Origin of the sequence: Microcoleus sp. K4-B3 (assembly GCF_036704615.1) — a bacterium.
In the GTDB taxonomy this organism is placed as follows: domain Bacteria; phylum Cyanobacteriota; class Cyanobacteriia; order Cyanobacteriales; family Microcoleaceae; genus Microcoleus.
Genome location: NZ_JAUBSF010000034.1, coordinates 1 through 57671 on the forward strand (window position 1 = coordinate 1; position 57671 = coordinate 57671).

Below are 57671 nucleotides of genomic sequence, written 5' to 3' on the forward strand. Positions count from 1 at the left end.
TTTTGAGCAACAGCTTGCCTTCTGTTAAAAGGCAGCTACTTTTAGCTGTGACCATTTTTTAGTCTAAACTCCAGTTATCAAGGAGAATCCTTATTAGTCAGACAGATTGTTCTAGAGCTTTTTCAACCCACTCGTCATGGAGAAAAACAGATAGCGATTTTGACAAAACTCTCGTCAGCAGAAGCCTCAGCACCAGTTGTTACCCAACTCGATCTACAGCGACGGAGCGTCGAAAACCTATTTCAGACCGTCACGGAAAATTATGAGTGTGAAATTCAAACTTTAGGGTATCCCTCTTCAGCATTATTCTCTTTTTGTTTGGCGTTAGTTTCCTACAATATTCTCGCAACTGTTCGTGCAGTTCTGGCTAGTGTGCATGGATTTGGTAAAATCGAAGCAGGCCTTTCTGACTATTACATGGTTGATAAAATTCTTGCGTACCTATCGGGGGATGATGATTGCGATTCCTTCAGAAAATTGGAGTGTTTTTACTAATTGCGCTCGCCCACAGCTTGCAGAGGTTTTATTAGATTTGGCCGCTCTGGTAAATTTAAAAAGATTCCTTAAACAACCTCGCGCGCCCAAAAAAAAGAAAGAGCCACATCCGAAGCGATGCGCGTCACCGCCATCTATCAACTACCAGACTTCTCGACCAGGCTCAACAGCCACGCCAGACAGGGCTAGGTGCTTATGACGCACCTTACCGCCTTAGAGTAGGGTGTCAAACCACTGATACCAAATCCGCGTTAAAAACCCCTTGATAAGATTTGGCGATTGAAATCGCTACTACAGAAAGTTTCCTTCCTAGCTGAGAGGGACTAAGAAATCAAGGGGGTTTTTAAGCCGAATGCGGACATAGAGATATTAATGGACATAATATCCTGATTAGCGGCGTCCTGAGGTCAACGAATTGGAATTTCGATGATAAATTCAGTGCCTTTACCAGGTTCCGAGAGGCACTGCAATTTGCCGTTGTGTTTTTCCACGACAATTTGGTGCGAAATTGATAAACCCAAACCTGTGCCTTTGCCTACTGGTTTTGTAGTAAAGAACGGGTCAAACAAACGCACGATCTGATCTTCGGGAATGCCAGAACCGTTGTCTTTAATCCGAATGCAAATGCTCTTGTCATCAATCGTTTCAGTGTGAATCGTGATAGTAGGAAAGGTAGAATTTGCGGTGTCTTTTGCTTGGCTGCTGCTTTCTTCCAATGCGTCGATAGCATTTGCTAATACATTCATAAATACCTGATTTAACAGTCCGGGATGACAGTTTATTTGCGGCAGTTCTCCGTATTCTTTAATCACTTCAATACCCTGCCAGTTTGCCTTGGCTTTCAGCCGACTGTTCAACATTAATAAGGTACTTTCTAAACCTTCGTGAATGTCGGCAGTCTTGATTTTCGCTTCGTCCGCCCGCGAGAAATTGCGCAGAGTTTGAATAATTTCAACAATTCGCTCGCATCCAGTCTGCATCGAATAGAGCAATTTTGGCAGGTCTTCTGCTAGAAATTCTAAGTCTATATCATCGGCTTGTTGCTGAAGTTTTTCTGGGGGATTTGGGTACTCTTCTTGATAGACTTGCACGATTTCTAACAAGTCGAGAACGTAGCCTCGGACGTGGCAGAGGTTGCCTGCGACAAAGCCAACTGGGTTGTTAATTTCGTGGGCAATTCCTGCTAGCACCTGTCCGAGGGAAGACATTTTTTCGGTTTGTACTAACTGCATTTGAGTTTGCTGCAAGTCGCTTAAAGCTGTTTGCAGTTCTTGGGATTTTTGACGATCGCGATCGGCAGCGGCGGCCCGTTCTTCCTCGACTCCGATCGCCCCGGCAATAATTCCGATCAGCTTGCAGTCGGCTTCTGTGGGCGCGATCGACTCGGTGTAGACAACGCACAGCGCACCCACGTAATTGTCGCCCAGCCGCACTGCTTGTCCCAGATAGCTTCGCAGTTGGTAGCGGATGACAGCGGGATCGATTTTGCCGTAGATCGTGTTCTGCAAGTCAGGAATGGCCACAGCCCGATCGCTTCCTTTGCTGCATACGTCGGTGCAGATGTGCCCCTCGGCGCGATCGACCAGCGGGTAGTCGGGGGGCGCTTGCCAAGTCGCGATCGCGCGCAGCAGACCGCCACCGACGCGGCTGCAGATAGCGCAGCTTCCGCCCAAAAGCTCGCCGGCTAAGGATGTCAGGCGCTGGATGTTGTCACTGGCGTCGGTGGTGAATCCCAAAAAGCACTCGTTGATTTTGCTGAGGCGGTACTCTGCTTGCCTGCGCGCGGTCATGTCGCGGGAGTTGATCACAATTCCCCTCACAGCGGGGTCTGCTAGCAAGTTGATGCCCACACCTTCGAGAAAACACCAAGAACCGTCAGCGCGCCGGAACCGACCTTCTAGGGCGATCGGATCGCCTGGATTTGCGATCATTTTTTTGCCGTCGGACATCAGCGAGGGAAGGTCGTCAGGGTGGATGAAATCGACGGCAATTTGACGGGCGAGTTCCTCTGGTTCGTAGCCCAAAACTGTTTCTACAGAAGGGCTTTCGTAAACAATGCGGCCGCTGGCGTCGAGAATAGTAATGATGTCGGAACTGTTGAGAATTAGCGATCGCCATTTAGCCTCATTTTGCAACAAAGCTGACTCGGCTTGTTTGCGATCGGTAATATCCTCTACCATTTGCAAAATAAACTGCGGCGTTCCCTGACTGCTGTCGATGACAGAGGCGCTGAGGCGTCCCCACCGGATGCTGCCGTCTTGGCGGAGGTAGCGCTTCTCGATTTGGTAAGCTTCCCGCGAGCCCGCGGCCAACTGTTGGCGCAACTCGCGCGAAGCTTGTACGTCTTCCGGGTGCGTGCATTCGTCGAGGCCCACACCCCGCAGTTGAGCTTCCGATCGCCCCAGCATAGCTTGAAATGCCGGATTAGTGGCGATCGCAACACCTTCGAGGGTAGCGACTACCATGCCGATCGCAGCGCGTTCAAAAATTGCCCGAAACCGCTGTTCGCTGTCGCGCAAAGCTGCATCCGCTGCCACTTCCTGGGTGATGTCCCGCCCCGCCACTGCCAAACCTTTGCGTGAACCGTCGGGGTTGAACAGCGGCACTTTCCGCACTTCAAACAAATTGCTGCCGCCTGTGGGCAAGGGGACAATTTGGCGGCTGGAGGTGAGAGTGCCTGCTTGCCAGGTTGTTTCGTCGGTTTCCTGCCAATTTAGCAGGATTTCTCTGACTCTGGGATCGGCGGCGGCAGCGAGTTCGGCAGTAGTTTTGCCCTGGTAGTCTGCGGTTTCCCAGCCCAAAAGTTTGAGGGCGCAGTCGTTGGCAATCAGCCAGCGCCCCTCGCTGTCTGTGAGGTTGATCGCGTCGGGCACGGCGTCGATCGCGGTTTTCAGCCAGTATTCTTGATTTCGCAGGGCTGCTTCGGCTTGTTTGCGGGCGGCTATTTCGGCGACGGTTCCTTCGTAGTAAAGGAGTTCGCCGCCTGCGTCGCGGACTTCGCGCACGTTTTCCGAGATCCAGGTAGTGCTGCCGTCTTTGCGGTGGACGCAGGACTCAAACTCTTTCAGGGAACCGTTTTTGCTGATTTCGGCAATGAAGGAAGCGCGGCGGGCGCGATCGGCGTAAAGGTTTTTTGCCGAACATTTTGCGATCAGTTCTGACGGGGAATCGTAGCCGTACATTCGGGCGAGTGCCTGGTTGGCGCTGAGGTAGCGCCCGTCTGGGGCGGTTTGAAATATGCCTTCGGTGGCGTTTTCAAAGATGCTGCGGTATTTTGCCTCGGCTTGTTTGAGGGCTTCTTCTGCTTGTTTGCGATCGGTGATATCAGCTTGGACGCCGATGAAGTGGGTGACGATCCCGCTGCTGTCGCGCACCGGCGAGATGGTGAGTTCGTTCCAGAATGGGGTGCCGTCTTTGCGATAGTTTTTCAGAACTACTTTGCAGTCGTGTTGTTCTTTCAGGGCCGCGCGGATTCGATCGACGGCAGCGCGATCGGTATCCGGGCCTTGCAGGAAGCGGCAGTTCTTCCCGATTATTTCGGTGCGATCGTAGCCTGTAATCCTCTCGAAAGCCCGATTGCAGTAAACTATGGGCTTGTCCGGCCGGGTAGCGTCCGCGATCGCGATGCCGTTGCTGGTAGCTGCCAGGGCGCGATCGTACAGCCGAAATACTTCTTCTATTAGATTTGGTGTGCCGCCAGTACGAGTCGGCGATAGCGTTTCAGAAGGAATGCTTATATCTATCTGCATGAGTTTCTATAAATTGAGTTTAGTTTATTGTCTATCCCGACTGGCAGCACACCCTAGAGTTTAACAGAATTGCCTATTTTCCGAAGGCCGAAGTTAGAAGGCTATTATGCAGGATTTTGGCGGTAAATTATACCTCAAAAAATTTGGCTTCCCTCGTTTTTTTTCCTGCTTTTTTTTGCCTTCAAAGGAATCCTACTTGTTAATTTATAATAGCTTGTCCAGCGATAACTCTATCTTTGGTATGGTTTACTTGGCAGAGTTTATGCGGCTTGCAGGTTGGGGCATTTATTTTTTCGATTGAATCAAAAAAAATCTAGCATCTGGCTATAGTTAAATATTTTTTTGTTATTTTGTACTTAAAAAATTAACTTTTTATGAAAAAAGTCGAGGAAAAATTAATTTTGAACGAACACAGCAAGTTCCGAAATATCGTCGATCGCGAAAGTCGGTTCTAGGGCGAGACACTGAGCGCGATCGCCATATCCGTAAGTCGCCCAACAAACATCTATCCCAGCATTTTTAGCAAACAGCAAATCAACCGCTGTATCGCCAACCATTAAAACTTGACTGTTATCCAATTCCGGGAACAGCGGTTTAATAATCGAGTGAAACACAGCCGGGTTTGGTTTCATAATTATTTCTCCGTTGTCACCTAAAATCAAATCAAACAAACTGTAAACTTTTAATTTTTGCAGTAACAAATTAACAAAACTAACGTGTTTGTTGCTGAAAACTCCCAGGCTCAATCCAGACTGGCGCGCCAACTGCAAGACTTGCTTGGTTCCGGGAAATAAATCTACCTGCTTTTCACCTTCCGTCCGATAATAAGAGCGGTAAGTTTCAACCCATTCGGGAATTGCACTTTCCTCGATCGCCGGATGGAGGATTTTAAAACTATTTGGTAAATTGATGCCTATCGTACTTATAATAGTATCAGCAGCAGGCGGGATAATATTGAAAGTTTCAAAAGTTTTGGTAAAGCAAAATACAATAGCTTTGTGAGTAATTGCCAAAGTGCCGTCGAAGTCAAAAATAATTAACTTGTAATGACTCATATTCTTTAAAATTTTCTACATAGCAATCGGAGGTTTGCCACGAAATAATAGCATAATTAATCTCTCACTCACCAATTATAAGTAGAAATTTTCAACATTCAAGAGGTCAACATGAGTGTCACCGAAAAACCCGAAATTCTAGCCACAGATTTCCCAGACCACACTCAATTACCAGACTCCGACGGTACTTTTGTGAAAAATTTTCAAGAACATCCTCAAAGCATCCTGTTAACAACTTCAATTCGACCCATTTTAGACCAAATTCATCCCGACGGACAATACTGCATCGGTCAAGATTCCGGTATTTACTGGCGAGTGGCCGGGCCCCCGGAACCGCCAGAAAGAGGAGCCGAAGCACCTGATTGGTTTTACGTGCCCGACGTGCCGCCAACTCTTGACGGAAATCTGCGCCGTTCCTATGTAATGTGGCAGGAATTAATGCCGCCTCTGATTGTACTTGAATTTGTTTCTGGCGATGGCAGTGAAGAAAGAGATAGGACTCCTCGCCAGGGCAAATTCTGGATTTACGAGCGGATAATTCGACCTGCTTTTTACGGCATTTATGAAGTCAAAAAGGCACAAGTTGAAGTGTATCATTTGGTAGAGGATAGGTTCGAGTTAGTCCCACAAAATCAGCGCGGACATTACCCGATCGCACAAATAGGAGTGGAATTAGGCATTTGGCAAGGGGTTTATCAGGGCGTAGAACTGCCTTGGCTGCGCTGGTGGGATGCTTCCGGGAATTTGCTGCCGGCGGCCGAGGAACGGGCAGAACAAGCCGAATTAGTGGCAGAACGAGAACGACAAAGGCGCATAGAAGCTGAGTTGCGAATTCAAGCTTTGGAAGCGCGTTTGCGAGAGTTAGAAGGCGAGTAATTCGATTTTAGATTTTAGATTTTAGATTTTAGATTGGGGATGACTGATGATGATCGGGGTTGGGTTCTTCATAAGTCATTCGCAATTCTTCAATTCTTCAATCAACAATCTAAATTCGCATAAGTCGCAGATTCCGGTAGGGACACGGCATTGCCGTGTTCCTAGGAATATCATGTGCTGTAAAAACCCGATCGCCTAGCAGCCTCCTCAGAAACGATATAAACATTCATCGGTTATTATCAAAAATTTGCGTATATTAACTTAAGTATTGCATCACTTTTTGTGTAAGTCCTATGGCACTAATTGTTCAGAAATATGGCGGAACCTCGGTTGGTACAGTCGATCGCATTTTGGAGGTAGCCCGACGAGTTGTAAAAACAGCACAGCTTGGCAACTCTCTGGTTGTCGTACTTTCGGCGATGGGCAAAACCACCGACGGTTTAGTTAAACTCGCCAAGGAAATTTCCCCAAATCCCAACAAGCGGGAAATGGATATGTTGCTCTCCACTGGGGAACAAGTCTCGATCGCACTTTTGAGCATGGCATTGCAGGAAATGGGACAGCCCGCAATTTCCCTCACCGGCGCCCAAGTCGGCATTGTCACCGAAGCCGCCCACACCCGCGCCCGGATTTTGCGAATCGACCCGAATCGGCTTCAGACCCAGTTAAAAAGCGGTAAAGTCGTTGTGGTTGCAGGTTTCCAAGGCATCGCCGATGCCGGAGAATTGGAAATTACCACCTTGGGGCGCGGCGGTTCCGACACGACAGCAGTAGCCATCGCCGCAGCGCTGCGGGCCGACAGGTGCGAAATTTATACCGACGTGCCCGGAATCCTAACTACAGATCCGCGCTTGGTTGCCGACGCCCAATTGATGGACGAAATCACCTGCGACGAAATGCTGGAATTGGCGAGTTTGGGCGCAAAAGTCCTCCACCCGCGCGCGGTAGAAATTGCCAAGAATTACGGCGTGCCCCTGGTAGTGCTTTCTAGCTGGAGTGACGCCCCCGGTACGCGGGTAGTGTCGCCGCCCGCCCAATCCCGGCCTTTGGAGGGCTTAGAGCTGGCAAAAGCGGTGGATGCGGTGGAATTTGACTTGGATCAGGCGGGGGTGTCGCTGTTGCGTTTGCCCGATCGCCCCGGCGTAGCAGCGCGGTTGTTTGGTGCGATCGCGCAACAAAACCTCGATGTAGACTTAATTATCCAGTCAATTCACGAAGGAAATACTAACGATATTGCCTTTACAGTGAGGCGAAATTCCCTCAATCAAGCTGTCGCTGTTGCAGATGCGATCGTGCCCACCCTCGGCAAGAATTCTCGCCCAGAATTGGGAGAACCGGAAGTGAAAGCAGAAGAGCGGCCAATAGCTAAAGTTAGCATTGCGGGTGCGGGAATGATCGGTCGTCCGAGGGTAGCGGCGCAGATGTTTAAGACTTTAGCGGATGCGGGAATTAACATTCAAATGATTTCCACTTCCGAGGTTAAAGTTAGTTGTGCGATCGATGCCGAAGATTGCGATCGGGCAGTTGCCGAACTCTGCAAAACATTTGATGTTGCAAACTCCCCTATTGGGCGGCGTTCATCATCCCAAAAACCGCCCGCAGTCCGCGCCGTTGCGTTGGATCTCAATCAAGCGCGTCTCGCAATTCGCCAATTGCCCGATCGACCCGGAGTAGCAGCAAAACTGTTCGGACTTTTAGCCGAGGAAAATATCAGCGTAGACACGATCATTCAGTCGCAGCGCTGCCACAATATCGACGGCATATTAACTCGCGACATTGCATTTACCGTCGCGCAAATTGACGCCGAAGCTGCTAAAATAGTCCTCGAAAAAGCCGCCCCAGAATTCGGATGGGGCGAAGTAGCAGTCGATACACAAATAGCCAAAGTTAGCGTTGTCGGTTCCGGGATGGTAGCGCATCCGGGAGTAGCGGCAAGGATGTTTGAAGCGCTTTCCCGCCAGCAAATCAACATTCAAATGATTGCAACTTCCGAGATTAAAATTAGCTGCGTTGTGGATGAGGAACAAGGCGTAACTGCTTTGAAGGCAATTCACGCAGCCTTTGAACTTGCCGGCACTGAAAGAATCCAAGTTCCCGCCTAATACTTGTTTGCAGTTGGGAATTAAGATTGCGTCCGATCGGTTCTTTTATGGCGGTTTTCGGTAGGGACACGGCAGTGCCGTGTCCTTGCAAATATCGGGGACACAGCAGTGCTGTATCCCTACAAATATATTCGGATTTGGACACGGCAGTGCTGTGTCCTTGCAAATATCGATCGACCGTCAATAATGGGAGTTTTGAGTGCAAATTTCCTAACATGAGGCTGTGTTAAAATGAAACTGGCGATCGGCTAAAATGGATTGAATCTTATGACTGTAGCAAAGCAACAGATTACTGATAGCAGTAGCAATAGCGGTTTATCAAATTTCCGCATCACTGTTGAACGTCTGAGCGAGCTTTTAGATTTAGAAGAAGAGGATGAGTACGGAATTTTAAGACCGACTGAATATGCTTTCAGGACAGCAATGAAATTGGTTGTTGATGCATACGATAGCATGGGAAACAGTTTTCCCAAAGCCTCAAAGATAAGTCCAAATAAGAAAGGTAGTATTTGGGTTGCTTGGGAAAATACAAATTCCGATCGCGCAGTACGCTTGATCTGCCCGATTAATGCCGATCAAAAATCTTACATTTATCATGTGAGTGGGGAATATGGCTCAAAAGATATTACTTCAGCGGCAATATTAGTCGATCGGCTAAAGTGGTTTAATGAAGCATGAACGATAAATGTTTTCGGAGTGCATCTGATGGCACTTCCTTCATTTCATCATACAATAAATTTTGACTTAATATTTCTTGCGCGATCGCCTCCACCACCGGTACACAAACCGAATTCCCAATTTGCTTGTAACTTTCCCCCGCACTCGGATAACTCTTAAAATCTTCAGGAAAACCCATAAGACGGTAACATTCCTTCAGCGTCAACTTTCTCACCATATCTTGCTCGGGAATGTAGATAAAAAACCTGCCCGATGTTTCTTGCGAAGGAATAGTCGGATGCACTCCATCTACCGAATAAATGCGATTAGGCTGTCTGTGAACTCTCGATAAATGTTCTGTATTTGGCCTCACGCCCCTTTTCCAAGTACCTTTATTTCTGTAACCTACAAACAAAAGTCCCGAATCTTGCTTTCTCGGATAATCAATTAAAGTATACTCTGATTTGTCCAATATTTCAAAATCCCCTGTCTCGTCTAGAAAGTCCCTGAGTTGCGGAGGAAACTTGCTTTTAAGTCGAGAAAAATTAAATTCTTTACCTTTAGTTGCAATGATAAATATTCTTTCACGATGTTGAGCAATTCCAAAGTCTTTAGCATTCAGCATTTTGTAATTCACGCTGTACCCCAACTCTCTAAGGCTAGCAATAATTACTTTTAATGTATTTCCCTTGTCGTGATGGATTAAGTGCTTGACATTTTCGAGAACAATTACTTGAGGTTGCTTTATTTTGATGATTTTACAAATCTCGAAAAATAGTGTACCTCTAGTATCTTCAAAACCCAGCTTTTTGCCACAGATGCTAAAAGGTTGGCACGGAAACCCTGCGACTAAAATATCAAAGTCTGCTAAATCGGTGGGATTAATTTTACTGATATCTCCAAAAGGAACCTCACCGAAATTTTCTGTGTAAACTTCTCGGCATTTGCTGTTGATTTCGCAGGAAAAAACGCATTCAAATCCCTGTTTTTCAAAACCTTGTCTGAAACCTCCAATTCCAGAAAATAAATCTATAAATTTCATCTATAATTTGATCCAAAATGTTACTCAACCCAATGATAACAGATTGTGTTTCTCTCTATACTTTGACTCTGCGTTCTCTGCGTTCTCTGCGGTTAATTATACTAATTTAAACAAGTATTGCTACAATCCTCAATCTTATACCGATCGTTAAAAGTCGCAGAACCCCGCGCCGGACACGGCATTGCCGTGTCCCTACAGATATCGGGTAAAAGCGAAATCGCGCATTTACTCCCACCAACCTGCCAAACTTGTCCCGCAGCCGACTAAACTAGAAATAGCAAAAAAAATATAGCTATTGTTTACTTCTTTTCACCAACCATGAGTCAAACCTTGGAAAACCTCACCGCCATCGATGACAACCTATCCAAACGCCACCTCGATCTCGATCCGGGCGGCTACTTCATCATCTATCTCGATCGCGAAACCAGCTTAATTTGTGCCAAACATTTCACCAACATCATCGACGATCGAGGCCTCGCCGTCGATCCCGAAACTGGTAAACCCATCCCCGCCCGCGGCAAAGTAGAACGCACTGAGGCCACACTTTTTACCGCTAGAACCGCCAAAGAACTTTGCGTCAAAATCCTAGAAGAAACCCGCCCCAGCCCGGTGACAATGTTAGATCACGCGGCTTATCTGGGACGGGAATTTGTACGGGCAGAAATTGCATTGTTGAGCGATCGAGAATACGTTCAAGATTAGTGCAGCCCTGCCAGAGTTTCTTGACAAAACGGCAACCGATCGAATTTATCAGCACCCGATCACGAAAAACCTTGATACCAGAAATAAGTCACCATCGGAATCACTGTCGCCAATACCAACAGCACAACCACAATAACTGTGGCATTGCCTTGGTCTGTTTCTTCAGCTTTTTTAAACGTGCCTTCAACTTGAATGTTGTCAACAACTTCAGGAGGACCCGGATCGGGTTCGCCCGACAAAACAGTTGCAATGCGCGTACTTGCAGCCGCAAATGCCTCGTTGTATTTATTGCCTTCCCGCAGCGGCACTTGCACGGTTTCCCCGGCCACACTCTGGGCAATTTCATCGGTTAGCAGGGACTTAACCCCTTCGCCGGTGCGAATTGCCGCGCTGTTGGTAACAGTGTCGAGAACGAGTAAAATTTGATTAGTCTGGTCTTCTTTTGCGGGAAACCACTGTTCAAACAGTTGGTCGGTGAAAGTGGCAGCCGTTTCACCGTAGTCTAAGCGGTGGAAGGTGACAAATCGGACTTGTTTCCCTGTTTTGTTTTCCAGGTTGTCGAGTACGCTGCTGATATTGCTTTCGCTGCTGCGGCTGAGCACGTCGCCTTTGTCGAACACCCAAGTACGATCGCCCGCCGACAACACCGGCATTTCGTACACGCCAGTCGCCAATGCCGGCAATACCGCCATCTGCGATGCGATTAGGGCGATCGCGATCGCCGCGGCCAAAGGTTGGAGATATTTTCTCCAGTTAAATAATTGCTTCAGGAGTCTAGTCATGAGGTTAACCGTAAAACTGACTTTTTTCCAAAAATACTATAGAAATCCCCGTAAAATTCATTTTATGCAGGGCAATATTTACAATTAGCTCGCCAGTGGAACTCCCCGCCCGATTATTTTAGGATTCTAACTATGGAACCAGCAGACACTTATAAAGGTTGGATTATTCAATCCCAGAAAGTCTTCTACGTCGAGGTTTGGGATAGCCGCGGCAACCGCCACGTCGCCGTCCAAAATGCCAAGACTGAGGAGGAAGCTTTGGAATTGGCCAAAAAGTGGATTGAGAAATATGAGTCCAAACCCGGAAGAATGGCGATCGACGTACCTCATCCTTTCGGAGAGATGATCGATATGCCATTTTAACTCAGTTGACTGTTGACTGTTGACTGTTAACATTACAGCTTGTAGGGTGCGTCAGATAGAGAAAACCTCTTCTAATCGAGAAATTATTGGAACTGACGCACCCAAAGACTATGCCAGTTGCGTCCAGGACTACATTTGTCATGAGATACAATTACGAAATTCCTCGCAATTTCCGCGTGTTTTCTACCAAACTCCGAGCAAATTCGTCGAACCTTTCAGACAGTTTTTCATCCAACAATTTACCATCAGGACTAAAAGCTTTCCAAGCTTGTCCGATCGCAATTTGTTCCGGAATTACCCAAGCGTGCACCCATCTCAAAATCACGCGCAAATCATTGAGTGCGTTGCTGTTAACTTGCCCTCCCAAAACGCTAATCGCACCCGCAACCTTCCCGTCCAAATGCTCAAAACTCATCAAATCCAGGGCATTCTTGAGAGCACCGCTGACGCTACCGTGATACTCCGGCGTTGCCAAAATCAAGCCGTCGGCTTCCTTAACCGCATTCTGCAGCTTTTCCACATCCGGGTAATCGAGATAATCATTCTCGCCGTCGCAGAAGGGCAGCTTGAGCGATCGCAAATCCAATATTTCAACTTCCGCGCCCAGGGCCTGCGCCCTTTCTGCTGCTACCTTCAACGCTAACTGGCTGTAGGAGCCAGCCCGCAAACTTCCGCCAATGCCGACAATTTTTACCATAAAACTCAAAAACAATCACTGCTCGACTAAAGCGTACTCATTCCGACTATGAATAAGATAGCAAGTTCGATCGGCAACTGTCAATCGATTTTAGATTTTAGATTTTAGATTTTAGATTTACGGACTGAGCCCAGAAACCGGGTTTTTTGAGCAAAATCCTTGGTTATAGCCCGCAGATTAGGTAAAAAACCCGGTTTCTTGAGGAGCCGTGGATTCAAAACCCCCCCTCTTGAGGGGCCTCTTAAGATGCCAGCGAGAGATAAACCCATTCAACACCCGCCCTCTTGTTAAAATAAATAAAGGTAGCAAACCAAAAGCGGTCAATCTTGGCAGTCTTCAACCTTGGGCAAAGCAATATGAAAAATTCTTGGAAACACGCATGGCTGGGGCATCTAGCTGTAAACAAAGACAAATCGAGCCAGAATCCTAAAAAATCAATTCCAGGACGGAATCTGTGGCGCATCCTGGGCAGTTTGGTGATTTCTCAAGGAATATTGCTCTCGGCCCCGGTTTTTGCCGAGAGTACCCCAACCACCATGAGTTACAGCCAACTGATTGACAACATAGAAAAAGGGCAAGTCAGTAAAATCGAAGTAGACGAAACTCAAAGAACTGCCAAAGTTAGGCTAAAAAATCAAAAAAGCGATCAGGCCCAATCAGTTACCCTATTCGACTACAACAACCGAGAACTGTACTCGCAAATCCGCGCCAAAAAGATTGACTTTGAAGTTAAACAAACAGCCGACAACGCGGCCGCAGTCAGTTTAGTAGTAAACTTGCTAGTGATTTTTGCAGTGTTGGCAGTGTTGATGGCAATCCTGCGCCGATCGACCCAATCTCAAGGAAATGCCATGAACTTCGGCAAATCCAGAGCCCGTTTCCAAATGGAAGCCAAAACCGGCGTGATGTTCGACGACGTAGCAGGCATTGAAGAAGCTAAAGAAGAACTTCAAGAAGTCGTAACCTTCCTCAAAAAACCCGAACGCTTCAACGCCATCGGCGCCAAAATTCCCAGAGGAGTTCTATTAATCGGGCCTCCGGGAACCGGCAAAACAATGCTGGCAAAAGCCATCGCAGGCGAAGCAGCCGTCCCCTTCTTCAGTATCTCCGGTTCCGAATTTGTCGAAATGTTTGTCGGAGTCGGCGCCTCGCGCGTCCGCGACTTGTTCCGCAAAGCTAAAGAAAATTCCCCCTGCATCGTCTTCATCGACGAAATAGACGCCGTAGGAAGGCAGCGCGGCGCTGGTATCGGCGGCGGCAACGACGAACGCGAACAAACTCTCAACCAGTTGCTGACAGAAATGGACGGCTTTGAGGGTAACAGCGGCGTGATTGTGATTGCAGCTACCAACCGCCCCGACGTTCTCGATACCGCCCTGCTGCGGCCCGGCAGGTTCGATCGGCAAGTAACGGTAGATTTGCCCAGTTACAAAGGGCGTTTGGGGATTTTGCAAGTTCACGCGCGCAACAAAAAACTCGACCCAGAAGTTGCCCTAGACACGATCGCCCGCCGCACTCCCGGCTTTTCCGGCGCTGACTTGGCAAACTTGCTCAACGAAGCAGCTATTCTCACAGCGCGGCGGCGTAAAGACACGATTACTAACTTAGAAGTTCACGACGCGATCGACCGGATCACGATCGGGCTTACGCTTAACCCGCTGCTGGACAGCAAGAAAAAGTGGATGACAGCATACCACGAAGTCGGACACGCCCTAGTCGCGACCATGCTCACAAATGCCGACCCGGTGGAAAAAGTAACGATTATTCCCCGTTCCGGCGGCATCGAAGGCTTTACTAGCTTCGTGCTCGACGACGAAATGCTCGACAGCGAAGGTTTGAGGAGTCGGGCTTTGCTGTTAAACCGAATTAAAGTAGCTTTGGGGGGACGGGCGGCGGAGGCAGAAATTTATGGCGATGCTGAAATAGACACCGGTGCCAGCAGCGATCTCAGAAAAGTTAGCAGTCTTGCGAGGGAGATGGTAACGCTTTATGGAATGTCGGATTTGGGGCCTGTGGCTTTGGAAAGTCCTAACAATGAGGTGTTTTTGGGTCAGAACTGGAATTCACGATCCGAGTATTCCGAAGAAATGGCAATCAAGATCGATCGGCAAGTCCGGGAAATTGCCTTTGACTGCTACGAAGAAGCTCGCCGGATTATCCGCGAAAACCGCGCTTTGGTAGACAAACTTGTCGAAGCGCTGTTGGATGAAGAAACGATCGATGGCGACGAATTCCGCCAAATTGTCGATCGGTACACCGAGTTAACCAAAAAAGAGTTGGCCCCAACGTAAAGAGTCATTAGTCAGTTGTCATTAGTCATTAGTTATTAAAGTTTGTAGTGAGGACTTTATTCCTCATTCTCGAAAAAATCAGGACTTTAGTCATTACTACAAACCCAAAAAATGACTAATGACTAATGACTACTAACTAATGACTAATGACTAATTAAGATTGTTGCGCGTACATTTCCCGGAGTACCAAAGCCGGGTCTACCCAGCGACCGCCGTACTTCAATCCCCAGTGCAGGTGAGGGCCGGTCGTGCGGCCGGTCATCCCAACTCTGGCAATTCTCGCACCGGCCGGCACAGTTTGACCCTGCCAAGTTACCAGGCCGCCTTCGCGATCGATATAATAACGCCCACCGTTAGCTGTTTCCACCCGACCTCTGAGGTGACAGTAGATGTGTTCCCAATTTCCCGATCGCACCACCATACCAGTGCCGCACCGGCCATCTTCCCAAACTTCCACAATTTGCCCGCCCCACCAGTTGCGGATATAGCTGCCTTCGGGGGCGGCTAAGTCCAAACCGTAATGAAAATCGCCGCCGCGGGGGCCGAAGGCGGAACTGTAGGCTTCAAAATTTTCGACGGGAAAAGAAGCTTCTTGCCACAAATTACCCGTAGCTACTTTGCTTGGTAAAGTTTGCTGAGCCCGGACTAACTCCTGCCGCCATCCCATACCAACTAAACCCATGCCGATCGAAACTGCCACTAGCAGCATCGATTTGGGACGAATTAAGCGTCTTGCCACCTGCGGGCTTGTAGAGTCTTGCACGTTTTTTTTCATTCCTCAAAGTTGAATGGATTTGCAAGTGTGCCTTGTCTGTTGTGCCAATTCGCCGCCAAACAGGCGGGTTTGCCCTACCCACTAGCGAATCAGTTGACCAACGTGTATCTTACTGCATACAGAGCCGGTGTCAAGGCTTCGGGTTAAATGCTATGGGGAACAGAAAATTATTTTCCTGCGGAATTCCTGATGCGGTTGAATTCGATCGAGCTTTTGCTTGACACTATAGTTAGTTCGGGGATTTTGGATGCCTTCTGAAATCTCAAATTCATCACCAACATCAAGCAATGCTTACTGAAATTTTTCCCTTTAGTTTTGCCATAGACGCAACTGCGATCGCCGGTGCGTCTTTGTGGTCTTTGGCCCTCTATTGGGGCCTGTCGCCCCTCACAGAATGGGTAATCCTGCAACTCAACCGCTGGATGAATTTTGCTGAGAGATCCCTCTACACCTCGGAAGCCGAGTTTGAAAGAACCCGCCAAGCCAGAGAAGCCCAAAATGCTTTTTACGCTTCGCTGTTAAGCATTCTGCCCTTTTTGATTGTTGGCGGATTGTGCAATTGGGGCGTCGAATTGTCGCTGGGCACTGGTTGGGCGGTATCTATGGGTACGATCGCCTGTATTGGCGGCGGCGTTTACGAACTCGGCCGCCGAGACGGTCAATCTTAGGCGATTTTAGATTTTAGATTTTGGATTTTGGATTGATCAAGATATTCGGAGATTTACCAGTCTTTAGAATTGATCGTAATCTCAAATCCAAAACTCAAAATCTAAAAGAAATATGACATTTCCAGTTTATTTGTCGAGCGCGCCTCAAACAAAATTAGCAATGTATTTTAACCGTAATTTGACTCAGGATGTTTGCCTAAAAGCCGCAGTTGCCGTTCAGTAGCGGTAGCGAGAATTTCGGGATTGAACTGCCACGGCCAAGGCGAAAATTTCTGCGCGATGTCGCGGTGGGAATAATGCACTTGCAGCATATAACGAGTGCGATCTGTTGTCGTATTTCTGCCGCCGGAGTGCCAAATTTCACTGCGGAAAAATAACACATCTCCTGCTTTGCACAACACTGGTTCTGGGGAGTGTCCGTTCCAAGTTTCTTCCCCACGCTCTGGTTTTCGACCAGATTTGTGACTGCCAGGAATAATGTAGGTAGGACAGAGGTCTTCAGCGATGTCGCTGAGATAAAAATGGGCTGTACAAATCCATACTGGCAGTTGAAAAGTGCGATCCTCTCCGAGGGCTGCGCTAACGGCAAACACGCTTTCGGGCACGGGTACAAACACCCGATCGACGTGGACGCGCCAACCGTCATAACCGGGCCCGCTTTTCCACGCAGTCATGCCGATAATGTGGCAATCGCTGCCCATTAATGCTTCGGCTAACTCAATTATACCCGGTCGATCTGCATAGGAAAGCCACAGCCGATCGCGATTAAAAACGCATTTAAAATGTTTGTTTAATTCACTCCAACTGCTGCCGTCGAGTCCGAAGGGTTGCAGGCGATCGAGTGCTTCCCGCGCCGCCGCTATTTCCGACGCGCTGAGCACACCGGGAATCAGCGCAAAACCATCTTCGCGCACCGCCTCTACCGCCCCCGCTGTGTCGAAAATGTCACAAGTCTTTTGCCGATAGCTGAAAACTTCGCTTAACGTGCTTGCGTTCATAATTCAAATCAGAGTAAAATTATTAACTGTTATTAAATTAACACTAATTCTGCTGGATATTTACATACTATGGAGCCAACTACCCGGTTTATTGATACATTAGGACTTACACAAAATCTAATTATGTAGGGTGCGCAGTGCGCACATTATGTCTGATTTGGGGATAAATTAAATGCAATACCAACCAGAACCAACATCATTAAATCAAGCCCGCGCCGCCTTCCAAAAAATCTGGGGCTACGATGACTTTCGACCGCCACAAGGAGAAATTGTCGGCAGTTTATTAGCCGGAAAAGATACAATAATAATTATGCCGACAGGTGGTGGCAAATCAATCTGCTTTCAACTGCCAGCTTTGTTGCAAACAGGCTTAACTTTGGTAGTTTCGCCGTTAGTCGCACTGATGGAAAATCAAGTGCAAGAATTGCGCGATCGCAATCTGCCCGCTTCCCTCCTCCACAGTCAATTGCCAACACAGCAGCGCCGACAAACTATGCAATCGCTGCAACAAAACAAATTAAGATTGCTGTACCTGTCTCCGGAAACATTACTCAGTAAACCTGTTTGGGAAATTATCAGTCAGCCGCACATCCAAATCAACGGTTTAATATTAGATGAAGCTCACTGTTTAGTGCAGTGGGGTGATACTTTTCGACCAGCTTACCGCCGTTTGGGAACAGTGCGCCCGGCTTTGTTGAAAGCTAAACCAGCAAACAGTAAAATTGCGATCGCAGCTTTCACCGCTACCGCCAACCCCGACGCACAGCAGACAATCAAAAATGTCTTGCAACTGCAAAAACCCGAAGCCTTTCTGCTAAGTCCCTACCGTTCTAACCTGCACCTGCAAGTGCAGACTGTCTGGACGCCGAGAGGACGCAAGCAGCAATTATTAAATTTTATCAAACACCGACAAAAACAAGCAGGTTTAGTGTATGTCCGCACTAGAAAAGATAGCGAAAGCTTGGCGGATTTGTTGAAAGAAGCAGGTTATGAAACAGCAGCATATCATGCAGGTTTAAGTCCAGAATCACGACGAAAAATAGAAAAAGCTTGGCTGAACAATGAGCTTAAATTTGTGACTTGTACCTCAGCATTCGGGATGGGAATTAATAAGCCAGACGTTCGGTGGGTGGTTCACTTTCAAGCACCTTTGCTATTATCGGAATACATTCAGGAAATTGGTAGAGGCGGACGCGACGGCAAATCGGCGATCGCCCTGACATTGATTAGCGAACCGACGGGTTTGCTTTATCCCGAAGATAAACAAAGAGCACAATTTTTTCAAGATAAATTGCGATCGCAATACCGAGAAGCTCAGCAATTAGCCAAAAAACTGCCAGTTAAAGGCGATATAGAAGCTGTTTCCCGCGAATTTCCCGAAAGCGCGATCGCCCTTTCAATCTTGCACAGCAGCGGACAATTAACCTGGCAAGATCCTTTTAATTATGCGATCGATAAATCTACCCAGCAAAAAGGCGAAAAACAAAACTTTACCGCAGCGGAAGAAATGGCAAAATATCTCAAACATCGCGAGTGCAGGTGGCAATTTTTGCTGCAAGCTTTTGGCTTTACCAAGGAAGCTACATCTATGCGGTGCGGCCACTGTGACAATTGTCGATAGAATTGACAATTATACTCAAACGACTTAACCACTCCAACCCAAGAAACCGGGTTTTTTACCCAGTCTGCGGGTCCAAAGGAAGTATTGCTGTGAAACAATCCCGTTTCGACGCACCCGTGCGCTCGCGAACTCACTCAAAGATGTTATGATTAAGATATTTGCTTTACAGATTTGGCAAAAAATAGTAAAAAGTAAATGATAGAAACAGACACTGCGGCACAGATTTACACAGTAGAAAATACAGAGGAATTCGATCGCAGTAATGTCAATCAGCGATTAGATATTTGGCTGTCAAACCAGATACCGGACTTATCTCGATCGCGAATCCAAACCCTCATATCACAAGGCAACGTCAAAGTCAACGACGAAACCTGCACCTCGAAAAAAATATCAGTAAAAACGGGCGATCGCATCCACCTCACATTACCCGAAACCCAGCCCACTTCCTTGCAGCCCGAAGCAATTCCCCTCGACATCCTCTACGAAGATGACAGCCTAATTATCATCAACAAACCAGCCGGATTAGTCGTCCACCCAGCAGCCGGACACCAAGACGGTACATTAGTCAACGCTCTGTTAGCCCACTGTCCCCTAGCAGAAATAGGCGGAGTTCAGCGGCCGGGAATCGTGCACAGATTAGACAAAGATACAACAGGTGCGATCGCGATCGCCAAAACCGACATCGCCCACCAACACCTGCAAGCCCAACTCAAAACAAAAACCGCCCGCCGCGAATATTTAGGCATAGTTTACGGGGCTCCCAATACCGAAACAGGCACAATAGACTTACCCATTGGGCGGCATCCCACAGACAGAAAAAAAATGGCAGTAGTACCAGTAGAAAAAGGCGGTCGCCCCGCAGTTACTCACTGGACAATCAAAGAAAGAATCGGCAACTATTGCTTAATGCACTATCAATTAGAAACCGGCCGCACCCATCAAATTCGCGTGCATACAGCCGAAATAAAACATCCCATTGTCGGCGACCCGATGTACAGTTCCAACCGTTCTATCGGCGTCAATTTAACAGGACAAGCCCTCCACGCATGGCGACTGACATTGCAGCATCCCGTAACTGGAGAATTAATAGAGGCGATCGCACCTTTACCAGAGCAATTCAACACCCTGCTAAAAATATTGCGCCTGCGCTCTCACACTTGATATCTTGGGCAGTTAAAACTGCTAAAGTCCTTAATATAAACATTTTTTCCCCTTCCTTTTTTCTTCATTAAACTTCTTGCCTAAATCTTTGATGCAAGAGGGAAACCGCAGATGAAAGTAGATGCACGCAGATCAACGCAGATATATTTAAAGATAGTTGGCGAAGGCATTCAATTCAAGTCTAATATTTATCGGTTAAATCCTGTAGATTGCTCGTTGCCTAACTTCCTTCTTTCCCCAAAAATTATGAGTCCTAAGTTTTGGATTCCAAGTTTATCAAAAAACTCAAACCTCAAAACTCAAGACTCAAAACTCTCTCAGCCTAAAAGCCGATCGATTCAGTCGATCGCCCGACACAAATAATCGCATCAGGGCAGCATCAATTACCGGCGACGGGGAACCATCGTGTCGATATTGATATTAGCTAGAGGCACGCGCTGCGGCGGAGTAGCAGGTAGGGGCATATTGCGCGCCATACCCAAATAGTTCGACGGATCGCCAGCCTTCGCCTGCTGTTCTTGAGGAACAAAACGGCGGACACTTGTCTGCCAGATGATTTGCGGGAAGCCAAGCTGCGAACGGTGGTACTCACCGTAGCGGGGCGTTTTCAAGTTGAAAGGAGTTTCCCCTCCAACTCGCTGAGGCAAAATTCGGCGCTGCTGGTAAGGTATTGTGTCATAGCCGAACTTATCCAGGTACTCTTCGCTATTGACCAACTCGTCAATAAAGCCTTGAGGCCCCTTATTGGCTACTACGATCGACCAAGCAATCTTTTCGCGCTCGCTGTAGACATCCCGGCCCAAAATGCGCTGCACGCACATTTCCACAAACCGATAGTTGCTGTTAGTTTGATAATTCCGCTCTAGGAAAGGAGCAGAAGTCGCCAAACCGCGAATAAAATCCCGCACAGTAATTTGGCCGAACTTGAGTTGCGACTCCAAAGACTTTTGGCGGTTGCTCTTGAGGATTTGGTGTTCGCTGTAAATCTGGCGATATCCAGCCCAAATCAAATTTTCCATGTCTCCAGACGAGAGCACATTTTCAGTTGTGAAAATTCTGGGCTTCTCGTCGCTCCCCACTTCAAAACCAGCAACGCGCTGGTTTTGGCTCTTGGGGGCGTAGCTTATCAAAGGTAGCGCCACGTTAAAATCTCCGTTATCTCAAATTTCAGAAATAGTTGACACCGTGAGCTGCCAGCATAACGGATACAACTAACCAACATACAGATTAGGGGATTCCCGCAATCTAAATCTGATTTTCCTGAATTTTTGCAACAATCTGTAACATTTGTTGACTGTTGTCAGTGGGCAGTGGGCAGTTGGCAGTTGGCAGATTTTAGTCAACCGTAAACAGTCAACCGTAAACAGTCAACCGTTCACAGTCAAATAAATTACCAGCCCAGAGCCGAATAAAACTCGCTGGCGGCCACTTGAGCTGCTGCGGGTTCTGATGTTGCATCCGAGTCTGGTTCCACCCGAATTTCGGTACAAAAAGTCGAAGTGCTGAAACCGCCAAAGCGCTTTACGGTACTCGTTCGCATCCGCACGTTCGGATTAGCAAACCAAAAACGCTCGATCGAACTCATCGTCTCGTATTCCGTAATTAGCAGCAGCCCATCCTCATCATCCATCTCAAAACGGCCAGCTACCGGCACAATTTCCGCATAGCCGCGTTCCCGCAACATCAAACCCTGCCGGGGATTTTCAGGATCGGGGACGATCGCGAACACCGTAGACCCTTTATGATTCTCATCATCCTTATCCCACGCCATCGAGCCGTGCCAAGTTACAAAAGCCCCCCCAGCAGCCCGGCTCGGATCGACTTCGTGCATCTGGCAAATCTCGGCCACTCGCGCGTCATCCGCAGCCAGCGCCGTTACCTGAATATTTGAATCCCCAATCTCCGCTTGGCGGAAAGCGAGGTGGTGAGTGCTGCGCTGCGATCGCCACTCCCCAGCACTGCTTTGAAAAAACTCCATTGCATTCATACAAACTATCTCCTTTGGCTTAGGCTTCCCGGTCTTGACGCCTTTTTATGATAATGCTCCCCCCACTTAGATGTACTTTTGCTACACAAATTAGTCTCAAAATGTGTACTTTGGACATATTGTCAAGCGAATGTTATGATAGTTTACAATGTAGGAGACACAACAAATCCTGCGAAACGTCATCCCGATCAATCTCGCATCGATCTCAGCAAACTGGAGGAGCGATTTATGGATATGCCTACAACCAGCCTCAGCATGGAACAGCAGTTCAAACTTCAAGTGCTGCGCGAACAAGTCAAAAGCTTAAGCCAAGACCAAGCTCAGGAATACTTGCTCGAAGTTATGCGGCAAAACATGGTCAAAGAAAACCTGTTAAAACATTGGATGAAGAATATGTGAACTCTTCAGCATTTCTTGACAAAAATCAGTGGCTTGTATCTGCAAAAAGTACGATCGAGCTTTTAATCATAAAACCCAGAATCCCGCTTTCTCCAAGAAAGCGGGATTCTAAATTCAGAAAAGTTTTACGCAGTTTTTTTTGTCGCTACCATACTCAGCAAATTAAATGTTTTTAGTCTCTTATAGAGAGACGACAGTTTTTGTAGCGACAGGCTTCAACCTGTCGGGGACTCAACCAAAACGGCCGCTCACATAATCTAAAGTAGACTCTTCCTTCGGACTTTGGAAAATTACCTCAGTCTTGTCACACTCCACAAGATAGCCAAACCGCTTCCCATCGTCAGAAAGTTTAGCATTAAAAAAAGCAGTCAGGTCAGAAACCCGAGAAGCCTGCTGCATATTGTGAGTAACGATCACAATCGTATACTTCTCCTTGAGTTCCCGCATCAACTCCTCAATCTTAATCGTAGAAATCGGGTCAAGAGAAGCGCAAGGTTCATCCATTAACACTACATCAGGATTAATCGCGATCGCCCTAGCAATACACAAACGCTGCTGCTGGCCACCCGAAAGAGAAAAACCGCTTTGCTTCAACTTATCCTTCACCTCATCCCACAAATAAGCTTGGCGGAGCGACTTCTCCACCAGCTCATCCATATCCCCCTTATAATTGTTCACCCTCGCACCGTAAGCAATATTGTCATAAATCGACTTCGGGAAAGGATTTGGCTTTTGAAACACCATCCCAATCTTGCGGCGCACCGCCACAGCATCAATATCAGGAGCGTAAAGATTTTGACCGTGGTAATCAATTCTACCCTCTAAACGAAAACCGCTAACTAAATCGTTGAGGCGGTTAAAACATCGCAGAATTGTACTTTTACCGCATCCAGACGGCCCAATCAAAGCAGTAATGCGATTTTTAGGAATCTCCATACAAACATTTTTAACCGCGTGAAAAGCGCCGTAAAAAATATTGATATTTTCTGTCCGTAAAATTGTTTCCGTTTGCTTGTCTAAATCCATCATCATACAGGTAACAATCCTCTCAATTTTTACAAAATAAGCCGAAAATGTTATTGGTTATTGGTTATTGGTTATTGGTTATTGGTTATTGGTTATTAGCCTTACCCAGCGACTAACTAATAACTAATAACTAATAACTAATAACTAATGACTAATGACTAATGACTTCAATACACTTTTTTGTGAGTAGCCCAGCGAGAAAGAATACTCGTCAGCAACACCATACACACCAAAATCAAAGATGCAGCCCAAGCCAATTCTTTCTGTGCCTTAAAAGGAACCGTTGCAAAGTTGTACACCAAAACCGAAAGACTCGGAGTTGGCTTATCAAATCCTGCCGGCCAAAAAGGCGAATTCAGCGCCGTGAAAATCAAAGGAGCCGTTTCTCCAGCAGCGCGAGCAATTGCCAGCGTCACACCCGTTAAAATAGCCGGAATTGCCGCAGGCAAAACCACCTGCAACACCGTCTGATAATTAGAAGCGCCCACACCAACCGACGCCCATCTAATATCTTGCGGGACGATTTGTAGAGCTTCGTCAGTAGTCCGCACAATCGTGGGCAACATCAGCACTGCCAGCGCCGCGCCCCCTGCAATTGCCGAAAAACCTCCCATATTTACCACGAACAAACCGTAGGCAAATACCCCGGCAATAATCGAAGGAACGCCGCTGAGGACATTAGTAGCAAAGCGCACCCAGCGAGCGATTTGGCCGCTGCTGAATTCCGACAAATAAACGGCTGCCAATACACCAAAAGGAACAGCAATTAAAGAAGCAATTCCCACCGTCATCAATGTACCGACAATTGCATTAGCAATACCGCCTCCGGATAGCCCTGGTGGCGGTGGCAGCTTGGTAAATAAGTCTAAATTCAGGCGATTGAAACCTTGTACCGTGACGTAGGAAAGCACTGCAAACAAAGGCAGCAGAGTGAGTGCCAGACTAGCTCCAGCCAGTACAGTCATCCCCAGACTAAACAGCGCTTGCGGGCTGTTTTTAACCTTCTTTAAGCTGTCTGTTTTCGATACCAAAGGATTCTCATCGGAGACTCTATTTGACATAAACTAAAATTATGTAGGAAATTGCGACCAACTTCTAGTTGTACTTCGCTCTTACTTGAGAAACAATCCACTCTGCCAAAATATTAACAATCAGCGTCATAATAAACAGAATTAGCCCAGTGTACATCAGAGCTGCTACTTGCAACCCCGAGGCTTCCGCAAACTGATTTGCCATCAAAGAAGCAATAGTATTTGCTGGAGCTAGCACAGAAGCACTTAACTGATTGGAATTGCCAATTAACAGAGTAGCTGCCATTGTTTCTCCCATAGCGCGACCGAGCCCGAGCATAATTCCGCCGACAATCCCGGAGAAAGCAGCAGGTACGAGTACCCTAAAAATGGTTGTCCAGCGAGTTGCTCCTAAACCTAGAGATGCTTGTCGCAATTCGGGCGGGAGACTTGCCAAAGAGTCGCGGGAGATAGCAGTAATAATGGGCAAAGTCATGATTCCCAAAATTACTCCGGCTGGCAACATTCCCGGGCCGACTGGCGGAGTGCTAAAAATCGGCAGCCATCCGAAGTTACCGTTGAGAAACTTTCCGACAGTGCTAATCATGGGAATCAATACAGCAATTCCCCACAAACCGTAGACTACGCTGGGAATGGCAGCTAAAAGTTCTACTAAAAAAACCAAAGCTGTGCGGACTGGCAGCGGCAAAAAATCTTCACTCAAGAAAATGGCAGTCCCTACTCCTAATGGTACTGCAATTAGGAGCGCGATCGCCGAACTGACGATCGTCCCGTAAATCATCGGCAGCGCGCCGTACTCTTCTTTAACCGGATTCCAGCTACTGCCAAACAGAAAGCCCAAACCGTACTGTTGAATCGCAGGTAAAGCCCTGTAAGCAACGGTGAGGGCGATTACCAGCAAAATTACACCAACTCCTATTCCCAAAATCCGCGTCAGCCAGATAAAGCCTTGGTCTAAGGATTTTTCTGCTTGAGAGCGCGATCGGCTCTCTGATTGAGCGCTGTGATTATCTGAAATCATAGAAAAAAAAACCAAATATATAGTAGCGGAAAATAGCCTGTTTCGGAAAAAGCTAGAAGGAAGCAGAAAGAAAGACCATAAATAAAATCAAAGAGGGGCGGGTTTATTAATCCCCTGACTTTTCAACAAATATTTCTGGTAAAACCCGCCCCTACAGAAATATCTCTCTTTTTTTCTTCCGTCTTCCGTCTTCCGTCTTCCGTCTTCCTTCTTCCTTCAATTACTATTTGGCAACCTCAATCTTGTAGTCTGGGCTGATGCCGTCAGCGGCCGCGGCTACTTTTTCTTTAACGCTTTGGGGCAGAGGAACGTAGCCCAATTCGGAACTCACTTTTTGACCTTCAGTTAAGCCGTATTCAACCATTGCCTCGATGGTTTTGGCTTTGTTGGGGTCAGCAACTGTTTTGGGGACAAGCATCCAAGTGTAGGTGACAATTGGATAGGATTGAGCGCCTTCGGGGTCTTCGATAAATGCTCGCAGGTTTTCCGGCATGGGCACAGTTGCTAAAGCTTGAGAAGCTGATTCGTCGGTAGGTGCGACAAAGCTGCCTGCTTTGTTTTGCAAAGATGCAAATTTGACATTGTTGTTTTTGGCATAGCCGTATTCTATGTAGCCGAGGCTTCCTACGGTTTGCAGAATTTGGGCTGTGACGCCTTCGTTGCCTTTTGCGCCTACGCCTACGGGCCACTGTACTGTTTTGCCGTCGCCTACTGCACTTTTCCAGTCGGGGCTGATGGCACTCAGGTGTTTGGTGAAGACGGCGGTGGTACCGCTACCGTCGGAACGGTGGACGATGGTGATGGCTTGGTCTGGCAATTTAGCGGCCGGGTTGGCGGCTGCAATTTTGGGATCGTTCCAGTTGGTAATTTTACCGGCGAAGATATCTGCGTAAACATCCCGTGGCAGTTTCAGTGGTTCGGTTAAGTCTGGCAGGTTGTAACCGATGACGATGCTGCCGGCTGTCATGGGCAGCAAGAGCACGCCTTTGTCTGCTGGAACTTTGGCGATTTCGTCGTCTTTCATGCCGGTGTCGCTGGCCCCAAAGTCTACTGTGCCTTTGGTAAATTGTTCGACTCCGGCGCCGCTGCCTACTGATTGATAGTTAATTTGTACTTTGGGGTTGATTTTGTTGAAGTCTTGAAACCAACGCTGGTACAGAGGGGCGGGGAATGAGGCGCCGGCTGCGGTGATGGCTACGTCTGAGGCTAGGGCGAGTTTGGTGTTTTCCGCTGTGCCGGTGGCTGCAACGGGGGAAGCGCCGGGGGATGCTGCGGTGTCGCCGGGGCTGGGGGTGCTGCCTGTGGTTGTGCTGCCGCCACCGCCGCAAGCTGCTAAACTGAGGGCGATCGCCATAGCGGAAATTGCAGTAGTCAGACGGTTTGAATTAATCAAGTTGAGACGAAAAAGCATAGGTATAAAAAATCTGCGATCGTTATATGGGTGTCCCGCATCAGCATAGCGCGCAAAAGTAAAGGTTAGGTTAAGAATCTTTACACTTAATGGCAATTTAATATTAATTAATATTATTAATGTTATTTATGAGCTTGACAAGTGTCAATATATAAGATATAGGGCAGAGACATAGCTACGGAAACAAGGAGTCGATCGCCCGATCGCGAAAAATTTCCCATTAAATTATCACAAGAGCGAGGCTTGAGAACCAGAAAACCATACAATGGTGGTTGTTTTGACGGTAGTGCTAGTATTAAGAATTTAAAAGCTGCGGGCATTCAAGCTTGCATCTGACGAATGCCTTCTGCCTTATACGTTCTTGTGAATGCCGTTTGATGATAATGCCTGCTCCTATTGAATTAATCTGGGCTGTTATTGGTTTGCTCCTGACGATAGGAGGCACTTTTTTGCCTGCATCTGTCACAATTCCGATTGGGTTGTGGGACGATCGAGGACTTCAGGCTTACTCTTTAGGTGTTACCTATCAAATTGGAGCCGTTTTGCTAGTAGGCTGCATGGGGGGGAAAAATGCTGCGGCTCTCTCGCAAATTGCCTATTTGGCATTAGGATTAACTTTGTGGCCAGTTTTTTCTCAAGGCGGCGGCATCGGCTATATCAAAGAAGCGAGTTTTGGGTATTTGCTGGGTTTTGTGCCTGGTGCTTGGGTGTGCGGCTGGGTGGCTTTTAAGGTGGCTTCGCGGCTGGAATCTATGGCTTTTAGCTGTTTGTGCGGTTTGTTCACTGTTCACGCGATCGGCTTAATTTATCTAGTTTTTACTTACTGGCTGCCTCCGGCCAAAAAAACACCTTTATTCGATGAGATTCTTAAATATTCGGTTTATCCTCTGCCGGGACAATTGGCGGTAGTTTGTGCGATCGCAGTGCTGTCATTTACTTTGCGCCGCTTGATGTTTTATTGATTGGGTAATTGGTAATCGGTAAGGTAGTTACAAATAAATATTAGATGGGGAGGGCGGGTGAGATCACTCATAAAATCGCTTGTCTCATAGATTGTTAGCTAAACCCACCCTTACAAGATACTATGTTTTTTTGCCTTTACTTACTTAATCGAGAATTGCCAATCGGCGATTGATAATGGGGGATTGGTAGTTGTGTCAAATAAGGTTATACTGTCATTGCGCAACGGGAGAGTATTCTCGCTGCGGCTGGGATTCCTTTGCTGCACTGAATTCTGCTGGCAATAACTAGCGAAATTTGAGTAAATTATCCCATGCCCGATGCCCCATTTTCTATTGCTTAATTCATGCGTTTTAAAAGAAATCCCTTGTTTTGGATTACTGCTGTTATCAGTTTAGTTTTAGACCACCTGACTAAGTTTTGGGTGGTACAAAATTTTGACTTGACACTTCCTCCGCAGACGCAGCCGCTGTTACCCGGGGTGTTTCACTTCACTTATGTTGTTAATACTGGTGCGGCTTTTAGTCTGTTCAGCAATGGCGGGGCGATTTGGTTGCGGTGGCTGTCTTTGGCCGTTAGTGTGGGATTGATTGTGCTGGCTTGGTTCGGGCCGCGAATTAACCGCTGGGAACAAGCTGGCTACGGTTTGATTTTGGGGGGAGCACTGGGGAACGGGATCGATCGATTTGTTTCTGGCCATGTTGTAGATTTTATCGATTTTCGGCTGATTCGGTTTCCGGTGTTTAATCTGGCAGATGTGTTTATTAATGCTGGGATTGTCTGTTTGCTGATTGCAACTTTTCACAGTGCACCGCCGACTCCGAAAAGTCAGGACGATCGCAATTCTATTTCAGAGTAACTTTTAAATAAGTCAATCGATTTTCGATTTTCGATTTTCGATTTTCGATTAACCACCCACGGGCTGTACCGTTCTCAGGTTTATCGGATGCCGAGCTTTTTTTGCTTATCCACTGATGAATCCGGCGGCCTCGCAACCAATTGCTTTCGGTCATTTGTCTGTTGTCTGTTCCCAGAAGGTCTAGGTGTCAACTTAAGGTTAGAGTCATTTATGAGCTATAATTATATTTTTTATTGCTAAGGCTAAACTTGCCCGCGATCCAAAGCAATTAGGTCACAAACCCCCGGATTTATCCGTGGGAAAAATTCCATAATCTAAAATCTAAAATCTAAAATCTAAAATCTAAAATCGGATGACTCCTAATCCATTTGCCCAAGAACGCTTACTATTTGCCCCAGCAACCCCCGATGCTGATGCTATCCCGACTATTTTTGCTTTTCCCAACGAGTACACGGTGGGTATTACCAGTCTCGGCTATCAGATAGTGTGGGCAACTTTGGCTGTGCGATCGGATATTGAAGTCAGCCGTTTATTTACGGATATCCGCGAACAACTTCCCCGACATCCAGAATTACTGGGATTTTCGCTTTCTTGGGAACTAGACTATGTAAATATTCTAAATTTATTGGAATCTCTAGAAATTCCGATTTGGGCGTCAAAACGAACTGATAATCATCCGATAGTCTTCGGCGGCGGTCCGGTTTTTACGGCTAATCCCGAACCTTTTGCCGATTTTTTTGACGTGATTTTGTTGGGAGATGGCGAAAATCTCATTGACAATTTTATTGATGCTTGTAAAGAAGTCCGTACCGCGGACAGACAAACTAAATTGCGGCATTTAGCCCAAATTCCGGGAGTTTACGTCCCCAGTTTGTACGAAGTAACTTATCTGGATGTGGCTGAGGGTATTAAATCGATTCAGCCTGTCGATTCGGGAATTCCCAGTATGGTTGAAAAACAGACTTATCGCGGCAATACTTTATCTGCTTCCACTGTGGTGACAGAAAAAGCGGCTTGGGAAAATATTTACATGGTGGAAGTGGTTCGGAGTTGTCCAGAAATGTGCCGTTTTTGTTTGGCAAGTTATCTGACTTTGCCGTTTAGAACTGCGAGTTTGGAGGGTTCGCTAATTCCGGCGATCGATCGCGGTTTAGCTGTGACTAATCGTTTGGGTTTGTTGGGTGCTTCGGTCACTCAGCACCCGGAATTTGAAGCGTTGCTGGATCATTTGAATCATCCGAAGTACGACGGCGTGCGGTTGAGTCTTTCTTCGGTACGGACGAATACGGTGACAGTTAAATTGGCAGAAATCTTGACGAACAGAGACAGCAAATCTGTGACAATTGCGGTGGAAAGCGGGAGCGATCGCCTCCGCAAAATCGTTAACAAAAAACTCACAAATGACGAAATTATCCAAGCTGCTATCAATGCTAAGGCTGGCGGCTTAAAGGGAATTAAACTTTACGGGATGGCGGGGATTCCCGGCGAAGAAATGGAGGATTTAGAGGAGACTGTGGCGATGATGCGGGCGATTAGAAAAGCTGTTCCAGGTTTGCGGTTGACTCTGGGATGCAGCACTTTTGTCCCGAAATCACACACTCCTTTTCAGTGGTTTGGAGTGAATAAAGATGCGGAGAAGAGGCTGAAGTTTTTAGATAAAGAATTGCGGAAGTTAGGTTTAGAATTTAGACCTGAAAGCTATAACTGGTCGGTGATTCAGGGTTTGTTGTCAAAGGGCGATCGGCGGTTGTCTCGGCTGTTGGAATTAGTGCGGCATTACGGCGATACTTTGGGCAGTTATCGGCGAGCCTTTAAGGAGTTGCGGGGACAGTTGCCGGAGATGGATTTTTATGTTTTTCAAGAGTGGGAATTGGATCGGGTTTTGCCTTGGAGTCATTTAAAAGGGCCGCTACCGGAGGCGACTTTGAAGAAGCATTTAGCGGAGGCGATGAGTCATTTTAGGACGAAGGATTTGCAGTTGACGACTTAGGAAATAGCGGGATGCAAAAGATTGAAACTAACTGTTGCTGTTTGTACTGATACAGAGGATAATACTGCAAATGCTGAAACGCGATCGGAAATAACTGTTTAACTTAATCTAGAAAATGCCCAATTTTAAATATTCGTTGCTGAGTAATGCCACCGTTGAAGCAGTCTGGAACTTTCACGAAAGGCCGGACATTCTGCAACTTTTGACTCCGCCTTGGCAATCGGTTCAATATAAGATGAGGAGCTACATACTATAATAAAATTACGCCAGAAGTCCAACCGAAAGAAATTCACCGTTATACTACGCCAGACAACAGAGTGCCTTTCGAGGAATGGTTTAATGTTCTCCGAGATGGCAAAGCTAAAGCTAGAATTAAGTTGAGATTAGACAGAGTTCAACTCGGCAATCTCGGAGATTATCGATTTGTTGGAGAAGGAGTCTATGAATTAAAAATAGATTATGGCCCTGGATACCGAATCTATTTCGGACAAGTCGGCACAACTATTATCCTGCTTTTAATAGGCGGGGATAAAAGCACTCAAGACCGAGACATACAGCAAGCTATCAAATACTGGACTGATTACAGGAGTGAAGATAATGCCTAAAAGTTTACCTTACCATCCCTCACTAATACAATCTCTCAAAAACCCAATAGATTCTGCTATGTATCTAGAGGCTTTTTTTGAAGAAGAAAACCCCGAGGCAGAACTGCTAAAAATGGTACTTAGCAATGTAGCAGAAGCTCTCGGTCAACCAAAAATGACTCCAGAACAATATGAAGTGCACTTAAAAAAACTGGATGAATTGCTGTCGCAGCAAGGAAGTGATGCGATTTATAATCTGGGAAATTGGCTGAATGCTTTGGGATTGAAACTAACAGTTGCTGTTTGTACTGATACCGAGGATAATACTGCAAATGCTGAAACGCGATCGCACTTAAGTGTCTAGCCCAACGATACAATGCCCAATTTTAAATATTCATCCCTAATTAATGCCACCGTTGAAGCAGTCTGGAACTTTCACGAAAGGCCGGACATTCTGCAACTTTTGACTCCTCCTTGGCAACCGGTGAAAATCATTCGCCGCGAAGGGGGACTAGATGTGGGTGCTGTATCAGAATTTCGCCTGTTATTGGGGCCGATTCCTGTAAAATGGGTGGCGACTCACACTCAGTGCGAACAATATCGCTTGTTTGTTGATGAACAAACTGAGGGGCCGATGGCACGTTGGGTTCACCGACACGAGTTTACCTCAGAAAATGGCAAGACTAGATTGACAGATGCGATCGCATTTTCGATACCGGGCGGCCCGATTGTCGATTTGTTGTTAGGTTGGTGGGTGGAAATGCGGTTAACAGATATGTTTCGCTACCGCCACGAAGTCACCAAAAGAGAGTGTGAAAAAGATGCAAACAACGGCTGAATATTACTGTGCTTTTTGTGGCGAACCGAGTACAACTTTTGTTGATATCAGCGCAGGTATGGAACAATCTTATATTGAAGATTGCCAAGTTTGCTGTCGCCCGAATGTTCTGTATGTCAGAATAGATGAAGATACTCTCGATATTGAGATAGACACTGACTATCAAGAATAAGTGACTATAAAAATGTATGAATTGTCTTTGATGCTGACTTGGTAGAATTCATAAATTTTGAAGATGCTGCTTCCACGAAAGCCCGAAAAATTCGAGAGTTTACCGAACAGTTTGGCGACATTTCCGGATGCCATTGAATTGCTATCATCCAAGGGTGATAGCAGTGCTCCATTGCTTCTACCAAAGTGTCAGGTGCATCGGCTACAATTCGCCAATCGGATGTTACCTTCCGCACTGCTTGATGATGCCAGGAAACAACTGTTGTTGAAGTTTTTCCCATAATTTTTGCTAGCCGACTGTTTGGCTCAATTTCAATGGTATGCTCGATCGCACGCGGGGGAATTCCCGATCCGTGATTAACCTCGTCTCCGTAAGCATCCGGTACGTGAATCACCAAACTGCCACCGCTGGCTACGTTCAGCATTTGCATTCCCCGGCAAATTCCCAACACAGGTATGTCAGCCTTCAAAGCTAGCTTTGCTAAGTTTAATTCAAAATTGTCGCGTTCTGCATTAACCGAGTAAACTGTGCGATCGACATAACCGCCATAAAGTTCTGGGTTGATATCTCCGCCCCCGGAAAAAATTAAACCGTCTACTGCATCAAAAATACTCGCCGGATCTAATTGATTGGGCGGCAGTAAAATAGGAATGCCACCAGCCGCCTGAACAGCATCAATATAAGTTCCATTTAAGCGATATGCGCCTGCTGAACAGCGGTTATGTGTTGTGATGCCAACGATAGGAAATTTTTTCATTTGCTAGAAACTGGGAGATAATTATTTAGATTAATACTCAGATTTTGCACTATTTGTAATCAGTCTTTTATCGGCGGACTCGAAGCCCACCCACAATAAAACTTAATTATTGTGAAACAGGCATCTTGCCTGTTTCTTGTCTGATTTATTGTGATTGATTCCTAGATTAAACTGAAAATTCCCTGCACTGCTGTCTAATTTGTAACAGTTTTAGTATTAGTTCCCGGCAGCGGTTTGCGCGTAAACAGATAAGCCAATGGCCCGAACAGCGGTACTAATGTTACTGCCCAAAATGCTGTAGAGTTCTGCATTCCTCGGCGCGCCATATCGTCTCCTAAGAAGGCAGGAAATAGTAGGCAAAGCATACAAAAATCTAAACTCATTACGTGGATAAAACGGCTGGTTTGCCACTGTTCAATAAAATCAGACCAATCGCCTTTTGTCAAGCCAAAGGCAACTAAACCAACAGCAGCTAATGTTAAGAAAATTCCAGTAAAACGGGAGTCTAATATCTTTAAAAAGATATTTTTATGACCGGGAAATTCTGGATTCGGTTCCCGCAGGGCTAAATAAGGCAGCAAGGCAAAGGCACCGACGCCAAAGGATAAAGTGGCAAATAACCATGCAGGTATTTTCTGCCCCCTGCCGTCAGCAAATAAGACGCAACTGTAGATGAGCGGCCAGACTCCCATGATGTTGAATAAAGCTACAATTAAAGGGTTGATGTCTGCTATTTTGCCTGTGGAAAGATTTGTAATTAGTGTGATGGTTTCTGGGCTGTCGGGTGGTGCAAATACAAAGGCGTAGGTGCTAAATGCAATCCACAGCAGCCAAAATCCAATTTTTCTGAACATAGTTAGTTTTTCTGACTTCTGATATTACTATAACAATCTTAAAGGTTTTTTCAATAAGACTTTTTTTATTTACCGCAGAGGACGCTATTGACGCAGAGGAAGAGAGGAGAATATCTGAATGTATTGCTATTTGGTATTGCCGGTTTTGGGCAGATTGCTAAATTTTTGCATAAATTGGCGATCGATCCAATCTTTCCAATACCACAGCAGCGCCGATTCCCACATGAAAGATCCGCGAGATGCGATCGCCCTTTTATTCCCCGTACCAATTAACCCTAAGTATTGTTCCTGCGGTGCAAAGGGTTTCAGCGGTTTTTGCAATAAAAACTGCTGCAAGTTTTCAAACAGCGGTTTGCCCTGACGCACGGCAAACACGCCTGCTTTGGGACGGGGATAATTAACCATCGCGGCGATGTCTCCAGCCCCAAATACGTTGGGGTGAGAGACTGATTGCAGGCAGTCGTTGACTTGCATGAAGCCGTTTGAGTCTGTGGCTAAACCGGATTTTCTGAGCCAATTAGCTGGCGATGCTTGTGTCACCCAAAAAATGCGATCGCACTCTAATTTTAAACCAGATTCACAGGAAATTTGGGCATTGGGCATTGGGCATTGGGCATTGGGCATCGGGCATTCTTGATTATCTTCTATGTCAATCGTTTCTGGCTTTTCTATAGCACTAACTTTTTCCATTAAATGCAGTTTAATCCCACGACTCATCAGAATTTCTTTCAGGCGGCGACGAACCCGTTTGTTATGTCCCGGCATCAATTCAGCACCGCTATGAAACAAATGAATTTCTAATTCTTCTTCTTCTTCTTCCTTGGCTCTTGCGTCTTCCCTCAATATCCATCCGTTACATCCGTTACATCCCGTACATTGCTCGTTGCCGAACTTCCTTCTTCCCTCTTCCTTACCCAATCGAAATTGCATATTTAATGCTAATTCTACGCCGCCTGCACCGCCGCCCACAATGGCGATCCGCAGCGGTTTTTGGGGATGGTTTTGCCTTTCGGAAATTAACTGATTCCAACTAGCTAAAAACTGCGGTACGGGTTTAGCTGCAATTGCATATTCTGCGCCACCCGGTACAGATAAAGTCGCGGGAGTGCTGCCGATATCGACAGAAAGCAAATCAAAATTAACCGGAGGGCGAGTTTGACAAATAACTAAATTTTTGTTAAAGTCGATCGCGATCGCCCGATCGACCAATATTTGACACCCGGCAAATTCCGCGAGCGATCGCAAATCGATGTGACATTCATCATAATTGTAAAACCCGGCAACGTGCCCCGGCAGCATCCCCGAATAAGGCGCGTGCAGGACATCGCTAATCAGAGTCAAACGCACTCCAGGCAGCGGTTTGATGCCGAACATTTTTAATACAATAGCATGACTGTGACCGCCGCCAATTAAGACTAAATCTTTCACAATTACAGATGTTCGATCGAGAAGTTCCAGCACCGATATTGTACAGCACTAGGCATCCTTGGAGGCACTTTCCGGTAAGGAGAGCTTGCAGTGCGTAATCAATGATTTCCCAGCACTTTGACAGAATGCTCTCACCTACTCTCTGTCTCATGGATTATACTTCGCTCAGTTGCGATCGCATAACATCAATCCACCCATTGCACTTAACCGATTCCACATTCAGCACCAATGGTTGTAGACTGTAGAACGAGCAAATTTTATCACCAAATTATGCCGGGGTGTGTTTCTACAGCTAACTCACCATTCAAAACTATGACATTACGCATCATTCCCCGCAGTTGGCAGCGATCGATTAAAACTCTTTTACCGCTTCTGTTTGCCCTCTCATTCATTATAGTATTGCTGGCGAAGAACTTGATTCCGGCGATCGCCCAGCAACCCCGCCAGGAAATTCGCGGCGTTTGGATGACGACAAACGACAAAGACATCCTCAGAGATCGTCGCAAACTAGGAGATGCTGTCAGCCAATTAAAGCGGTTAAATTTCAACACTATTTATCCTGTAGCCTGGAATTCTGGCTATGCAATGTATCCCAGCTATGTAGCGCAGCAAAGAGACATTCAACCCTTTGTTTACAGAGGGTTAGACGGACAAGATATGCTCGCAGATTTAATTGATCAAGCTCACCGCCAAGGCCTGCTAGTAATTCCTTGGTTTGAGTTTGGTTTCATGGCTCCTCCCACCTCAGAATTAGCCTTAAATCATCCCGAGTGGCTGACACAAAAACAGGACGGCAACCAAATATCAAACGACGCCGGCGGCGAAGTAGTTTGGCTCAATCCCTTTCATCCAGAAGTGCAGCAATTCATTACCGAACTCGTACTAGAAATCACTACTCAATATAACGCAGACGGCATTCAATTTGACGATCACATGAGTTTGCCGTCGGAATTTGGCTATGATGACTACACAGTTGCTTTGTATACCAAAGAAACAAAAAAAGCGCCACCCAAAGATTTTCAAGATCCAGCATGGGTGCAGTGGCGAGCCAATAAAATTACCGCTTTTATGTCGCAGCTAAATCAAGCCGTCAAAGCAGTCAAACCCAATGCAATTTTCTCGATTTCTCCCAATTACTACGAGTTTGCTTACAAACATCACCTGCAAGATTGGCTGGCTTGGGTGCGTTTGGATATTGCCGACGAGCTAATCGTGCAAGTGTACCGTCCCAATTTAGAATCATTTTTGGACAAGATTAACCGTCCAGAAATGCAAGAAGCACAGCAAAAAATTCCCACCGGAGTTGGGATTATGACAGGTTTGAGAAATAACCCAGTACCGATTCAGCAAATTAAATCTCAGGTGCAAGCAGTCCAAGGATACGGCTTAGGCGTCGCTTTCTTCTACTACGAAAGCTTGTGGGAATCTGCACCAGAACCCATCGCAGTTCGACTTTCTCAATTTAGCGATTTCTTCCCGTCTTCTGCATTCCGAACAGCGCTACAAATACCCAGACGTGCGGCTACTTTCCCTCCACCTGCGCCACCCAAACCAGACCCCAAAGCTAAGCCGGATCAACCTACCAAAAACAGCGCACCTTCGCCCTTGCCAACCACGTAAAATAATTAAAAATTAGGGTGCGCATTGCGCACCTTACCGCGAACTCAATCATTAATCGTCAATAAAAATGCAAACTAACCAAAAAATTTTACTGCCAAAAATGGGCTGCGGCACTTGGGCCTGGGGCAACAGATTCCTCTGGGGCTACAATGAAAGTATGGACGAGGAATTGCAAGCGGCGTTCAATCTTTGCGTCAGCAGCGGTGTCACTTTATTCGATACCGGCGACTCTTACGGAACAGGGAAATTAAATGGACGCAGCGAACAGCTTTTGGGGCAGTTTTCTCAACAATATCAAGGTGCAAATAAAGAGAGTATTTGTATTGCGACAAAACTGGCTGCTTATCCTTGGAGACTGACGCGACAATCAATGATATCGGCTTGCAAAGCCTCTGCTGCGCGCCTCGGAAAAAATGTAGATTTGGTGCAAATGCACTGGTCTACAGCCAATTACGCTCCTTGGCAAGAAAGCGCTCTTTTAGACGGTTTGGCTGACCTTTACGAGCAAGGATTGGTCAAGGGAGTGGGCTTGTCTAATTACGGGCCGAAACGGCTGAAATGGGTGCATCGGAAATTTAGCGATCGCCAAATTCCTATTGTTACTTTACAAGTGCAATATTCGCTACTTTCTACCTATCCGGTGACAGAACTCGGATTGAAAGATGTTTGCGATGAATTGGGGATAAAATTGATTGCTTACAGTCCTCTAGCCTTGGGTTTGCTGACGGGTAAATACTCGGAAAATGGCTCTCTTCCTAAAGGCATTCGAGGTTTGGCGTGCAAGCAGCTACTTCCGGGAATGCGATCGCTTTTGGAGTGTTTGCGAGAAATAGCGGCATTCAGAAACAAGACTGTTTCGCAGGTAGCAATTAACTGGTGCATCTGCAAAGAAACTATTCCGATTCCGGGGGCGAAATCTGCGGCACAGGCGATGGATAATATTGGTGCTTTGGGCTGGGAGTTAGACTCCGGGGAGATTGCCCAATTGGATAAGGCGGCGGCGAGTGTAGATAAGAAAATGGTGCAGAATATCTTTCAAACTCGGTAAGATCTGAGATGTTGTACCATTCTCCTGAACAGGCTTTCCGGCCTGTTCCACAAGACATGAATTTGCTTGTTCTAGAAAAACTAAATTTTCTTGTGTGGTGGGCTTTGAGCAACGCCCATAAAAGGCTTATCGAGAATGGTGGAAGATGTGAGATGTTGTACCATTTTCATGAACAGGCAAGATGCCTGTTCCACAAAAACTAAATTTTCTTGTGGGGTAGGCTTCTAGCCCGCCCCTGAAAGCCTGATTTACATCACACAAAACTTTTCCACACACCGCACAAACATTTCTACACCCATCCCCAGTGCAGTTTCATCAAAATCAAAACGCGGGTGATGGTGCGGGTAAGCCAAGTTTTTCTCGGGATTTGCTGAACCCAAAAAGAAATAACAACCGGGGACTTCTTGCAAAAAGAACGACATATCCTCGCCGCCCATTGTTTGACATTCGGGAACGATTCCCGCAGGAGTTTCTACAACGGATTCTGCGACGCCGCGCACCAATTCAGCTATTCTAGAATCATTAATAACTGGCGGGTACAGCGAACAATAATCTAATTGGTAATTAGCCCCGTGACTCTGACAAATTCCGGCAATTACTTGCTCGATTCGCTTGGCAAAATAACCTTGATATGCTGGATTGAAATAGCGCACCGTGCCACCGATTTGAGCGGTGTCTGCAATCACGTTGTGGGCGTCGCCTGCGTGGAATTTGCCGACAGTTACTACCGCTGAGTCGATCGGGTCAATGTTCCGCGCGACAATTGCCTGCAAAGCGCTGACAATTTGGGCTGTAACTACGATCGAGTCCACAGTCTGATGCGGCATTGCGCCGTGTCCACCTTGGCCAAAAATCGTGCAGTCAAAAACTTCGACAGCCGCCATCAACGCGCCGCTGCGGACGCCTACAGTGCCCAAAGGTAGATTGTTCCACAAATGCAAGCCGACGATCGCATCAACATCAGGATTCTTCAAAACTCCCGCTTCAATCATCGGTTTTGCGCCCCCTGGGCCTTCTTCGGCGGGCTGAAAGATAAATTTTACCTTACCCGAAAAGCTGTGTTTGTGCTTGGCCAGATAACAAACAGTACCGAGGGCGATCGCAGTGTGGCCGTCGTGACCGCAAGCGTGCATAATTCCATCATGCTGCGATCGATAATCCACCTCATTTTCCTCTTGAATGGGCAAAGCATCCATATCCGCCCGAATTGCCAAAACCCGCCCCGGTTTGCCGCTGTCTATAGTGGCGACAATACCAGTTTTAGCAATATTAGTTTGATGCTCTATTCCCCATTCCTGCAACTTTTGCGAGATAAACTGCGCCGTTAAATTTTCATCAAAACTCAACTCCGGTTTTTGGTGCAAAAGGCGACGCCATTCGACTAGCTGAGGCTGCAAATTTCTAATCTCCAGCCGCAATTGAGATAAATCCACAGAGGTTAAATTCGGTAAAGTAGAAACCATGTTTTATTCTCCTTTTTTTTGATTAACTTTGAGGTTGTATTACTTAATAAATGGTAATTGCTAATTATAGCAACCCTGAATAATTTCTGAAGCTCTCTCTTCTCTTTCTCTGCGTTCTCTGTGCTCTCTGCGGTTAAAATAAAATCTTCTTCAATCCTATCTGAGTTGTGCAGGAGATTTTTTTATGAACCGCAGAGGGCGCAGAGAACGCAGAGGAAGAGAAGAATGAGAAAGAGAGATGTGTAGAATAGGGTTATTTAGAAGTCTGAGGAACTAAATTAACCCCCGGCAGTAACCGCTCTAAATCTAATTGTGAAGCTGCTTTAGCTAATTTAGCAAGGTCAGTCGGGTCATCTAAATGCGGTAAAATACCCAACACAGGTATTTGAGTCAGCGACTGGATCAAATCTACCGGCGCTCGATCGGCAATTTCTTGTTCGGAACAAGCTTTAACGCAATTAAGCACAATACCTCTAAGCTTAAAACCAGTGTGTTTGGCCAGAGCAGCATTGGCCACAGCTTGCCCGATCGCCCCCAACCTCACAGGTACTACCAAAACCCCCCTCAGCCGCCAATCCCTGGCAATATCGGCCACCGTCAGTTCCCACGTTACAGGCGATCCCAGTCCTCCCAAAGCTTCCACCAACACAAAATCCTTGCGCTCAGAGAGGCTTTGCCACGCCGTCCAGACCTTTTCGAGTTCGATATGTCTCCCCTCCCGTTCGGCGGCGATCGGCGGTGCTAGAGGCGCATCAAAGTGCAGCGGATTGAGTTCTTCGGGGGATTGGTCGAGGGAAAACAAACGGTTGTAGAGTTCGCGATCGCCCGTTCCCGTTTGCAACAGCTTCATAATTCCCAAACTGCGATCGGGAAAATACATTTGCCAATAAGCAGCCAGAGCGCTGGTCAAAACAGTTTTGCCCGCGTCGGTATCAGTTCCAGCAATTAGCAGCGAGTTCATTGGCAAATAGCTAACAAGTAATTGGCCTCAACATCAGTCTAGGGGAATTTTGCCAGAAGTTTAGAGTTCCGGCGACGGTGCTGGAGTTGGGGCCGGTTCCGGCGACGGTGCGGGTTCCGGTGACGGTGCGGGAGTTGGGGCCGGTTCCGGCGACGGCGCGGGAGTTGGGGCCGGTTCCGGTGACGGTGCGGGAGTTGGGGCCGGTTCCGGTGACGGTGCGGGAGTCGGTGCGGGAGTCGGTTTGGGTGCGGGAGTTGGTGCGGGCGTCGGTTTGGGTGCGGGAGTTGGTGCGGGCGTCGGTTTCGGAGTCGGTTTGGGCGCTGGAGTCGGCGCTGGCGTCGGTTTGGGTGTCGGAGTTGGCGCTGGGCTTGGTGCTGGGCTTGGTTCCGGCAAAGGTTCTGGGCTTGGTTCCGGCAAAGGTTCTGGGCTTGGTTCCGGCAAAGGTTCTGGGCTTGGTTCTGGCAAAGGTTCTGGGCTTGGTTCCGGCAAAGGTTCTGGGCTTGGGGTTGGCAAAGGTTGCGGGGTTGGGGTTGGCAAAGGTAGCGGGTTTGGTATCGGAGTTAGTGTCGGCGTCGGACTTGTAAGTGCTGGCGGTGTCGGAGTGGGTTTGGGGCGCGAATTGTTGAGAAATGAGCCTACTAAGGCCCAGGAACCGAAGCCAGTCAAGATTACTAAGCCCGTCAGCAGTCCGATCGCAGCGATGGGATTGTCCCAAAAAGAGCCCCCAACAGGCTCAATTAACGGGTCTGGCTGGTTTTGCGGGTGGGAACTCTGGGCGGCTGGCTCCGGCGGCCTGCCCACGGCCACCGTTGGTATTAGCGAAGCATTTGACGGCACCGCTGCTGGCGCGGGCGGTACAGTTGTCTGGTTAGGCTTAGGATTAGTTTGGTTGTCGAGTGCTTGGGCGACTTCGCTGACAGATTGATATCGATCGCCCGGAGACCGGCTCAACATCCGATTCAGCACCAATGCCAAACCCGTGCTCACCTGCACTCGCTGCTGCCAATTCCACTGCAGCGTTGTTTGATCGAGCAATTCCTGCGGTTCTTTGCCCGTCAGCAGGACGATCGCCGTTACAGCTAAAGCGTAGAGGTCGCTGCTGGCAGTTGCTCGCCCGCTTTGCAACTGTTCCATCGGCGCGTAGCCGATTTTGCCGACAGTTGTCGCGTGGGCTGTTCCTTCGGGAGACTGAACTTTGGTGGCGAGTTCCTTCACCACTCCAAAGTCAATCAGCACTGGCAACTTGTCGTTTTCACGGAGGATGATATTTTCTGGGGAGATGTCGCGGTGGATGATGCCGCGGGCGTGGATGTGGGCCAGTACCGGCAGCATTTGCCGGATAAATACCAAGACTTCGGCTTCGGTGAAGGTGCGGCCTGTTGAAGTTCGATCGAGCATCAGTTCGCGGTAAGTCATCCCTTCCACGTAATCCTGCACTAAAAACAAACGCTGGTTCTCTTCAAATATTGCCCGAAACTGGGGAATTTGTGGGTGCCCTATTTGGTAAAGTATTGCCGCCTCTCTTTGAAACAATTCCTTCGATTTTTCCAAAACGTAAGGCCCGCTTTGCACCGGAATCAATTCCTTCAGGGCGCAGCGTTCTTGAAACCGCCCCAAATCTTCTACTAAATAAGTCCGGCCAAATCCTCCTTGACCTAAAATATTCACCAAGCGGTAGCGGTTTTGTAGGAGAGTTCCAATAGCAATAGGTGGCTGCATAAGTTTAAGTAGAAACTGTTAAAAAATAGACGATCGCTCACAGACTTAGTAATGCTATGTCTTTAATGCTCTTGAGCATACTTCACTGTCTGTAGTCCCCAGTCCCGACCAAAATTAGCATTGTACATTTTTTTGACATTATTGAACGCAAGGATGCTGAGAAACCGGGTCTTTTCACGAAAATACACAGGTTGCAACCCGCAGATCCGATCGAAAACCCGGTTTCTGCGTCAATATCTCAAGGGAGAAATGCAGGATTTTTCGTAGAAACCGGGTTTTTTGGTCTTAGCCCTAATAAATTGTCGCGCCTCGGCCTAAGCCATACATCTCTATAAAGCTTGAGATTATTTATGGGAGATGTCTACTGACTACTGACTGCTGACTACTGACTAAGCTTTGCTTTCACCATGTCTTGAATTCTGTTACCGTCTGCTTTGCCTTTAAGCTGCTGCATTGCCTTGCCCATCACCTTGCCCATATCTTTTGCAGAAGTAGCGCCAACCGAAGCAATCACTTCGTCAACGACTTGACTCACCTCTTCGTCTGACATCTGCGGCGGCAAATACTCTTCAACAATTGCTAACTCCGCCTCCTCTTGTGCGACTAAATCTTCGCGACCACCTTTGCGGTATTGTTCGATCGAATCCCGGCGCTGTTTCGCTATTTGCATCAAAATTTCCAGTTCTTGAGCTTCTGTCAGCGTGTCTTGGCCGGAGGGACGGAGGCTGACTTCTTTTTCGAGAATAAATTTCTTGATGCCGCGAACTGTTTCCAAGCGAACTTTGTCCTTGGACTTCATGGCTGCTTTGATTTCTGCGTCAATGCGTTCTCTTAAGCTCATCGATTTCTACCTTGCTTTGCCCGATATCAAAAATCTGGAGTTCGCTCCCGATTCTTAATTTTTTTTACAGTATTTTTCAAGTTTATTGCCTGTTGGTGGCATTTTTATTGCATTAAACCCGGATGCCTTCGGCCTTCGACTGAATTTTGGGCGGCTAGACTTCCAGCCTCGACCCCAAATTGGCTCGCGCCAGAATTTTGAGACGTAGGGGCAGAAGTGCGATCGTACTTCTGCCAGTAATGATATCGCTAGAGCCCACATTCCGCATCCTGGGGTATCACACAGCATAATTACGTAGAAAACTCTATCTTTAACCCACATTCCGCAGCCTGGGGTGTCACACAGCATAATTACGCAGAAAACTCTATCTTTAAAGTAATAAATTATGCCTTTAAAAAGTTTTTTACCCGTTAACCTACGGTATTAAAGTATGATTTATAGCTTTATTGCTGGATAAAAATAAGTAAAAACCGATTGTGACCGTTGAGGGTGCGGAATGTCGGCTCGAAAGTAAAGTAATAAATTATGCCTTTAAAAAGTTTTTTACTGGTTAACCTACGGTATCAAAGTATAATTTATAGCTTTATTGCTAGATAAAAATAACTAAAAACCGATTGTGACCGTTGAAAATGCGGAAGGTGGGCTAGAAACCCGGTTTATCGGACATATTTCTGCAAGTCCTATTCAGTTCGCCTAAGTTAACACTTGTGGCAGCCCCGAAAGTTAAATCTCTCAAAGAATTGGCTGAATATTTCTAGTTTCCGATGGTAAGATAGCGGTGGAATAAACGTCCTGCAAGAGGCCTGCTGTGATCCGTTCTGCTACTTTACCGCTTTCGCTTCCCGAGCCGCCGGTTTCCGCTCACGACCGTCTCCGGCTGTTCTCCGGTTCTGCTAATGTTCCCCTCGCCCAAGAGGTGGCTCGCTATCTGGGGATCGATTTGGGGCCGATGGTTCGCAAGCGGTTCGCTGATGGGGAACTCTACGTTCAAATTCAAGAATCGATTCGGGGTTGCGATGTTTACTTGATTCAGCCCACTTGTGGTCCGGTGAACGATCGCCTCATGGAATTGTTAATTATGATCGATGCTTGTCGGCGCGCTTCGGCCAGACAAATTACTGCCGTCATTCCCTACTACGGATATGCAAGGGCTGACCGCAAAACGGCTGGAAGAGAGTCGATTACTGCGAAGTTGGTGGCTAATTTGATTACTGAAGCTGGGGCCGGTCGCATTTTGGCGATGGATTTGCACTCGGCTCAGATTCAAGGTTATTTTGACATTCCTTTTGACCACGTTTACGGTTCGCCAGTGCTTTTGGATTATCTGGCGAGCAAGAAGTTGACGGATATTGTTGTGGTTTCGCCGGATGTTGGCGGAGTTGCTAGGGCGAGAGCTTTTGCCAAAAAACTTGGCGATGCTCCCCTGGCAATTATTGACAAGCGCCGCCAAGCTCACAACGTGGCAGAAGTGATGAACCTCATCGGTGATGTGAGGGGCAAAACAGCCGTGTTGGTGGACGACATGATCGATACTGCCGGCACGATTTCTGAGGGCGCGAGATTGTTGCGCCGCGAGGGTGCGAGGCAGGTTTATGCTTGTGCTACTCACGCGGTGTTTTCGCCTCCGGCGATCGAGCGTTTGTCTAGCGGGGTGTTGGAAGAGGTAATTGTTACGAATACAATTCCTGTGCTTGAAGAGAACCGTTTTAAGCAGTTGACAGTGCTTTCGGTAGCGAATTTGCTGGGAGAAACTATTTGGCGGATTCACGAAGATAGTTCCGTTAGCAGTATGTTCCGCTAGACAGGAAAGGCGCTTTTTGAATGTTTGTTTTAGGGTGCGTTACACTTGGTTAACGCACCATTTTTTTTGCGGATAGTGCGATCGTTTCCCGCAAGTAATATCAAGTAACTCGGTAAAATAGCCATAACACTTGTAGGGGCGGGTCTCACGAAGAATGTGTAATTCACATCCAGAATATCTATAAACCCGCCCTGACCGGGCTACAAACCAATTTTATTGTCATTGTGCGATCGCGCTTGGTACCACCGGAACAAGAGATGCTAAAATCCTATCTTGTTGTCTAAAGAGCACGACTTTTTTATATTCTAGATAAGTCTCATTCAAATAAGGAGCCAATAGGCAAAAATCATGAAACATTCACTTGTACGAACAGTGGCAGCACTGGCAGGTTCAGCAATTTTAACACTCGGGGCGATCGGTTCGGCTAAAGCATTTACTTTTGACGAAACCGAAATTAGCCAAGACCGAGTAATTGTCATCGCCCAACCCCGCCCTTACGGCGGCTACCAATTGCTAATTTTAGAACAGGTATCTGACAAACGGCAGTGCTGGAGCGAAAGCGGCTCTAATCCCGTGAAAGTTGATCCGTTATTAGTTACTTTTGATTTCACCGGTATTTGTGGTCGCGCAACAGACAGTAACGGCTTTTCAATTCGCATGGCCGGCACCGATTTAGCATTAAAATACAGCCTGACCTTGGAAAGTGTTGATGGCAATGTTCTATTAATGGGAACTCCGGTAGATTTCCAAGGTGATTCGGTGATTATCGGTCGCACAAACGGCGATGTTAACGACTTCATGAAAATCAGTCTCGATCCTGCTTGGCACTTGAGTAAAAGAGCTTACCAAGGCCGCACATTAGGTCACTTTTATTTCACTACCAATCAACCCGCACCGGGAGAAATTGGCAATACCGGAGGCAATACCGAAGCAATACCGCAGCCATTACCGCAGCCATTACCGCAGCCATTACCAATACCAATACCGCAGCCAACACCGCAGCCATTGCCGCAGCCAATACCGCAGCCAATACCGCAGCCATTACCGCAGCCAATACCGCAGGAAATACCAATACCGTAGGCAATACTGGCTTTTCTACGATTCGGAGATAACTACCGATGATATCTACGCTTCCGAAATTAAAGAAGCTGTGGGCTTTAGGTTTGTAGCCCGGTTTTCTCAAAATAATACCTTTCGACCGCAACTTGCTGTTACCAGAGAGCAATTGGTATCTTTAGTATTGGAATCCTGGAAAGGAATACAAGATGCTAATATCACATTTCCTAGCAATGTTTCTATCCGTCCCTATAGCGACCTTCCTATTTCTCGCTGGAGTACCGGAAAAGTTCTATTTGCGCGGGACAACAAGATAGTTAGCGGCTATCAAGATGGAACTTTTAAACCTACGCAGCCCGTCACTCGCGCTGAATTGATGGCGGTGCGCCGTCGAGTGGCGGAATTTGGTTTGTCGGCGTGGGGAATGCAGCCGAATTTAGTTGCTAAAGAGCCGTCTCAAACTTTTTCAGACATTCAGAATTATTGGGCTGCTTCTATTATTACTCAAATGTCTTCTTATTGTTCTGTTGCTGCCGCTTTTAAGGAAATTGGCTCGGTTTGCTCCGAATGATTCTGCAAAGCGCAATTACGAGGCTGCTACTTTGCGGATGCTGAAATGCGTTAACGCTTAGTAGGGCGAATTAGATGCCCGACAACTTTGGCGAAGTCGGGTATCTGAGTATTCTGTTTTTTTAGCTGGACATTTTACGCTACACCGTAATCAGTATACTGCCGCTTGTATGGGGGTTGCAATCCCAAAATAATATCCTCTCTCGGTACTCCCATTGCAACTAATTCCTCCGCAGGATTTTCCTCAGTCAAATTTTGTTGAAGCCAGATTTTTCCATCTTTGATGTCAATGTGAATGAAGGTTTGATAAATCCGGGTTAAGTGTTCCCAGCCGACATTCATCCACTGATAATGATCTCGCTCTGTGTCTAAAATTAGTTGCACTTCGACTTCATCATCTGAAACATCGTCTTCGGCATAACGGCTCATTAATGTCTGAACGTACTGACGATATTGAGCTAGTTTGTCCATTGCACAATTACCTCATTTGTTGAATCGTATACGATTAGCAATACCTGATACTGTTGTACCGCAGCTTGAGTAAACTCAGACTGAAAAAAGGTTCTATACACGTCAATTGGTACTGCCAAGTATAATTTCCGATGGGGTTCAACAGATGCCAGCCCTAGCCGATAACTGAGAAATTGTCCCAATGCAGCATAAAAGTCTGTAATTACAGAAGGATTGAGGAAGCTTTTGATTTCGACTGCAATTTTCTCCCCTCCTCGCTCCGCTGCGACTAACCTTTCTGCTCCCAAATCGACCTGAAATTTAATATTGCCAAACTTAAACTTTAGTGGATCGGCAGTAATCACCCACTGTTCTTTTTCAAGGGCTCGCTTTACGGATTCGTGGAAAGTATCTTTGGCAGACACAGACAAATTCTCAGCGCGATTGCAAACAAGTATTAATTATACCAAAATCGCGGTATACTGTCAATCGGTACTATCCTAATTTTCTATATAGTTTTAATTTTTAAGTTAATCAGGAGTGTAGTGCTTATCATATCGTTTTCTTGGATTTCTTCTTAGATGGCTTTTGAGGAGTTTTCTGGACGGGGATTGTCTCTGATTCTTGCTGTGCGATGTCTGGGGTTACTTTACACAAGTCGTTCAAGGACAGTTTTTGTTGCGATTCAAGTTCGTTTAGCAAGTTTGAAGCTGTTTCTAATATTTGTTTTCCCTGTCGGACTTGAATAGTAGTTTTATTTTCGATCGCATCTAACAACACAAAAAGCGAGACTGTTTGCCAAATATCTAAATCGTCGCCGATGACATCGCAATTAGACACAATTTTGCCGTTTTCGGGGACGTGAATTCCTAAGCCGGAAGCTTGAATTAACGGCTGGATTTCTGCTATACTTAAATCCGCCAGGTCAGTAATTTTATGTTCGAGCGATACTAAATCTGCTAAATCGGGTAAGTTGACCGATTCTGGCGGTAAAGCATCGAATTTAAAGGTAAGAGTTTGATTCAGCGGATCGGAAATGGCATAAATTGATTGAATTTGCGATCGACTAACCGCACCTTTCTCGAAAAAATCTCTGCCTTGTGGGGCGATCGCAATTTTTCCATTTTCAGCAACCTCCAAGCTTTCCAAACTAACCAGAGTCGCCGCCGTCGTCTTCACAAAAATCTCGTCTAACCCCAGCAAATCCGCCAATTCCTTCAAAGTTGGCGCAGGTTCAAACTCAACCCCCGCCCGCAAAATGAACTCTTCCAACACGTTAAACTGGCGCGGTTCGCTAATCGCCACCTCCAGCGGAGTTTGCCGGATTGCAAAGCGGAATTGACGCGCCGCCAACACTGACAAACCCGGATTTTGTTGCTCAATCTGTTCTGCTAGCGAACTTAAATTCGAGTCAATTGTTTTAGTTGAGGACGCTAGAAACATCTACAAAACCTCCGCAGTGACGCACCGTTTTTGAAACTTCCTGATACATTTTTCCCACAGTACCTGTTTGTTGGGTAAATAAATCGTGACAGCCGACAACTACCAGCAATTCTTGAGCGCGGGAAAAGGCCACATTTACCCGTTCCGGTTCCTTCGCAAATCCAATATCGCCCCTAACATTATTGCACACTGTGCTGACAATAATTACAGGTCTTTCCATGCCTTGAAATATGTCAACCGTACCAGTGCGGATGCTCAAAGCAGGAAATCTTTCGCCTTCGATTCTGTCTTTAATTGCATTTAATTGAGCAGCATAAAAAGTGATAATTCCGATTTCTTTCGGCGGTTCGCCATCGGCAACTTTGGGCTGCCAAGCTGTCTCCATTTGTTCGCACAAACGCTCGATCGCATCAATCTCCTTGATATTCAACCGCGAAGTACCCTGTTTTTCCTCTTCAAATCCTTGTCCGATGGGCGTTTTCACCCAGAGAATGTGATTATTTTCTTGAATGATTCTACCTGCGAGGTTGTGGGCGCGTTTGGTGTCAGCTTCCTGAATGCCACAGTTGAGTTTTTGTTGGTAAAACTGATTGATTGCGCCCATGATTTGTGGGTGCATTCGGTATTGAGTTGTCAGCATTTTTTTGATGCTGTCGCTGGCATTTTCAAACAACACTTTGAATAAAGATTCTTTTATGAAGCTAAGTTCGTCTCCGGTACAGCCGATGTCTTCGGCAATATCGTCGATCGTACTTTGATTAAACATCGGCGGCAATTGCCGGTGATCGCCCACTAATACTAACTTTCTGCCTTTCAAAGCGGGAATTAACAACTCTGGCGGAGTGCATTTGCTAACTTCGTCAATGATGACTGCATCAAAGCTGGGAAAGTTTTTAGTAAAATCGAAGCTAGCAGCTTGCACGCAAGTAATGCCGATTACGTTGGCATTGTCAATATAAATTTGCTTTAAATCGTTGCGGTCTTTTTCTGATGGATTTCGCAGTTTTTGAATCCAATCTGTCACAAACGTTTGAGAACGATTTAGTGCTGTTTCTTCTTGTTCTAATTTCCGCTGCCAAGTTTTGAATAGACGCTTAATTTTGTTTAAAAAAGCTACGCTGAATAATCCTGTATTCGGAACTTCGGGCTGGTATTGAGTCGGGATAGTTTGCCATGCTGACTCCCACCAATTTCTCTCAACAAGTAATGCGGATGTCGGTTGCTGCTGTTGCAGTTGAGCGTTAATTTCGCTCAATTCTGTTTGAAGTTCGGCGAGTTGCTGCTGCGAAGTTGCAGCCGCAATTTGCAGCGGGGATAAATGCTCGTCAAGAGTGTTTTTGATTGTCTCCAAAACCCCAAACGGGTCTAGATCAGCAATTGATTTTTCAAGCTGAACCGTGCTTGCTTTCCAAGCATCAACTTGCTTGACAAACTGCTGCGGTTGCTCCCAAATATTGGATTTTTGGGCCAGATATTGCTCGGCTAAAATCCGCAATTTTTCAGGTACATTTGGCTGTGAGACAATTGCTTGCAACAAATTAGTAACTTCGCTAATTTTTAAGTTTGCCTCTTGCTGCGCTGTTTCTACCTGAAGTTTAGCGGCGGATATTTGCTGCTGGTTTAAGGTTTGACCGATTTTATCTAATAACTGTTGCTGTTTTATAAGCTGCTGTTCGGTTTCGGTTTTCAGGGGAACCACGCACTGACGGGCATTGGCGAGGATACTGTGTAGCAATTCTTTGACTAGGCGATCGAAGGTAGCCTGGATCTGATTTGGCTGCAATGATTCACTATACAATTGTTGAATGCTACCTAAGAAATTGCGAGCTTTTTCGATGATAAATTTGCGCTGACTTGGGCTGACTTGGGAGTAGCTGGCGAAGTCTTTGGCTAGTTGCTGCCACTGTGTACGATCGCCCGCAGAGATCACGATCGGCGTTTGGCTCAAATTTAGGTGCAGAAACTCGCTAAACCGGAACTGTTGCCCTTGTATGTCCTTAAAACCTGCGCTTTCTTCGTGGGATATCGCCTTTTGCAACCGATCCAAATCGGGCAAATTGACTTTGCATTTGGGCGGCACGATCGGCAATTTGAGCGATCGGGCAATTTTCAGCAATCCTGCGGGCAATTCTACCATATCATCCGTCAGCATTGCGCCCGTTTCCCAGCAAGTTTTCACAACTTCATAAAGCCCCGTATCTGCCGTCTCAATCCACTGTGCAACGGCGAGGACAACGGCTGCAATTTCGGCTTTTCGCAGTTCCAAATTCTTGATTTTCTGTTCGAGATTTTGGCGGTGTGTCTGATTTTGCCGATCGCCCAATTCGAGTTGATTCACAGCCTCAGACATCTGGCGGGAAACCCGCAGCGACTCCGCAACCGTTGACATAGCGTGACAAACATCATCAGCGCGATCGAATGCTGTCTTAAATTCCGATATTTGCGCTGCTACAGTTTCCTGCAGCCAAACCCCAATCCCAAACGCGCCGCAAGCAGGGCGATCGAAACCTATTTGAGTAGCATTGCTAGCGGCAATCCGAACATTTGCCATAAAGTTTTCTACTAAAACATTGCTTTCTGAATAAGGTTTTAGTCGGGGCATAAACTCAGCAACTTCTGGAGATTCCCAGTTGACATTAGGCGCATCCAGCAGATTTTCTAAACCACTAACTAGAGATTCAATCTCGCTTTTGTCGGTTAAAATTAGTTCATAATCTGCTGCTTGCTGGCTGTACTTTTCCTCAATACTTGCTTTACTGTCGTGCAGGTGTTTTAGTTCATTGAAAAAATCTCTCTCTGCGGCACAGTAGGCGGTAAATCGCTCGGATTCTGCCACCAACTGGCGCAAAGATTTGACATTAGTCAGGCGCTGCGAGAGCTTTTCTTCGCAGTCAGTCGCCGTATTTTGCAGCCAAGTGCCGATCGCATTTTCCTCTAAAAACGGCTGCCCTTCTTCCTGCACCTTATGAGCTTTTCCCTTCCGCAAAGCCCGAATCGCCGGATTGTGAACTAACCGACTCAAAGCATTGTCTACAGCCAAATTTGCTTGCGAAGCAATAAGCGTTTTGCCACCCTGACGGGCAATTTGATAGCAAATCTCCGCAATCACAGTCGTTTTGCCCGTTCCCGGCGGGCCTTGAATCAAAATTAAATCGCGCGCCGAAAGCACGGTTTCTACGGCGGCAAGTTGGTCGTCATTAGCATTGCGATTTAATAAGTTTTCCCGATCCAATTTAATCAGTTTTTCCGGCATTCTCGCCTGAGAAGAGTCGAATAAAAAATCGCTCAAATAGGGATTTTGAGCGCGGCCGTCTGTCAGCATTTTTAAAGCTTTTTTCTTGCGTTCAATCTGACTGATATCGCCCGCAGCCTCAAAATACAAGAACCCTTGTTTGGGCAGTTGATATCTGCCGCCCGCCATGCGATCGCCTAAATCAACATCTAACTTAATCCGTAATTTACCATGTTCAAAGTCAATTTCGGCGATGCTACCCAATGTCTCTCCATCTCGGCTGCTTCTGCTTCCGGGGGGGGAATCAAACAGGATAATTTCTTCATTTCGTGCCTTTTTTAGCCTTTCGCGAAAGTCGCCCAATTCTAAGGAATTTTCCTCGTAGCCGTCAAGAGTTGCGGAATTACGATCAATTTCAAAAGTGACGATTTTAAAGCCTGAACCGTAATTGTGTCCTCCGAAAGGCACGCAAAATTGACGCGCTTCCGCGATGCGTTTTTCAACATTTAAAAAAGTATGCCAAACTTTTAGTTGTTCGGTAGTCGGTATGTGCCTGTCGTCCCAAAATGGCATTTGTTGGACGCGGGCGATCGACTTTACAGGAATTGGCGATGGCTGACGCCCCGCTACGCTACGACTGTTAGCCAAAAGTCGCAACTGCACCGGCAAAGCATACCCATCTTTCCTCCCTCTGGGAACCGCCACCAAACCAGCATCCAGCAGTTTTAAACCGCCGATTCCGTCTTCAAAGCGTACAGTTGCTAACAACCGCAAAGTGCGATCGGCTTTTTGCAACAATTGGGGTAATTCAAAATCATCTCCATCCGTAGCAAGCAGCAATTCCCAGATTTCTTCTTCCGAAAATCTCTCATTTATCTTTTGGCGGCGCACGTAGAACAGATTGTGCGATTTTCCAGCTATCTCCGACATCAGAATTTCCGCACGTTCTCTGCATTCCCAATCGCAATATTTCCCTAAAGCTGCTTCTCCTTCTATATCCCGAATAAACTTATTAATTGTGCGATCGCCACTAAATTTATATCCCCAATCTTCTGCTACTAAAGATGGCATATTTTGATTTTAGATTTTAGATTTTAGATTTTAGATTGGATTTTAGATTAGCACATCGGAACTTGTGCCGACAGAATCGCTAAATCCCAAAAAAGATTAAGGTGTGCAGTGCACACCCTACGACCATCGCAAATTACCGTACAGCCGACGGGCGCTGGAATTAAACAGTTCAGAATTAAAAGGGCGAATGATGGGAATTGAACCCACGAATGGTGGTACCACAAACCACTGCCTTAACCACTTGGCTACACTCGCCATATCTTTTTTAACTATAGCATCAGATCTCAGCACAAGTCTAGGGGTAAGGCAAAAATATTTTGAAATATTTCTGAGCGTCCCTGAACCGGACAGATCGATTGTGCCTCAAATCCAATGCACAGTAATAGTTTAGCACAATTTTCGCTCCGCGCGATCGGCAACTATCCCGCGCCCCAGCAGTCACGCGGCCCAGGTTCGGCAGCTCTGGCAGCGTCCCAATTCGGCCCAGCGCATTAAAATAGCCTTATAAGCCCAGGCGCATCTAAATTTTTACAGTCAAGTTTGATAAAACTCACCTCTTGCACCATTCTCGCTTAAAATGCCCGACGGCCTGTTCCGCAAAAAGTGCATTTTATTGTGGGGTGGGCAGGAGAGCCCGCCCCTAAAAGCCTTATTGAGAATGGTGCAACATCACAGATGAAATGCTTGTGGGGTGTCCCGCCCGCCCGGAAAATACAACGCAAGATGCCCGACAGCTTATCCCACACTGCATGAGTTATCAACCATCCCTCTTCTCTCTTTTCTATCTCTTCTGTCTCTTCGCGTCTTCGCGGTTCGTTTTAAAAAAAAGTCTTGTCCGCAATATAAAATCTAAAATTGATATGAACTACTGTGTCAACCCAGAATGTCAAAATCCTCAAAACTCCAACACCGCAAAATTTTGCTTAAACTGCGGCTTTAACCTGTTGCTGAGACAGCGATATCGCCCGATTGAACTTTTAGGTAGAGGCGGATTTGGTAAAACTTTCCTAGCAATTGATGAAGACATCCCATCTCTACCCCGCTGTGCAGTCAAGCAATTTTATTTTTACGACCGCGACCCCGAAATTTTTAACAAAGCCGTTGAATTATTTCGTCAAGAAGCCGTCCGTTTAGACGAACTCGGAAAACACCCACAAATCCCCACATTATTAGCGGGCTTTGAACAAGAAGGCCGTATTTATTTAGTTCAAGAGTTTATAGACGGGCCGACTCTCAAACAAGAATTAGACCAGAGTGTATACGAGGAAAATCAAATTTGGCAACTGCTGCAAGACTTATTGCCCGTGCTGCAATTTATCCACGACAAGCGCGTCATTCACCGCGACATCAAACCCGAAAATATTATCCGTCGCCAGTCGGACAACAAACTCGTATTGATCGATTTCGGCATTGCCAAACTAATGACTGATACAGCCATGCTTCGCCCAGCAACGCTCATCGGCAGTCAAGATTATGTAGCTCCCGAACAAATGCGCGGCCAAGTATTTCCTGCTAGCGACCTTTACAGTTTAGGTGTTACTTGCATTCGCCTAATGACGCAAGTTCCTCCCTTGGATATGTACGACTGCAACAACGAGCGCTGGTGGTGGCGCGAGTTTCTCCCCAAAGCCACGAGTATTAGCGACGAGTTAGGCGAAATTTTAGATAAATTGTTGCAAACTCATCTCAATCAGCGGTACAGTTTTGCTGCAGAAGTTTTGGACGATATCAAAGCAGCTTTAGATATTCGCCATCAAAATTTGCTTTCGCCGAAAAAGCCGATCGCTCCTACTCTCAGTAATAGCGACAACTCAACCGATCTCACCGCGCTACAAACTCCTGATTCTCCAATTTTACCCACAAATGCCGTCCCCAATTCCCCAGAAACTTTTTCCTTATCTGTTACTTCAAATCTCGAACCGACGATCATTTCTGCACGGGGAGTTGATTATAGCAAATTGCGGGATTTTTTGTCAAACAAAAAGTGGAAAGAAGCCGATCGCGAAACTTGGGGCTTGATGTGTCAATTTCTTTCCCAGGAACCGGGAACTCAGCTAGAAATTAGCCAAATTTACCAGATCCCCTGCGAAGATTTGCAAACAGTCGATCGCCTTTGGCTGCACTACAGTCAAGGTCGGTTTGGCTTCAGCGTCCAAAAACAGATTTACGAAAGCGTTAAGCGAGACTATATCAGATTTTGCGATCGGGTCAACTGGCCAACCTACAATTCTTCTACTACTTTAGGGCAGATTAAATTTAGTCAGCAAGCACCAATCGGACACCTCCCCTCTCGCAGTTGGGTTGGCGGCATTCAGTGGCTGCGACATCTCGATGCCCTGTGTGCAAAATTAACCGAGTGCGACAATAATGGTGATCCTAAATCGTAATGTTTATACCGATTAACTAACTAAAATTTTAAGTTTAAACTCTACCTGAAAGCAGAGAAATTTGTGTCGTTAGATGTAACCAGCGACCGAGGTTCGGTGCGATCGCTTGTCGCACAATGGATTCTGAAGGCGAACACAGATAAAGTCTGCAATCCTTGAGACTTTAACAACCGAACTAAAGAGAGGTACCGATCCATGTTTTTTCACAAAAAAGAATTAATGTCTGCGGTGACAGTAGACGAAGCCAACCCCCGTTTTGCCCAATTGCTGCTAGAACAGTTTGGCGGAGCAACCGGAGAACTGACAGCAGCTTTGCAATACTGGGTGCAGTCCTTTCACTGTGAAAATGCAGGGATTAAGGATATGCTCCAAGATATTGCAATAGAAGAATTCAGCCACTTAGAAATGGTGGGGCAACTCATAGAAATGCACACCAAAAACGTTGACCAAACAGAAGCTTATAAAAGCACTTTGTTTGCCGTGCGCGGTGTAGGCCCGCACTTGTTGGACAGCCAAGGTCAAGCTTGGACAGCAGCTTATGTCAACGAAGGCGGCGATGTGGTGCGCGATTTGCGCGCTGATATTGGTGCGGAAGCAGGAGCTCGCCAAACCTACGAAGAATTGATTAAACTAGCACCGGATGCAGGAACGAAAAAGACGCTGCATTTTCTGCTGACTCGCGAAATTTCTCACACTCAAATGTTCATGAAAGCTCTAGAATCGTTGGGTAAACTCACCGATCCTTTGTTCGGCAATATTCCGCCAGATTCCACTGTGGATCTCTACTTTAACTTGTCCACCAATGGCAAGGATGAACGCGGCCCTTGGAACTCGGAACCTACTTTCCAATACATTGCCGATCCCGCTCCTAAAGGTTAATTTGAGAGTTGTGTAACCTGGGTGGCGAGTGAAGATTTAAGCCCAGTGTTAAGTAATTTTTAAGCCGCGCACCTTCTTTTGTAAGGTGTGCGGCTTAGAAGATTTAAGCGCAGTGTTGAGTAATTTTCAAGCCGCGCACCCTACGATATCAAACTTTTATGTTGAGTAATTTTTAAGTCACGCGCCCTACGGTGTTACAATTATTTGAAATCCCGATCGAACATTAACATCAAATCCATATTGAAATTGCGATCGACCTATTTATTAGTCTCTCACGGCAGCCGCGACCCCAGACCCCAAGTAGCTTTGGAAAACCTAGCTCAACTGCTGTCTCAAAAATTGGCTGACTCGTTCCCCGCAGTAGCAACCGCCACCTTAGAACTCGGGCCCGCACCGCTGCACGAACAAATTTGCAGTTTTGGCGAACGTACCCTGTCGCTGGGACTGAGAGAATTGCAAATACTGCCTGTATTTTTATTGCCGGGAGTTCACGTCGCCGAAGACATACCGGCAGAGGTGGAAATTGCCCAACAAACTTTTGGTGACAAGCTAAAAATTGAATTGCGCCCGCATTTAGGTTCCCAGGAAGCAGGCTTAACAAAATTGGTAAAAAGTCAGATGCAAGAGGTGACTTTTCTCCCCAATCTGCTATTGCCAAAATGGATTTTATTATCTCACGGCAGCCGTCGCCCCGGAGGTAACTCGACAGTTGAGGAAATCGCCAGCAAACTCGGTGCGCTGACAGCTTATTGGTCGGTAAAGCCGAGTTTGGAAGAGCAAATTCACAGTTTGGTTCGTGGTGGACAGCAGCAAATTGGAATTGTGCCATACTTCTTATTTAATGGAGGAATTACAGATGCGATCGCCAAAAATGTCGCACAGCTAAAGCAGCAATTTCCTGCGGCGGAACTTCATCTCGCAAATCCTCTAGGCGCAAGTGTAGAATTAGCAGACTTAATTGGGGATTTAATTCAAAAATGAACCGCAGTGGCACAGAAGAGGTAAAGGAAGCAAGAAAAATGTCTTTAGGCAAAGTGTATTTAGTAGGTGCGGGACCCGGAGATCCGGGTTTGATGACCTTGAAGGGAAAAGCTCTGTTAGAGTGTGCGGATGTCGTGATTTACGACGCTTTAGTCAGCCCTCAAATTTTGGCAGCAATCAACCCCCAAGCAGAACGAATTGATGCCGGAAAACGCAAAGGCCGTCACTCGTTAATGCAGGACGAAACAACTCAGTTAATGATAGAAAAAGCTGGAGATAATGCGATCGTAGTTCGTCTCAAAGGCGGCGATCCGTTTATCTTCGGTCGCGGCGGCGAAGAAATGGAAGAGTTGGTAAAAGCTGGAGTGTCGGTAGAAGTTGTACCCGGTGTAACTTCTGGGATTGCGGCCCCTGCTTATGCGGGAATTCCTTTAACACATCGATCGTACAGTTCCTCAGTCACCTTTGTCACCGGCCACGAATCAGCAGGAAAATATCGGCCGGAGGTCAATTGGCAGGCGATCGCCCGCGGCTCCGAAACCATTGTAGTATACATGGGAATCCACAATTTGCCTTACATTATCGGTCAGTTGACAGCAGCCGAATTGAGTGCAGAAACGCCCGTAGCGTTAGTGCGCTGGGGAACGCGCCCGGAACAAGAAGAATTGATCGGAACTTTGGGTACAATTGTAGAGCAAGTTGAGGCGACCGGATTTGCAGCACCTGCGATCGCGGTAATCGGAAACGTCGTCAATTTGCACTCGATATTGTCTGGCTGTCGGCCAGTTTCTCAGACTG

General features: G+C 46.7%; 50 protein-coding genes, 1 tRNA gene and 1 pseudogene (1 of these 52 running past the window's edge). 27 read left to right on the plus strand and 25 right to left on the minus strand.

Features of this window, described 5'->3' with window-relative positions:
• Positions 1-902: 902 nt before the first annotated feature.
• The gene (locus QUA78_RS16115; protein WP_333305662.1) at positions 903-4244 is read right to left on the minus strand and encodes a PAS domain S-box protein; all 3342 of its coding nucleotides are present in this window, start codon (positions 4242-4244) and stop codon (positions 903-905) included.
• A gap of 395 nt (positions 4245-4639) precedes the next feature.
• The gene (locus QUA78_RS16120) at positions 4640-5299 is read right to left on the minus strand and encodes an HAD family hydrolase (protein ID WP_333305664.1); all 660 of its coding nucleotides are present in this window, start codon (positions 5297-5299) and stop codon (positions 4640-4642) included.
• A 111-nt stretch (positions 5300-5410) separates the two neighbouring features.
• Between QUA78_RS16120 and QUA78_RS16125 the strand changes: the two genes are divergently transcribed.
• The 3 genes from QUA78_RS16125 (at position 5411) to QUA78_RS16135 (ending at position 8955) form a co-directional block, all read left to right on the plus strand.
• Positions 5411-6175, plus strand: coding sequence for a Uma2 family endonuclease (locus QUA78_RS16125; protein ID WP_333305666.1), 765 nt, complete (start codon positions 5411-5413; stop codon positions 6173-6175).
• Positions 6176-6468: 293 nt separating this feature from the next.
• Positions 6469-8277, plus strand: a complete 1809-nt coding sequence (locus QUA78_RS16130; protein WP_333305668.1) for an aspartate kinase — start codon at positions 6469-6471, stop codon at positions 8275-8277.
• A gap of 267 nt (positions 8278-8544) precedes the next feature.
• Positions 8545-8955, plus strand: a complete 411-nt coding sequence (locus tag QUA78_RS16135) for a hypothetical protein (RefSeq protein ID WP_333305670.1) — start codon at positions 8545-8547, stop codon at positions 8953-8955.
• On the opposite strand, the gene dcm is transcribed toward QUA78_RS16135, so the two are convergent.
• Positions 8942-9976, minus strand: coding sequence for a DNA (cytosine-5-)-methyltransferase (gene dcm, locus QUA78_RS16140; protein ID WP_333305672.1), 1035 nt, complete (start codon positions 9974-9976; stop codon positions 8942-8944). The two genes, QUA78_RS16135 and dcm, sit on opposite strands and share 14 nt — an antisense overlap.
• Before the next feature lie 318 nt (positions 9977-10294).
• Here dcm and QUA78_RS16145 point away from each other — a divergent pair, with 318 nt between their 5' ends.
• Positions 10295-10678, plus strand: coding sequence for a DUF4346 domain-containing protein (locus QUA78_RS16145; protein ID WP_333398897.1), 384 nt, complete (start codon positions 10295-10297; stop codon positions 10676-10678).
• Between the two features lie 59 nt (positions 10679-10737).
• Here QUA78_RS16145 and psb32 read toward each other — a convergent pair whose 3' ends face one another.
• Complete coding sequence (psb32, locus tag QUA78_RS16150) at positions 10738-11460, minus strand: photosystem II repair protein Psb32 (RefSeq protein ID WP_333398898.1); 723 nt, start codon at positions 11458-11460, stop codon at positions 10738-10740.
• A 132-nt stretch (positions 11461-11592) separates the two neighbouring features.
• Here psb32 and QUA78_RS16155 point away from each other — a divergent pair, with 132 nt between their 5' ends.
• A complete protein-coding gene (locus QUA78_RS16155) occupies positions 11593-11823 on the plus strand; it encodes a hypothetical protein (protein WP_333398899.1) in 231 nt (76 codons plus the stop codon).
• 151 nt (positions 11824-11974) lie between these two features.
• Here QUA78_RS16155 and QUA78_RS16160 read toward each other — a convergent pair whose 3' ends face one another.
• Positions 11975-12520: an NADPH-dependent FMN reductase gene (locus QUA78_RS16160; protein ID WP_333398900.1), complete on the minus strand. Its 546-nt coding sequence runs from the start codon at positions 12518-12520 to the stop codon at positions 11975-11977.
• Positions 12521-12876: 356 nt separating this feature from the next.
• Here QUA78_RS16160 and ftsH point away from each other — a divergent pair, with 356 nt between their 5' ends.
• The gene (gene ftsH, locus QUA78_RS16165) at positions 12877-14811 is read left to right on the plus strand and encodes an ATP-dependent zinc metalloprotease FtsH (RefSeq protein WP_333304751.1); all 1935 of its coding nucleotides are present in this window, start codon (positions 12877-12879) and stop codon (positions 14809-14811) included.
• Positions 14812-14965: 154 nt separating this feature from the next.
• Here the strand turns inward: ftsH and QUA78_RS16170 are convergent, their stop codons facing one another.
• Complete coding sequence (locus QUA78_RS16170; RefSeq protein WP_333304749.1) at positions 14966-15586, minus strand: M23 family metallopeptidase; 621 nt, start codon at positions 15584-15586, stop codon at positions 14966-14968.
• A 287-nt stretch (positions 15587-15873) separates the two neighbouring features.
• On the opposite strand from QUA78_RS16170, the gene QUA78_RS16175 reads away from it, so the two are divergent.
• Positions 15874-16254, plus strand: a complete 381-nt coding sequence (locus QUA78_RS16175; protein ID WP_333046563.1) for a hypothetical protein — start codon at positions 15874-15876, stop codon at positions 16252-16254.
• 167 nt (positions 16255-16421) lie between these two features.
• Here QUA78_RS16175 and QUA78_RS16180 read toward each other — a convergent pair whose 3' ends face one another.
• Positions 16422-17252 carry a phytanoyl-CoA dioxygenase family protein gene (locus tag QUA78_RS16180; RefSeq protein ID WP_333304747.1) on the minus strand — a complete coding sequence of 277 codons (831 nt, stop codon included), beginning with the start codon at positions 17250-17252 and terminating at the stop codon, positions 16422-16424.
• Between the two features lie 172 nt (positions 17253-17424).
• On the opposite strand from QUA78_RS16180, the gene QUA78_RS16185 reads away from it, so the two are divergent.
• Together QUA78_RS16185 and QUA78_RS16190 are read left to right on the plus strand one after the other, a co-directional pair.
• On the plus strand, positions 17425-18873 hold the full coding sequence (locus tag QUA78_RS16185; RefSeq protein ID WP_333304746.1) for a RecQ family ATP-dependent DNA helicase: 1449 nt from the start codon (positions 17425-17427) through the stop codon (positions 18871-18873).
• 195 nt (positions 18874-19068) lie between these two features.
• Positions 19069-20034, plus strand: coding sequence for an RluA family pseudouridine synthase (locus tag QUA78_RS16190; RefSeq protein WP_333304745.1), 966 nt, complete (start codon positions 19069-19071; stop codon positions 20032-20034).
• A gap of 383 nt (positions 20035-20417) precedes the next feature.
• Here the strand turns inward: QUA78_RS16190 and QUA78_RS16195 are convergent, their stop codons facing one another.
• A complete protein-coding gene (locus QUA78_RS16195; RefSeq protein WP_333304744.1) occupies positions 20418-21176 on the minus strand; it encodes a phycobilisome rod-core linker polypeptide in 759 nt (252 codons plus the stop codon).
• A gap of 248 nt (positions 21177-21424) precedes the next feature.
• On the minus strand, positions 21425-22021 hold the full coding sequence (locus QUA78_RS16200; RefSeq protein WP_333304743.1) for a phycobiliprotein lyase: 597 nt from the start codon (positions 22019-22021) through the stop codon (positions 21425-21427).
• A gap of 135 nt (positions 22022-22156) precedes the next feature.
• Between QUA78_RS16200 and QUA78_RS32890 the strand changes: the two genes are divergently transcribed.
• Positions 22157-22420 (plus strand): NblA/ycf18 family protein, encoded by a 264-nt coding sequence (locus tag QUA78_RS32890; RefSeq protein ID WP_445302394.1) that lies wholly within the window; start codon positions 22157-22159, stop codon positions 22418-22420.
• A gap of 231 nt (positions 22421-22651) precedes the next feature.
• On the opposite strand, the gene pstB is transcribed toward QUA78_RS32890, so the two are convergent.
• The 4 genes from pstB to pstS all read right to left on the minus strand — a co-directional run bounded on the left by pstB (position 22652) and on the right by pstS (position 26909).
• Positions 22652-23452, minus strand: a complete 801-nt coding sequence (pstB, locus tag QUA78_RS16210) for a phosphate ABC transporter ATP-binding protein PstB (RefSeq protein WP_333304741.1) — start codon at positions 23450-23452, stop codon at positions 22652-22654.
• Between the two features lie 161 nt (positions 23453-23613).
• On the minus strand, positions 23614-24507 hold the full coding sequence (pstA, locus tag QUA78_RS16215) for a phosphate ABC transporter permease PstA (protein ID WP_333304740.1): 894 nt from the start codon (positions 24505-24507) through the stop codon (positions 23614-23616).
• 34 nt (positions 24508-24541) lie between these two features.
• The gene (pstC, locus tag QUA78_RS16220; protein ID WP_333304739.1) at positions 24542-25498 is read right to left on the minus strand and encodes a phosphate ABC transporter permease subunit PstC; all 957 of its coding nucleotides are present in this window, start codon (positions 25496-25498) and stop codon (positions 24542-24544) included.
• Between the two features lie 223 nt (positions 25499-25721).
• Positions 25722-26909: a phosphate ABC transporter substrate-binding protein PstS gene (gene pstS, locus QUA78_RS16225; RefSeq protein WP_333304738.1), complete on the minus strand. Its 1188-nt coding sequence runs from the start codon at positions 26907-26909 to the stop codon at positions 25722-25724.
• A 383-nt stretch (positions 26910-27292) separates the two neighbouring features.
• Between pstS and QUA78_RS16230 the strand changes: the two genes are divergently transcribed.
• The 8 genes and pseudogenes from QUA78_RS16230 (at position 27293) to QUA78_RS16265 (ending at position 32312) form a co-directional block, all read left to right on the plus strand.
• Positions 27293-27871 (plus strand): biotin transporter BioY, encoded by a 579-nt coding sequence (locus QUA78_RS16230; RefSeq protein WP_333398901.1) that lies wholly within the window; start codon positions 27293-27295, stop codon positions 27869-27871.
• A gap of 344 nt (positions 27872-28215) precedes the next feature.
• Positions 28216-28728, plus strand: a complete 513-nt coding sequence (gene lspA, locus QUA78_RS16235) for a signal peptidase II (protein WP_333302923.1) — start codon at positions 28216-28218, stop codon at positions 28726-28728.
• Between the two features lie 352 nt (positions 28729-29080).
• Positions 29081-30718: a radical SAM protein gene (locus QUA78_RS16240; protein ID WP_333302921.1), complete on the plus strand. Its 1638-nt coding sequence runs from the start codon at positions 29081-29083 to the stop codon at positions 30716-30718.
• A 115-nt stretch (positions 30719-30833) separates the two neighbouring features.
• Positions 30834-30947, plus strand: a pseudogene (locus QUA78_RS16245) (SRPBCC family protein); the annotation flags it as partial.
• A gap of 88 nt (positions 30948-31035) precedes the next feature.
• Positions 31036-31323, plus strand: coding sequence for a type II toxin-antitoxin system RelE/ParE family toxin (locus QUA78_RS16250; RefSeq protein ID WP_333302919.1), 288 nt, complete (start codon positions 31036-31038; stop codon positions 31321-31323).
• A complete protein-coding gene (locus QUA78_RS16255; RefSeq protein ID WP_333302917.1) occupies positions 31316-31666 on the plus strand; it encodes a transcriptional regulator in 351 nt (116 codons plus the stop codon). Before QUA78_RS16250 ends, QUA78_RS16255 begins: the two co-directional genes overlap by 8 nt.
• A 12-nt stretch (positions 31667-31678) precedes the next feature.
• On the plus strand, positions 31679-32140 hold the full coding sequence (locus QUA78_RS16260; RefSeq protein ID WP_333302915.1) for an SRPBCC family protein: 462 nt from the start codon (positions 31679-31681) through the stop codon (positions 32138-32140).
• Complete coding sequence (locus tag QUA78_RS16265; protein WP_015176827.1) at positions 32124-32312, plus strand: CPXCG motif-containing cysteine-rich protein; 189 nt, start codon at positions 32124-32126, stop codon at positions 32310-32312. The genes QUA78_RS16260 and QUA78_RS16265 overlap by 17 nt, the downstream gene beginning before the upstream one ends.
• A gap of 4 nt (positions 32313-32316) precedes the next feature.
• On the opposite strand, the gene QUA78_RS16270 is transcribed toward QUA78_RS16265, so the two are convergent.
• The 3 genes from QUA78_RS16270 to QUA78_RS16280 all read right to left on the minus strand — a co-directional run bounded on the left by QUA78_RS16270 (position 32317) and on the right by QUA78_RS16280 (position 35297).
• Entirely contained in the window at positions 32317-33069 is a 753-nt protein-coding gene (locus QUA78_RS16270; protein ID WP_333302914.1) for a gamma-glutamyl-gamma-aminobutyrate hydrolase family protein, read from the minus strand.
• A 194-nt stretch (positions 33070-33263) separates the two neighbouring features.
• Positions 33264-33923 (minus strand): DUF2834 domain-containing protein, encoded by a 660-nt coding sequence (locus QUA78_RS16275; RefSeq protein ID WP_333302912.1) that lies wholly within the window; start codon positions 33921-33923, stop codon positions 33264-33266.
• A 126-nt stretch (positions 33924-34049) separates the two neighbouring features.
• Complete coding sequence (locus QUA78_RS16280; protein WP_445302369.1) at positions 34050-35297, minus strand: FAD-dependent oxidoreductase; 1248 nt, start codon at positions 35295-35297, stop codon at positions 34050-34052.
• A gap of 282 nt (positions 35298-35579) precedes the next feature.
• Between QUA78_RS16280 and QUA78_RS16285 the strand changes: the two genes are divergently transcribed.
• Positions 35580-36971: a glycoside hydrolase family 10 protein gene (locus tag QUA78_RS16285; RefSeq protein WP_333302908.1), complete on the plus strand. Its 1392-nt coding sequence runs from the start codon at positions 35580-35582 to the stop codon at positions 36969-36971.
• A 67-nt stretch (positions 36972-37038) separates the two neighbouring features.
• Complete coding sequence (locus tag QUA78_RS16290; protein ID WP_333302907.1) at positions 37039-38019, plus strand: aldo/keto reductase; 981 nt, start codon at positions 37039-37041, stop codon at positions 38017-38019.
• Positions 38020-38267: 248 nt separating this feature from the next.
• Here QUA78_RS16290 and QUA78_RS16295 read toward each other — a convergent pair whose 3' ends face one another.
• From QUA78_RS16295 to QUA78_RS16310, 4 genes are all read right to left on the minus strand, one after another.
• The gene (locus QUA78_RS16295; RefSeq protein ID WP_333302905.1) at positions 38268-39482 is read right to left on the minus strand and encodes a M20 family metallopeptidase; all 1215 of its coding nucleotides are present in this window, start codon (positions 39480-39482) and stop codon (positions 38268-38270) included.
• Between the two features lie 253 nt (positions 39483-39735).
• The gene (gene bioD, locus QUA78_RS16300; RefSeq protein ID WP_333302904.1) at positions 39736-40443 is read right to left on the minus strand and encodes a dethiobiotin synthase; all 708 of its coding nucleotides are present in this window, start codon (positions 40441-40443) and stop codon (positions 39736-39738) included.
• Between the two features lie 60 nt (positions 40444-40503).
• Positions 40504-42162: a protein kinase domain-containing protein gene (locus QUA78_RS16305; protein WP_333398903.1), complete on the minus strand. Its 1659-nt coding sequence runs from the start codon at positions 42160-42162 to the stop codon at positions 40504-40506.
• A gap of 382 nt (positions 42163-42544) precedes the next feature.
• Positions 42545-43003 carry a GatB/YqeY domain-containing protein gene (locus QUA78_RS16310; protein ID WP_172193402.1) on the minus strand — a complete coding sequence of 153 codons (459 nt, stop codon included), beginning with the start codon at positions 43001-43003 and terminating at the stop codon, positions 42545-42547.
• Positions 43004-43811: 808 nt separating this feature from the next.
• Between QUA78_RS16310 and QUA78_RS16315 the strand changes: the two genes are divergently transcribed.
• The 3 genes from QUA78_RS16315 (at position 43812) to QUA78_RS16325 (ending at position 46431) form a co-directional block, all read left to right on the plus strand.
• Positions 43812-44804, plus strand: coding sequence for a ribose-phosphate pyrophosphokinase (locus QUA78_RS16315; RefSeq protein ID WP_333184463.1), 993 nt, complete (start codon positions 43812-43814; stop codon positions 44802-44804).
• Between the two features lie 348 nt (positions 44805-45152).
• Positions 45153-45884: a DUF3747 domain-containing protein gene (locus QUA78_RS16320; protein WP_333302900.1), complete on the plus strand. Its 732-nt coding sequence runs from the start codon at positions 45153-45155 to the stop codon at positions 45882-45884.
• Positions 45885-46029: 145 nt separating this feature from the next.
• Positions 46030-46431 (plus strand): S-layer homology domain-containing protein, encoded by a 402-nt coding sequence (locus QUA78_RS16325; RefSeq protein WP_333302925.1) that lies wholly within the window; start codon positions 46030-46032, stop codon positions 46429-46431.
• Between the two features lie 134 nt (positions 46432-46565).
• Here QUA78_RS16325 and QUA78_RS16330 read toward each other — a convergent pair whose 3' ends face one another.
• The 5 genes from QUA78_RS16330 to QUA78_RS16350 form a co-directional block, all read right to left on the minus strand.
• Positions 46566-46901 (minus strand): XisI protein, encoded by a 336-nt coding sequence (locus QUA78_RS16330; RefSeq protein WP_242716329.1) that lies wholly within the window; start codon positions 46899-46901, stop codon positions 46566-46568.
• Positions 46889-47305 carry a XisH family protein gene (locus QUA78_RS16335; RefSeq protein ID WP_333302898.1) on the minus strand — a complete coding sequence of 139 codons (417 nt, stop codon included), beginning with the start codon at positions 47303-47305 and terminating at the stop codon, positions 46889-46891. Before QUA78_RS16335 ends, QUA78_RS16330 begins: the two co-directional genes overlap by 13 nt.
• Before the next feature lie 127 nt (positions 47306-47432).
• Positions 47433-48323 carry a hypothetical protein gene (locus QUA78_RS16340; RefSeq protein WP_333302897.1) on the minus strand — a complete coding sequence of 297 codons (891 nt, stop codon included), beginning with the start codon at positions 48321-48323 and terminating at the stop codon, positions 47433-47435.
• Positions 48301-52626: an AAA domain-containing protein gene (locus QUA78_RS16345; RefSeq protein WP_333302895.1), complete on the minus strand. Its 4326-nt coding sequence runs from the start codon at positions 52624-52626 to the stop codon at positions 48301-48303. Before QUA78_RS16345 ends, QUA78_RS16340 begins: the two co-directional genes overlap by 23 nt.
• A 182-nt stretch (positions 52627-52808) precedes the next feature.
• Positions 52809-52881: transfer RNA gene (locus QUA78_RS16350), tRNA-His, on the minus strand.
• A 605-nt stretch (positions 52882-53486) separates the two neighbouring features.
• Between QUA78_RS16350 and QUA78_RS16355 the strand changes: the two genes are divergently transcribed.
• The 4 genes from QUA78_RS16355 to cobA all read left to right on the plus strand — a co-directional run.
• Positions 53487-55013, plus strand: a complete 1527-nt coding sequence (locus QUA78_RS16355; protein ID WP_333302894.1) for a serine/threonine-protein kinase — start codon at positions 53487-53489, stop codon at positions 55011-55013.
• A 195-nt stretch (positions 55014-55208) separates the two neighbouring features.
• Positions 55209-55892 (plus strand): manganese catalase family protein, encoded by a 684-nt coding sequence (locus tag QUA78_RS16360; RefSeq protein ID WP_333302892.1) that lies wholly within the window; start codon positions 55209-55211, stop codon positions 55890-55892.
• A 204-nt stretch (positions 55893-56096) separates the two neighbouring features.
• Positions 56097-56873 (plus strand): sirohydrochlorin chelatase, encoded by a 777-nt coding sequence (locus tag QUA78_RS16365; RefSeq protein WP_333398904.1) that lies wholly within the window; start codon positions 56097-56099, stop codon positions 56871-56873.
• Positions 56870-57671: the 5' portion of a uroporphyrinogen-III C-methyltransferase gene (cobA, locus tag QUA78_RS16370; protein ID WP_172190231.1), read on the plus strand. 8 nt of this gene lie beyond the right edge of the window; 802 of the gene's 810 nt are visible here — the first part of the coding sequence; its start codon is at positions 56870-56872; the stop codon falls past the right edge of the window. The genes QUA78_RS16365 and cobA overlap by 4 nt, the downstream gene beginning before the upstream one ends.

Bases quoted from the DNA above. Each gene is read 5' to 3' on its own strand.
- QUA78_RS16115 (WP_333305662.1), bottom strand. From the start codon at position 4,244: ATGCAGATAGATATAAGCATTCCTTCTGAAACGCTATCGCCGACTCGT.
- QUA78_RS16120 (WP_333305664.1), bottom strand. From the start codon at position 5,299: ATGAGTCATTACAAGTTAATTATTTTTGACTTCGACGGCACTTTGGCA.
- QUA78_RS16125 (WP_333305666.1), top strand. From the start codon at position 5,411: ATGAGTGTCACCGAAAAACCCGAAATTCTAGCCACAGATTTCCCAGAC.
- QUA78_RS16130 (WP_333305668.1), top strand. From the start codon at position 6,469: ATGGCACTAATTGTTCAGAAATATGGCGGAACCTCGGTTGGTACAGTC.
- QUA78_RS16135 (WP_333305670.1), top strand. From the start codon at position 8,545: ATGACTGTAGCAAAGCAACAGATTACTGATAGCAGTAGCAATAGCGGT.
- dcm (WP_333305672.1), bottom strand. From the start codon at position 9,976: ATGAAATTTATAGATTTATTTTCTGGAATTGGAGGTTTCAGACAAGGT.
- QUA78_RS16145 (WP_333398897.1), top strand. From the start codon at position 10,295: ATGAGTCAAACCTTGGAAAACCTCACCGCCATCGATGACAACCTATCC.
- psb32 (WP_333398898.1), bottom strand. From the start codon at position 11,460: ATGACTAGACTCCTGAAGCAATTATTTAACTGGAGAAAATATCTCCAA.
- QUA78_RS16155 (WP_333398899.1), top strand. From the start codon at position 11,593: ATGGAACCAGCAGACACTTATAAAGGTTGGATTATTCAATCCCAGAAA.
- QUA78_RS16160 (WP_333398900.1), bottom strand. From the start codon at position 12,520: ATGGTAAAAATTGTCGGCATTGGCGGAAGTTTGCGGGCTGGCTCCTAC.
- ftsH (WP_333304751.1), top strand. From the start codon at position 12,877: ATGAAAAATTCTTGGAAACACGCATGGCTGGGGCATCTAGCTGTAAAC.
- QUA78_RS16170 (WP_333304749.1), bottom strand. From the start codon at position 15,586: ATGAAAAAAAACGTGCAAGACTCTACAAGCCCGCAGGTGGCAAGACGC.
- QUA78_RS16175 (WP_333046563.1), top strand. From the start codon at position 15,874: ATGCTTACTGAAATTTTTCCCTTTAGTTTTGCCATAGACGCAACTGCG.
- QUA78_RS16180 (WP_333304747.1), bottom strand. From the start codon at position 17,252: ATGAACGCAAGCACGTTAAGCGAAGTTTTCAGCTATCGGCAAAAGACT.
- QUA78_RS16185 (WP_333304746.1), top strand. From the start codon at position 17,425: ATGCAATACCAACCAGAACCAACATCATTAAATCAAGCCCGCGCCGCC.
- QUA78_RS16190 (WP_333304745.1), top strand. From the start codon at position 19,069: ATGATAGAAACAGACACTGCGGCACAGATTTACACAGTAGAAAATACA.
- QUA78_RS16200 (WP_333304743.1), bottom strand. From the start codon at position 22,021: ATGAATGCAATGGAGTTTTTTCAAAGCAGTGCTGGGGAGTGGCGATCG.
- QUA78_RS32890 (WP_445302394.1), top strand. From the start codon at position 22,157: ATGATAGTTTACAATGTAGGAGACACAACAAATCCTGCGAAACGTCAT.
- pstB (WP_333304741.1), bottom strand. From the start codon at position 23,452: ATGATGATGGATTTAGACAAGCAAACGGAAACAATTTTACGGACAGAA.
- pstA (WP_333304740.1), bottom strand. From the start codon at position 24,507: ATGTCAAATAGAGTCTCCGATGAGAATCCTTTGGTATCGAAAACAGAC.
- pstC (WP_333304739.1), bottom strand. From the start codon at position 25,498: ATGATTTCAGATAATCACAGCGCTCAATCAGAGAGCCGATCGCGCTCT.
- pstS (WP_333304738.1), bottom strand. From the start codon at position 26,909: ATGCTTTTTCGTCTCAACTTGATTAATTCAAACCGTCTGACTACTGCA.
- QUA78_RS16230 (WP_333398901.1), top strand. From the start codon at position 27,293: ATGCCTGCTCCTATTGAATTAATCTGGGCTGTTATTGGTTTGCTCCTG.
- lspA (WP_333302923.1), top strand. From the start codon at position 28,216: ATGCGTTTTAAAAGAAATCCCTTGTTTTGGATTACTGCTGTTATCAGT.
- QUA78_RS16240 (WP_333302921.1), top strand. From the start codon at position 29,081: ATGACTCCTAATCCATTTGCCCAAGAACGCTTACTATTTGCCCCAGCA.
- QUA78_RS16255 (WP_333302917.1), top strand. From the start codon at position 31,316: ATGCCTAAAAGTTTACCTTACCATCCCTCACTAATACAATCTCTCAAA.
- QUA78_RS16260 (WP_333302915.1), top strand. From the start codon at position 31,679: ATGCCCAATTTTAAATATTCATCCCTAATTAATGCCACCGTTGAAGCA.
- QUA78_RS16265 (WP_015176827.1), top strand. From the start codon at position 32,124: ATGCAAACAACGGCTGAATATTACTGTGCTTTTTGTGGCGAACCGAGT.
- QUA78_RS16270 (WP_333302914.1), bottom strand. From the start codon at position 33,069: ATGAAAAAATTTCCTATCGTTGGCATCACAACACATAACCGCTGTTCA.
- QUA78_RS16275 (WP_333302912.1), bottom strand. From the start codon at position 33,923: ATGTTCAGAAAAATTGGATTTTGGCTGCTGTGGATTGCATTTAGCACC.
- QUA78_RS16280 (WP_445302369.1), bottom strand. From the start codon at position 35,297: ATGTTCGGCATCAAACCGCTGCCTGGAGTGCGTTTGACTCTGATTAGC.
- QUA78_RS16285 (WP_333302908.1), top strand. From the start codon at position 35,580: ATGGTTGTAGACTGTAGAACGAGCAAATTTTATCACCAAATTATGCCG.
- QUA78_RS16290 (WP_333302907.1), top strand. From the start codon at position 37,039: ATGCAAACTAACCAAAAAATTTTACTGCCAAAAATGGGCTGCGGCACT.
- QUA78_RS16295 (WP_333302905.1), bottom strand. From the start codon at position 39,482: ATGGTTTCTACTTTACCGAATTTAACCTCTGTGGATTTATCTCAATTG.
- bioD (WP_333302904.1), bottom strand. From the start codon at position 40,443: ATGAACTCGCTGCTAATTGCTGGAACTGATACCGACGCGGGCAAAACT.
- QUA78_RS16305 (WP_333398903.1), bottom strand. From the start codon at position 42,162: ATGCAGCCACCTATTGCTATTGGAACTCTCCTACAAAACCGCTACCGC.
- QUA78_RS16310 (WP_172193402.1), bottom strand. From the start codon at position 43,003: ATGAGCTTAAGAGAACGCATTGACGCAGAAATCAAAGCAGCCATGAAG.
- QUA78_RS16320 (WP_333302900.1), top strand. From the start codon at position 45,153: ATGAAACATTCACTTGTACGAACAGTGGCAGCACTGGCAGGTTCAGCA.
- QUA78_RS16330 (WP_242716329.1), bottom strand. From the start codon at position 46,901: ATGGACAAACTAGCTCAATATCGTCAGTACGTTCAGACATTAATGAGC.
- QUA78_RS16340 (WP_333302897.1), bottom strand. From the start codon at position 48,323: ATGTTTCTAGCGTCCTCAACTAAAACAATTGACTCGAATTTAAGTTCG.
- QUA78_RS16345 (WP_333302895.1), bottom strand. From the start codon at position 52,626: ATGCCATCTTTAGTAGCAGAAGATTGGGGATATAAATTTAGTGGCGAT.
- QUA78_RS16355 (WP_333302894.1), top strand. From the start codon at position 53,487: ATGAACTACTGTGTCAACCCAGAATGTCAAAATCCTCAAAACTCCAAC.
- QUA78_RS16360 (WP_333302892.1), top strand. From the start codon at position 55,209: ATGTTTTTTCACAAAAAAGAATTAATGTCTGCGGTGACAGTAGACGAA.